This is a genomic window from candidate division WOR-3 bacterium (assembly GCA_016926475.1).
Classification (GTDB): domain Bacteria; phylum SDB-A; class SDB-A; order SDB-A; family SDB-A; genus JAFGIG01.
Genome location: JAFGON010000040.1, coordinates 1 through 57671 on the forward strand (window position 1 = coordinate 1; position 57671 = coordinate 57671).

52 protein-coding genes, 1 tRNA gene and 1 other RNA gene (1 of these 54 running past the window's edge) are annotated in these 57671 nt (G+C 42.1%); 39 read left to right on the top strand and 15 right to left on the bottom strand.

What is annotated here, in order from left to right:
• The first annotated feature begins 43 nt into the window (after window positions 1-43).
• The 4 genes from JXA84_03905 (at window position 44) to JXA84_03920 (ending at window position 3300) form a co-directional block, all read left to right on the top strand.
• Entirely contained in the window at window positions 44-919 is an 876-nt protein-coding gene (locus JXA84_03905) for an alpha/beta fold hydrolase (GenBank protein ID MBN1150351.1), read from the top strand.
• A gap of 321 nt (window positions 920-1240) precedes the next feature.
• The gene (locus tag JXA84_03910) at window positions 1241-1504 is read left to right on the top strand and encodes a hypothetical protein (protein MBN1150352.1); all 264 of its coding nucleotides are present in this window, start codon (window positions 1241-1243) and stop codon (window positions 1502-1504) included.
• 604 nt (window positions 1505-2108) lie between these two features.
• Window positions 2109-2507, top strand: a complete 399-nt coding sequence (locus tag JXA84_03915) for a rhodanese-like domain-containing protein (protein MBN1150353.1) — start codon at window positions 2109-2111, stop codon at window positions 2505-2507.
• A gap of 1 nt (window position 2508) precedes the next feature.
• Window positions 2509-3300 carry a sulfite exporter TauE/SafE family protein gene (locus JXA84_03920; protein MBN1150354.1) on the top strand — a complete coding sequence of 264 codons (792 nt, stop codon included), beginning with the start codon at window positions 2509-2511 and terminating at the stop codon, window positions 3298-3300.
• A gap of 275 nt (window positions 3301-3575) precedes the next feature.
• Here the strand turns inward: JXA84_03920 and JXA84_03925 are convergent, their stop codons facing one another.
• Window positions 3576-4409 carry a hypothetical protein gene (locus tag JXA84_03925; protein ID MBN1150355.1) on the bottom strand — a complete coding sequence of 278 codons (834 nt, stop codon included), beginning with the start codon at window positions 4407-4409 and terminating at the stop codon, window positions 3576-3578.
• A gap of 219 nt (window positions 4410-4628) precedes the next feature.
• On the opposite strand from JXA84_03925, the gene JXA84_03930 reads away from it, so the two are divergent.
• A complete protein-coding gene (locus tag JXA84_03930; protein ID MBN1150356.1) occupies window positions 4629-5603 on the top strand; it encodes a GGDEF domain-containing protein in 975 nt (324 codons plus the stop codon).
• A 25-nt stretch (window positions 5604-5628) separates the two neighbouring features.
• Here the strand turns inward: JXA84_03930 and JXA84_03935 are convergent, their stop codons facing one another.
• Both JXA84_03935 and JXA84_03940 read right to left on the bottom strand, forming a co-directional pair.
• A complete protein-coding gene (locus JXA84_03935) occupies window positions 5629-6504 on the bottom strand; it encodes a hypothetical protein (GenBank protein MBN1150357.1) in 876 nt (291 codons plus the stop codon).
• Window positions 6505-6561: 57 nt separating this feature from the next.
• Window positions 6562-7614, bottom strand: a complete 1053-nt coding sequence (locus JXA84_03940) for a class I fructose-bisphosphate aldolase (GenBank protein ID MBN1150358.1) — start codon at window positions 7612-7614, stop codon at window positions 6562-6564.
• An 81-nt stretch (window positions 7615-7695) separates the two neighbouring features.
• Between JXA84_03940 and JXA84_03945 the strand changes: the two genes are divergently transcribed.
• The gene (locus JXA84_03945; GenBank protein ID MBN1150359.1) at window positions 7696-8367 is read left to right on the top strand and encodes an SOS response-associated peptidase; all 672 of its coding nucleotides are present in this window, start codon (window positions 7696-7698) and stop codon (window positions 8365-8367) included.
• A gap of 114 nt (window positions 8368-8481) precedes the next feature.
• On the opposite strand, the gene JXA84_03950 is transcribed toward JXA84_03945, so the two are convergent.
• The 3 genes from JXA84_03950 to JXA84_03960 all read right to left on the bottom strand — a co-directional run bounded on the left by JXA84_03950 (window position 8482) and on the right by JXA84_03960 (window position 9681).
• Window positions 8482-8661 carry a hypothetical protein gene (locus JXA84_03950; protein MBN1150360.1) on the bottom strand — a complete coding sequence of 60 codons (180 nt, stop codon included), beginning with the start codon at window positions 8659-8661 and terminating at the stop codon, window positions 8482-8484.
• Between the two features lie 33 nt (window positions 8662-8694).
• Entirely contained in the window at window positions 8695-9261 is a 567-nt protein-coding gene (locus tag JXA84_03955; protein ID MBN1150361.1) for a biotin transporter BioY, read from the bottom strand.
• A 138-nt stretch (window positions 9262-9399) separates the two neighbouring features.
• Entirely contained in the window at window positions 9400-9681 is a 282-nt protein-coding gene (locus JXA84_03960; protein MBN1150362.1) for an RNA-binding protein, read from the bottom strand.
• 254 nt (window positions 9682-9935) lie between these two features.
• Between JXA84_03960 and JXA84_03965 the strand changes: the two genes are divergently transcribed.
• Window positions 9936-11717, top strand: a complete 1782-nt coding sequence (locus JXA84_03965; GenBank protein MBN1150363.1) for a chloride channel protein — start codon at window positions 9936-9938, stop codon at window positions 11715-11717.
• A 30-nt stretch (window positions 11718-11747) separates the two neighbouring features.
• On the opposite strand, the gene JXA84_03970 is transcribed toward JXA84_03965, so the two are convergent.
• Window positions 11748-13745 (bottom strand): hypothetical protein, encoded by a 1998-nt coding sequence (locus JXA84_03970; protein MBN1150364.1) that lies wholly within the window; start codon window positions 13743-13745, stop codon window positions 11748-11750.
• A 140-nt stretch (window positions 13746-13885) separates the two neighbouring features.
• Here JXA84_03970 and JXA84_03975 point away from each other — a divergent pair, with 140 nt between their 5' ends.
• From JXA84_03975 to JXA84_04065, 19 genes are all read left to right on the top strand, one after another.
• Window positions 13886-16096, top strand: a complete 2211-nt coding sequence (locus JXA84_03975; GenBank protein MBN1150365.1) for a DUF3160 domain-containing protein — start codon at window positions 13886-13888, stop codon at window positions 16094-16096.
• 31 nt (window positions 16097-16127) lie between these two features.
• The gene (locus JXA84_03980) at window positions 16128-17720 is read left to right on the top strand and encodes a bifunctional metallophosphatase/5'-nucleotidase (GenBank protein ID MBN1150366.1); all 1593 of its coding nucleotides are present in this window, start codon (window positions 16128-16130) and stop codon (window positions 17718-17720) included.
• Entirely contained in the window at window positions 17720-18406 is a 687-nt protein-coding gene (locus JXA84_03985; GenBank protein MBN1150367.1) for a gamma-glutamyl-gamma-aminobutyrate hydrolase family protein, read from the top strand. The genes JXA84_03980 and JXA84_03985 overlap by 1 nt, the downstream gene beginning before the upstream one ends.
• Before the next feature lie 8 nt (window positions 18407-18414).
• Entirely contained in the window at window positions 18415-18909 is a 495-nt protein-coding gene (locus tag JXA84_03990) for a flavodoxin family protein (GenBank protein MBN1150368.1), read from the top strand.
• A gap of 2 nt (window positions 18910-18911) precedes the next feature.
• A complete protein-coding gene (locus tag JXA84_03995) occupies window positions 18912-19826 on the top strand; it encodes a hypothetical protein (protein ID MBN1150369.1) in 915 nt (304 codons plus the stop codon).
• Window positions 19826-23020, top strand: a complete 3195-nt coding sequence (locus JXA84_04000; GenBank protein MBN1150370.1) for a UvrD-helicase domain-containing protein — start codon at window positions 19826-19828, stop codon at window positions 23018-23020. Before JXA84_03995 ends, JXA84_04000 begins: the two co-directional genes overlap by 1 nt.
• Window positions 23007-25886 carry a PD-(D/E)XK nuclease family protein gene (locus tag JXA84_04005; protein MBN1150371.1) on the top strand — a complete coding sequence of 960 codons (2880 nt, stop codon included), beginning with the start codon at window positions 23007-23009 and terminating at the stop codon, window positions 25884-25886. Before JXA84_04000 ends, JXA84_04005 begins: the two co-directional genes overlap by 14 nt.
• 36 nt (window positions 25887-25922) lie before the next feature.
• Window positions 25923-27335 (top strand): PqqD family peptide modification chaperone, encoded by a 1413-nt coding sequence (locus JXA84_04010; GenBank protein MBN1150372.1) that lies wholly within the window; start codon window positions 25923-25925, stop codon window positions 27333-27335.
• Complete coding sequence (locus JXA84_04015; GenBank protein MBN1150373.1) at window positions 27325-28383, top strand: radical SAM protein; 1059 nt, start codon at window positions 27325-27327, stop codon at window positions 28381-28383. The genes JXA84_04010 and JXA84_04015 overlap by 11 nt, the downstream gene beginning before the upstream one ends.
• Complete coding sequence (locus JXA84_04020; GenBank protein ID MBN1150374.1) at window positions 28380-29252, top strand: signal peptidase I; 873 nt, start codon at window positions 28380-28382, stop codon at window positions 29250-29252. Before JXA84_04015 ends, JXA84_04020 begins: the two co-directional genes overlap by 4 nt.
• Before the next feature lie 19 nt (window positions 29253-29271).
• Complete coding sequence (locus JXA84_04025) at window positions 29272-29568, top strand: hypothetical protein (GenBank protein ID MBN1150375.1); 297 nt, start codon at window positions 29272-29274, stop codon at window positions 29566-29568.
• A 104-nt stretch (window positions 29569-29672) separates the two neighbouring features.
• Window positions 29673-30407: a hypothetical protein gene (locus JXA84_04030; protein MBN1150376.1), complete on the top strand. Its 735-nt coding sequence runs from the start codon at window positions 29673-29675 to the stop codon at window positions 30405-30407.
• Window positions 30408-30597: 190 nt separating this feature from the next.
• Complete coding sequence (locus JXA84_04035; GenBank protein MBN1150377.1) at window positions 30598-30888, top strand: hypothetical protein; 291 nt, start codon at window positions 30598-30600, stop codon at window positions 30886-30888.
• A gap of 344 nt (window positions 30889-31232) precedes the next feature.
• A complete protein-coding gene (locus tag JXA84_04040) occupies window positions 31233-31703 on the top strand; it encodes a DUF402 domain-containing protein (GenBank protein ID MBN1150378.1) in 471 nt (156 codons plus the stop codon).
• Entirely contained in the window at window positions 31675-32358 is a 684-nt protein-coding gene (locus JXA84_04045) for an endonuclease V (GenBank protein MBN1150379.1), read from the top strand. Before JXA84_04040 ends, JXA84_04045 begins: the two co-directional genes overlap by 29 nt.
• Window positions 32348-35716, top strand: a complete 3369-nt coding sequence (locus tag JXA84_04050) for a tetratricopeptide repeat protein (protein ID MBN1150380.1) — start codon at window positions 32348-32350, stop codon at window positions 35714-35716. Before JXA84_04045 ends, JXA84_04050 begins: the two co-directional genes overlap by 11 nt.
• A 16-nt stretch (window positions 35717-35732) precedes the next feature.
• On the top strand, window positions 35733-37457 hold the full coding sequence (locus tag JXA84_04055) for a metallophosphoesterase (GenBank protein ID MBN1150381.1): 1725 nt from the start codon (window positions 35733-35735) through the stop codon (window positions 37455-37457).
• A 2-nt stretch (window positions 37458-37459) separates the two neighbouring features.
• Window positions 37460-39829: a TonB-dependent receptor gene (locus JXA84_04060; GenBank protein ID MBN1150382.1), complete on the top strand. Its 2370-nt coding sequence runs from the start codon at window positions 37460-37462 to the stop codon at window positions 39827-39829.
• Entirely contained in the window at window positions 39819-40538 is a 720-nt protein-coding gene (locus JXA84_04065; GenBank protein MBN1150383.1) for a DNA alkylation repair protein, read from the top strand. Before JXA84_04060 ends, JXA84_04065 begins: the two co-directional genes overlap by 11 nt.
• A gap of 23 nt (window positions 40539-40561) precedes the next feature.
• Here the strand turns inward: JXA84_04065 and JXA84_04070 are convergent, their stop codons facing one another.
• The 4 genes from JXA84_04070 to JXA84_04085 all read right to left on the bottom strand — a co-directional run bounded on the left by JXA84_04070 (window position 40562) and on the right by JXA84_04085 (window position 43863).
• Window positions 40562-41827 (bottom strand): T9SS type A sorting domain-containing protein, encoded by a 1266-nt coding sequence (locus JXA84_04070; protein MBN1150384.1) that lies wholly within the window; start codon window positions 41825-41827, stop codon window positions 40562-40564.
• Between the two features lie 78 nt (window positions 41828-41905).
• A complete protein-coding gene (locus JXA84_04075) occupies window positions 41906-42454 on the bottom strand; it encodes a hypothetical protein (GenBank protein MBN1150385.1) in 549 nt (182 codons plus the stop codon).
• A 57-nt stretch (window positions 42455-42511) separates the two neighbouring features.
• Window positions 42512-42943 carry a hypothetical protein gene (locus JXA84_04080; protein ID MBN1150386.1) on the bottom strand — a complete coding sequence of 144 codons (432 nt, stop codon included), beginning with the start codon at window positions 42941-42943 and terminating at the stop codon, window positions 42512-42514.
• Window positions 42922-43863, bottom strand: a complete 942-nt coding sequence (locus JXA84_04085) for an MATE family efflux transporter (protein MBN1150387.1) — start codon at window positions 43861-43863, stop codon at window positions 42922-42924. Before JXA84_04085 ends, JXA84_04080 begins: the two co-directional genes overlap by 22 nt.
• Window positions 43864-43950: 87 nt before the next feature.
• On the opposite strand from JXA84_04085, the gene JXA84_04090 reads away from it, so the two are divergent.
• From JXA84_04090 to JXA84_04100, 3 genes are read left to right on the top strand one after another with little or no spacing between them, the layout of a single operon-like run.
• Window positions 43951-44271 carry an MGMT family protein gene (locus tag JXA84_04090; protein ID MBN1150388.1) on the top strand — a complete coding sequence of 107 codons (321 nt, stop codon included), beginning with the start codon at window positions 43951-43953 and terminating at the stop codon, window positions 44269-44271.
• 15 nt (window positions 44272-44286) lie between these two features.
• Window positions 44287-45984 carry a sodium-dependent transporter gene (locus tag JXA84_04095; GenBank protein ID MBN1150389.1) on the top strand — a complete coding sequence of 566 codons (1698 nt, stop codon included), beginning with the start codon at window positions 44287-44289 and terminating at the stop codon, window positions 45982-45984.
• A 2-nt stretch (window positions 45985-45986) separates the two neighbouring features.
• Complete coding sequence (locus JXA84_04100; protein MBN1150390.1) at window positions 45987-47135, top strand: DNA recombination protein RmuC; 1149 nt, start codon at window positions 45987-45989, stop codon at window positions 47133-47135.
• A gap of 594 nt (window positions 47136-47729) precedes the next feature.
• On the opposite strand, the gene ssrA is transcribed toward JXA84_04100, so the two are convergent.
• Window positions 47730-48077, bottom strand: a transfer-messenger RNA (tmRNA) gene (gene ssrA, locus JXA84_04105).
• Window positions 48078-48176: 99 nt separating this feature from the next.
• On the opposite strand from ssrA, the gene JXA84_04110 reads away from it, so the two are divergent.
• The 4 genes from JXA84_04110 (at window position 48177) to JXA84_04125 (ending at window position 50884) form a co-directional block, all read left to right on the top strand.
• Window positions 48177-48266: transfer RNA gene (locus JXA84_04110), tRNA-Ser, on the top strand.
• A gap of 277 nt (window positions 48267-48543) precedes the next feature.
• Window positions 48544-48900: a hypothetical protein gene (locus JXA84_04115; protein ID MBN1150391.1), complete on the top strand. Its 357-nt coding sequence runs from the start codon at window positions 48544-48546 to the stop codon at window positions 48898-48900.
• 118 nt (window positions 48901-49018) lie between these two features.
• Window positions 49019-49957: a cation transporter gene (locus tag JXA84_04120; GenBank protein MBN1150392.1), complete on the top strand. Its 939-nt coding sequence runs from the start codon at window positions 49019-49021 to the stop codon at window positions 49955-49957.
• A gap of 18 nt (window positions 49958-49975) precedes the next feature.
• A complete protein-coding gene (locus JXA84_04125) occupies window positions 49976-50884 on the top strand; it encodes a hypothetical protein (GenBank protein ID MBN1150393.1) in 909 nt (302 codons plus the stop codon).
• Between the two features lie 5 nt (window positions 50885-50889).
• Here the strand turns inward: JXA84_04125 and JXA84_04130 are convergent, their stop codons facing one another.
• Entirely contained in the window at window positions 50890-51588 is a 699-nt protein-coding gene (locus JXA84_04130; GenBank protein MBN1150394.1) for a hypothetical protein, read from the bottom strand.
• Between the two features lie 84 nt (window positions 51589-51672).
• Between JXA84_04130 and JXA84_04135 the strand changes: the two genes are divergently transcribed.
• Genes JXA84_04135 through JXA84_04150 form a run of 4 tightly spaced genes read left to right on the top strand, consistent with a single transcriptional unit; the run spans window position 51673 to window position 54437 of the window.
• Complete coding sequence (locus tag JXA84_04135) at window positions 51673-52236, top strand: GNAT family N-acetyltransferase (GenBank protein MBN1150395.1); 564 nt, start codon at window positions 51673-51675, stop codon at window positions 52234-52236.
• An 18-nt stretch (window positions 52237-52254) separates the two neighbouring features.
• Window positions 52255-52971 (top strand): hypothetical protein, encoded by a 717-nt coding sequence (locus JXA84_04140; protein ID MBN1150396.1) that lies wholly within the window; start codon window positions 52255-52257, stop codon window positions 52969-52971.
• Window positions 52972-53001: 30 nt separating this feature from the next.
• The gene (locus tag JXA84_04145) at window positions 53002-53862 is read left to right on the top strand and encodes an alkaline phosphatase family protein (GenBank protein MBN1150397.1); all 861 of its coding nucleotides are present in this window, start codon (window positions 53002-53004) and stop codon (window positions 53860-53862) included.
• Window positions 53859-54437: a hypothetical protein gene (locus JXA84_04150; protein ID MBN1150398.1), complete on the top strand. Its 579-nt coding sequence runs from the start codon at window positions 53859-53861 to the stop codon at window positions 54435-54437. Before JXA84_04145 ends, JXA84_04150 begins: the two co-directional genes overlap by 4 nt.
• 53 nt (window positions 54438-54490) lie before the next feature.
• Here JXA84_04150 and JXA84_04155 read toward each other — a convergent pair whose 3' ends face one another.
• Window positions 54491-54763, bottom strand: a complete 273-nt coding sequence (locus JXA84_04155; GenBank protein MBN1150399.1) for a hypothetical protein — start codon at window positions 54761-54763, stop codon at window positions 54491-54493.
• 153 nt (window positions 54764-54916) lie between these two features.
• On the opposite strand from JXA84_04155, the gene ade reads away from it, so the two are divergent.
• A complete protein-coding gene (gene ade, locus JXA84_04160) occupies window positions 54917-56563 on the top strand; it encodes an adenine deaminase (protein ID MBN1150400.1) in 1647 nt (548 codons plus the stop codon).
• 224 nt (window positions 56564-56787) lie between these two features.
• On the top strand, window positions 56788-57564 hold the full coding sequence (locus JXA84_04165) for a DUF3147 family protein (GenBank protein MBN1150401.1): 777 nt from the start codon (window positions 56788-56790) through the stop codon (window positions 57562-57564).
• A 77-nt stretch (window positions 57565-57641) separates the two neighbouring features.
• Here the strand turns inward: JXA84_04165 and JXA84_04170 are convergent, their stop codons facing one another.
• Window positions 57642-57671: the final stretch of a DUF1648 domain-containing protein gene (locus tag JXA84_04170; protein ID MBN1150402.1), read on the bottom strand. It continues 471 nt past the right edge of the window; the window shows 30 of its 501 coding nt (coding positions 472-501); its start codon lies off the right edge, out of view; its stop codon occupies window positions 57642-57644.

Genomic DNA, 57671 nt, shown 5'->3' on the forward strand with positions numbered 1-57671 from the left:
AAACCTAAAATATCACCAACCAGTTGTTATATCTACTAGTTAGGTGCAAATAATAAAAACTAAAATGAATATTCAGTTAAAAATCAAAATGAAAAATAATATTTTAATGCAAATAGTAATTAACTATATCTTTTTAGTATTTATGACATCTTGTCATTATGATGGAAAACTATCATCCGAAATTATTAAATCAGAAAAATTCGTAGATATAGGTACCCACAAACTTCGAGTGGTTGTATCGGATATTCCAAGCAAATACACTATTGTTTTGGAATCTGGAGGGGGAAAATATTCAGAAGCCTATCATGAAATACAAGATACCTTGGTAAAATTAACAGGTATAAGGGTTATGAGCTACGATCGTTCTGGATTTGGCCAGAGCGAATTGGGACCAGATACTTTCAATGCAATCGATGAGGTAAATGCGCTGAAAAAATGTTTAGAAGTACTGGGATTTAAAAACAACTATATTCTTGTGGGGCATTCATATGGAGGAATTTTAGTACAACTTTTTACACTACAATACCCTGAACTGGTTAAGGGCATTGTTTTAATTGATCCAATGAATGTAAAATTTGTTGACAGATTTGGACTTGATAACCTTAATGCGGCCACACCTTATTTTGAAAATCCCAAAGAGAATTATGAAAAAGCTGGTAATAGAATGGTTGATAACTTTCCAATTTTATTAGATAGATTACGTGGATATGAACTTCCAACAAGTATACCTGTAATTCTCATAACATCAGGTAATGCTCCTTTTTCTTCAGATCTTTGGCGCAAATGTCATACAGAGATGGTGATGAATTCAGAAAATCACAAACTAATTATTGCTGAAGGAAACAATCATGATATATTAATGGAGAATCCAGAATTAGTGTTAAAAACAATAATAGAATTAACCAAGAATATTAAATAAAAATAAACATGAGTTTTATGCTAAGGTGGTCTCAAGCTTTTAACGCAACACCCGCAAATCCAACTTGGATTTAGGGCCAAAAGGTATTCAAAACATTTTTGCACAGAGTGGAATTATTACAAATTCTGATATTAAAGAATACTTAGATGTGTAAGCGCATGGTTTCATAGCATTACGCGGCGTAATACCCGGCGCTCCCGTTGGTAGCTCCGGGCTTCGCCGCACTTTCACCTCCGCTACCGCTGCGGTGAAAACGTCATACACCAGGGTAACGTCAGATGAAATAACGCGCATCCGGAGAATATTAAAACGAAAAGAATATTGAAGATTATTGTTTTTTCGATTTTATCGCTTCAATTATTGCTTCCTGTAATTTTGATGTTTACTCCTTTTACTGCCAATGTTAAGGGAGATGTGGAATTGACAGGAAAATATAAATTTCCGCATGGCACCGAAGCGCAAAAAGAATATACTCTTGAACAGAGTAATGATTTTGTAACAGTGATTCAAAAAACTCAAATTACTTATGAAGTTGTGGTGTTTGGAATGTTGGCTTTGTTATTTTTAAATGAGACTTTTTTTTAGTATTATTGATTAGCGCTATTATAAAGAGAGAGACATAGCCTCACTTTATCACGACCATTAGCACGAGTGACAAGAAATGAATTTAAGCCTGTCTTATTTAAGACTAACCCCAGAATGTGATACCGTGAAATCAAGCAATAGAACTGAAAAATTCAGGGATATGCTTTCGAGTAAAGCTCATGAGACAGCCAAGAAGTTTGAACAGGCATATTCAAAATCAATAGAAAAAACTAAAAACGCCTCAAGACCGATATCAGCATAAATGTTTTATTGTAGCTAAAAAGATTAAATGATAAAAGTATAACGAACACACAACATTTTGTATAAAACAGTTGGGGTTTAGTGGTTTGCGAGAGTTAGGTTCTCGCATCAGCTTTTTCCTCAGTGGACAAGAACACGGCTAGAAAACCCAACCCTTTCATATTGACGAATTTTATATGAAATAACTTGCCGACAAGAATTTTGTAACCGGCATCTTTCACGGTTAATGAGAAGGGAATAGAAAATGAAAATAAGAAAAATTTACTTCTGCTGGTGGAGAGGCGACTGACTAATTATTATAATCAACCTTTATTTTAGCACTACAAAAATTAGGAGAACAACAGTGAACAAGATTGACAAAATCATGAAATCGATGACATTTGATTTTTTTGGAAACGGAAAATATAAAATTGCCCCATCAATGCATCTTTCTTCAACGAATTCTGTTTTTCTGGATGTACGGTCCAAAGAAGAACTGGAAACAATTTCATTTAGCCTTGTACATCACATGCCTGTTCTACATATTCCGATTAATGAGATTCCTGACCGATTATCGGAAATACCCCGGGACAAAACTGTCGGTATTTTTTGCTCTTCCGGAGTTCGCTCCACAATGGCCTATTTTTATTTGAGAACGCTCGGCTTTGAAAATGTGCGAATAATTGAAGGCGGTTACGCCGAACTGGTGGATGATTTTAAACCCGGTAAATTGTTAAAGCATATCACACAGGGCAGACAGTAAAATGCCAAACATGATAATAATTGGTTTAGCAATATTTGCTATAGGTCTTGTAATGACCATGTCTGGAAGGGGCGGCGGAAATTTCTATGTGCCCCTCCTTGTTATTGCAGGTTTGGGAATGCACCAGGCAGCCGCTATGGGTCAGTTTATTCTAATGATTGCTGCGTTGACCGGAATGCTGGTTTTCAACAAAAAAAAGATGGTAGATTGGAAACTGGCTTTGGTTATTGATCCGCCTACTGATGTAATGGCGTTTGTTGGAGGGTACTTCTCCAGTTATTTGAGCGGTTCAACTCTGAAAATAATTCTGTCGGTATTTCTGGTTTTGGCCGGTATTTTAATGCTGATAAAAGTTAAAGAAAGACCTATAAAAAAAGAAAAAAAATTCGGATACTGGCACAGAAAATTTGGAGACGAAGAATATGTTGTCAATTTATGGTATACGATTCCCATTACCGCGCTTGCCGGTCTTGTCGCCGGATCGGTAGGGATATCATGCGGCACATTCAAGATTCCTCTGATGGTTTTACTTTGCGGTGTGCCAATGCATATAGCGGTCGGGACTTCTTCAGCAATGATTGCCGCTACGGCAATAATGGGTTTTCTGGGTCATACGATGCGAGGACACTTTGATCCTGAATTTGCCATTCCCCTGGCAATAGCGGCTGTATTGGCCGGTATATTTGGAGGAAAATTGGCCATAAAAACAAAAACGAAGTATTTAAAGTTGATATTTGCAGTGACAACTTTTGCTGCCGCAGTATTTATGATAATCAATACGCTTAAAACATAAAAGGTTTTTCCCAGTGTGAATACGTCCTGTATTCACACTGGACATTCTTTTGGCGGAGACACGCCACTTCATATAACTGCGCGTAGCCGGTTCGGGCAACTTCGCATAGCCGCAAACGCTATAATTCTCTGCAACTTAAAAAGTTATATGCCGCTTGACGCAGCATTTTTGATTATTTTCTTTTTAACTTATCTTGGAAATAAAATAGATTTCACATAGAGGATGAAAACAAAACCCCTGAAGGTAAGTTCGCATTTTTTTAGTAAAAAATTATTTTACGGAACTATCCTTATACCCCTTGACCTCGGGGAGTTGTCGAAGACTTCGATTACGTGAAATACTATCGCGAAAGATTTTCTCGGTGAAACTCCGTGTATGAAGTCGTGGACGGTGTTGACGTATTCTACTATGCCCCTATCCCTTTCCGAGAGGTCTGAGCCCTCAGGGTAAATGAGCTGGGCTACGGCTTTGACTTCGAAAGAGGGAATGTCGAGAAAGACTATTGATACAAGCGGATTTTTCATTATGTTGAGAAATGATCCTGTTTTGAAATCTTCACTCGTGTACAATTCGAGGCTGACCTGTTTTGTCCTGTCAAAAATTTCAGGGTTTTGGTAGAGTGAATCGAGGATTTCAAGTTTGCGAATAAATGAAGAATCGTAATTTGAAAGCAGAAGCGAGGTCACTTCTTTTATGAATTCCTCCTTTGGAAGAAAACCAAGCCCTTTGACGGCGTTGTTTATGCTGACGCGCGTATCTTCCCTTTTGGCGCCGTATGTCGCGACCATTCCGGAGTGAGGTCCAGACAGGGGGGGCATTTCGCCATTTTTCCACATTTCAAGAGCTTCTCTTCTTCTGGCGATGTTCCATGTCATAAAATCGTCCGGCAGGATTGCGATATCCAAGACAATCCACTCGTCGTCAACGAGCGCTTTTATTTTGCCTTCCGAAATGTTTTCAAGATCCACGTTGGTTTGTTTGTAAAAAGGGAGATTTGATTCATCACCTGTATGATCCGAGGGTTGATTTTCTGATGTCTGACTTGTCTGAAAACAGGAAACTGGTATGAAAAATGCGACGAAAAACAGCAATACAAAAAATCTTTTCACGATGACCTCCCTCGGTAGATTTGACCTAAGATTTTTTATTCTATCACAAAAAAAGACCGCTAAAAGCGGAAATTTCAGCTCTTCTTTTCAAGTTAATATTTCCATGTATGATTGCATTTTCTCTGACTGGTTTGAATTCAGTTTACGGTCGACAAAACTGATTTGACTTCGTTTGTTGTTTTTGTGTTAAAATCAAAGAAAATTCAAGGAGTCAATTTATTGGTTGATCCATCTTTTGAAGATTTTCTTTTTGAACTGTTTCTCATAGATTCCGACCTAAAACTTTTGAAATACGGAAAAAGCTTTTCCAAATTGCCCGGAAATCCTAAAAACCTCCGGGAAGGCGTTAAAATCACTGAATATCTCGTCATGGGGGAGGACAGAAAGATAATCGAAAAAGAGATGAGGAGAAAAATCTCTGAAAATTCCGAATTTGAGATGACGTTCGACATTGCCGCCGGAGAGCGCAGGAGAAGGGTTTTTGTGAAATTTTTGCCGGTTGAGTTCAAAGAAAACTCACGTGGCGCGATATGCTCTGTTTTCGATTTAGGGGCTGTTCAAGAATCGTTCTCTAATGGGGCAGAAGACACCAGAAAAGACTTGCAGAATGTCATCGAAAGAAGAGCATCAAATCTCTCAAAGACGAATAAGATGCTCATTGATGAACTCAAGAGGAAACAGGTTGTAGAAGAGGAGCTGAGATATTTTGCCTCAACCGATTCTTTGACTGGAATTTACAACCGTCGAGCCGGATTGCTCTTTCTCGATCACCGAATAAGGGAATCTATGGACAACAACACTCCTTTTCAAATTTGTTTTGTAGACGTAAACAACCTAAAAGAGATAAACGACAGTTATGGACACAACGAAGGCGACTACCTTCTGGTGAAATTGACTGAAATCCTGAACCAGTCCATAAGAGAGTCGGATGTAATTTTCAGGCTCGGAGGGGATGAATTCATCATTATATTCCATGCCCTCGCCCTTGAAAACACAAAAAATATCTGGAAAAGAGTCGATAAGAATCTCGGAAAATACAATGAGTCGTCACAAAAAAAATATGAAATTTCAGTGAGTTACGGTTTCGCGACTTTCGACCCTTCAAAACCTAAGACAATCGAAGAACTTATTTCCTTCGCCGATTTTGAAATGTACAGGGAAAAAGAAAAGTTTCATAAAAGGCAGGAGAGTTGATATAAAGGGGCGTAAACGCGCCCCTTTATTTTCTTTTGGCAGGAATTATGAAAGCGGACGAAAAATAGTCTCCTTCTGTAGTGTGAAGAGCAGAAAAGTTTATAGCGTCAAAGGCGAAGTTGATCCTGTCCGGTATTGTGTCGGGAAGAATGACGAGTCTTGAAAACTGTCCGAACACCGGGTCGGCAGGGATCAAAAATCTCGCGTGTGTGTCTTTCCACCCGAAATGGAAATAGCAGTCGGCGGTGTCTCCCGACACATAATACGTCATGGTGATCGAATCTCCTGCTCTGAAAGAAGGTATTTCTGAAAAACTGTCGTCAACAGACCAGACACTTCTGAGTTTGTTGTAGCCGAAATGATAGGTGGTGTCCGTGGTCTGAATCGAAACGCTGTCGACCGAAAGAAGAGATCCGGGCGATTTTACGAGAGCGGGGGATATTCCCCTGAGTCTCCATCCCCTGTAGGTTTCGTTGGACTGGCCTATTCTGACGAAAACTGCGTTTCTCGTGAAGTCGTCGGAGAAATTCTTTTGAATCGAATCGATTTCGAGGTTTTTGAGATAATAAATATAGAGAGTTCCGGAGAGGTTGAACGTTATTGTGACGTAAGCTGTGTCGCCGACAAGTTGGATGGAAAAATCTTTCGCCACTCCGGCTGACGGGGATCTAAACCAATGTATCAAGTTGATCGGGCTGAAAATTTTGCCTTTAGAACCCGTTGTGTCTTCTATTCCGTAGTATGAAGCGTCGGCTAAAAGAGTAGAGTATTCATCGTTTATGAGGTTTGTTATAGCCGTCCTGTCGAGAGTGGCGGGATCCTGCGGACCTGTCGAGCTTTCTTTTGTGCAAGATGAAACCAACAGCAAAACCAACAGAGTCAAACTGGGAATCTTTTTCATTTTCGCCTCCTTTTAAGCTTTTAGACTTCTTGACGCCGCGAGAAGTTTAAAAGTATTTCACGCGACCGAAATCTCTTCGCACAAATAGACGTCTTGAATCGCGTTGAGAAGGTCAATACCTTCTATAAGAGGTTTTTGAAAGGCTTTTCTGCCTGATATAAGCCCCATGCCTCCGGCCCTTTTGTTTATAACCGCTGTTTTGACAGCTTGAGAAAGGTCGTTGTCGCCTGAAGGTCCTCCGGAATTTATCAGCCCTATCCTTCCCATATAACAGTTGGCTACCTGGTACCTCGTCAGATCTATCGGGTGGATTTTGGCGAGGGTCTCGTATACTCTGGGGTCTGTTTTGCCGAATTTAAGGTCTTTGAAACCGCCGTTGTTCTCGGGTTGTTTCTGCTTTACGATGTCGGCTTCAATTGTCACAGCCAAATGGTTCGCCTGTCCGGTCAGATCCGCCGAGACGTGGTAGTCCTGGGTCTGGGTCTTGAAAGCCTCGTTACGCAAATACGCCCACAAGACAGTGACGAGTCCAAGCTCATGAGCCCTTTGGAACAATTCGGAAATTTCCAAAATTTGCCTTCGGGATTCCTGAGAACCAAAATAGATCGTAGCCCCGACGGCGACTGCTCCCATGTCAAATGCCTGCTCTACCGATCCGAAAAGAGTCTGGTCGTAGCTGTTCGGGTAAGTGAGCAGTTCGTTGTGGTTTAATTTCACAATGAACGGAATCTTGTGGGAGTATTTTCTGGCAACCGAACCGAGAGAGCCGAGGGTTGAAACGACCGCGTTGCACCCTCCTTCGATTGCGAGCCTGACGATGTTTTCCGGGTCGAAGTATGAAGGGTTGGGGGCAAAGGAAGAACCCGCTGAGTGCTCGACGCCCTGGTCCACAGGAAGAATGGAAAGGTAGCCGGTCTTGGTTAGCCTTCCAGTATTCATGATCTGCTGCAGGTTTCTCATCACCGCGGGGGACCTGTCGTTTTGTGAAAAAACTCTGTCTATGAAATCGCCTGACGGAAGGTGGAGGTTTTCTTTGAGAATGCCGGTGCATTTGTAATTCAGGAGGTTTTCTGCTTCGTTTCCGAGATGTTTGATGATCTTTTCTATCATTATGCCCCCTTTGAATTTATATAAGTGAAATTTTATCACTCTTTCTGGTAGAATTTCAATAAAGAGAAAAAGGAGAGAAAATTGTGCGGAAGGTTTGCCATAAAGAGTACGCTTGAAGAGCTAAAAAAGGATTTCAAAGCCAAAACTTCAAAAGACTTCAACTCGAATTCCGTCAAAATTCCATCTTTCAATATTTCACCGGGGAACAACATTGTCATTCTCCTTGAGCCTTCCGAAATCAAAGTTGTGAAGTGGGGGCTTGTTCCTTATTGGTCAAAAGAAGAAAATTCAATGTATGGTATGATAAACGCGAGGTCTGAATCTTTGTCGGAAAAAAAATCATTTTCAAGGCCTTTTAGGGAGAAAAGGTGTGCTGTTCTGGCTGACGGTTATTTTGAATGGAAAAATGATGGCAGAACTAAAACTCCCTATTATTTTAAACTGAAAACAGGAGAGACGATGGCGTTTGCCGGGATTTACGATGTTTGGTCCAAAAATCCTGACTTCAAACTGCTTTCCGCGGCTATTATAACCGTGGAGGCACAAGGAGACTTAAGGTCGATACACGAAAGAGCTCCCGCCATAATCAGAAGAGAGAATCTGGATATGTGGCTGGACAACTGTTTTTTTGACATAGAAAAACTGCAGGGCTTGCTGAAAAAAGCCGAGTTCAAAGACATCGAGTTTTACGAAGTCACAAAAAAAGTGAACTGGACGAAATACGATTTCCCGGATTGCGTCGAACCCTTGTAAAGATTACCTTTTATAAACGGGTATTTTTGCCCGAAATTTCAGAAAATTATTTTTTTGCCGCCCCCTTCAAGTATTACTGATTTTGCGATTTTCTTAAAGGGAGAGTTATACCCGTCAATCCTTTTTGTTGATATTTTCGAATTCGCCGTTTTCAGCTTTTTTTACCAATTTTTCGTATATGTTATGAGTTTTTTCGTCCTTTTCTCTTCTCTTTGAGGTATCGTAATTTTTAAGTTTATTTGATAGAAGAAAATACAGAAACAGCGCCCCCATGACTAAAAGTAGTATTGTCATTACACTCGTACAGCTTATAAAAGCAGGCAGAATTTACCTCCTCCCGACAATTCTCCAGGCCAGGGGCAGAATAAACGCCGAAAGAACCGTTTTGAGCAAGTCCGGCAAAATAAAAGGAGCCGCGCCGAGAGCGAAAACTTTATTATAACCCGTGAAGACGCCGAGCCACATCATGCCGAAAAAATAGACTATAAAATTACCGGACATCAACAGGAAAAAGAATTTGAAGATGTTTCTGTCGAATTTTTTTTCTGAAAAATAACCGACTGCGTAAGCGGCGAAGATAAAACCAAGCAAATAGCCGCCGGTCGGACCCATAATGTGAGCGAACCCCGACAAACCGCCGGCGAAAACAGGCAAACCCGTCAAACCTTCGAAGATATAAAGAGCGATACAGAACGCTCCTCTTTTGGATCCCAGAGCCGCACCGAGAAGAAGAACCGCCATGGTCTGAAACGTGAATGGAACAGGGCTGATTGGAGTCCGGACGTTTATCTGAGCGCTTACGGCAAGAATAAGCGTCCCGGTGATAAGCAGAGATATTTCAAAAAAAGCTTTTGGGTATTTGATTTTTTCCCCGATGACTCCCGCGAACGTCATTTTCTCCTCCAATTTTGCAAAATAAAAAAAAACAGAGAACTCAATCCATTGAATTTATTTTCAACGCAGGAGTTCTCTTTAGTCAAGTGTGTTTTGTCGAGAGCGCATTAAATGAACTCTCGCGTATTTGAAATTTTCTTAGTTTCTTCCGTAGCCTTTCCTGTAGTTGTTTCTCGGCTTGTCGTTTCTTTTTGGTCTGGCTTCGCTGACTTTTATGTTTCTGCTTTTAAATTCTTTGCCGTCAAGAGAATCTTTTGCTTTTGAAGCGGAATTGGAGTCTGACATCTCCACAAAACCGAAACCTTTACCTTCGATGATGTTGATTTCTTTAACTTCTCCAAATTCCTGAAAAAGTGATTGAAGCTCTTCTTTGGTGACCGAGTATGCCAAATTTCCGACATACAACCTTGAATCTTGCATCCAAACCTCCGAATTAGATAGACGAAAATGTCTAAATATGTTTTGAGGGAGTTAATATTAAATCATACCTAAAACAAATTTAAACTTGTTGACGTTGTCAGTTTCTATCACTTTTAGAAAGTTTTGTCCACTTGTTATTCTCTGAGTTTCATGGACAACCTGAATTTTCCCATGAGGAATAATTTGACCTAGTTGGTATCAGCTATTATCTTTTTTTTATGATGGAAACAAATTTTTAAAGACGGGAAAAATAGGTGAAAAAAGTATTCGTAGGCATTAAATTGTTCAACAGAAAATTGACGGGCAGAAAATGGGAGTCGAGAACGTCAAAATATGTCGGTATGAACATAATGGCTGCTTTTACAGGAATTCTCTGCGGAGTTACGGCTGTCTGCTTCCGGTTTTTGATTCAGTTTTTCCAGTTTATTTTTCTCGACAAAGGCGTAAATTCATTTAAGCTTTTCTACCCCTACCATATAATATTGATACCCGGTGTCGGAGCTCTTTTGTCAGGCCTGATAGTCTATATATTTGCCAAAGAAGCCAAAGGTCATGGAATACCTCAAGTCATGGAAGCTTTTGAAGTCCTTGGCGGCAGAATAAGGAAGAGAATAGTCGCCGTCAAAGCCATCTCTTCCGCCGTGGCAATAGGTTCCGGAGGTTCCGCGGGGAGAGAAGGCCCGATAGTCCAAATGGGGGCCGGGATAGGATCAGCTTTTAGTCAGCTTTTAAAGCTGAACGTCTACCAGACGAGAATACTTTTAGCCTGCGGAGTCTCAGGAGCCATATCGGCGACATTCGACACTCCGGTAGGCGGAGTTTTATTCGCGATAGAACTGATAATACGGGAATTCAAGACGGTTTCATTTGTTCCGATTGTCATAGCTTCCGTTTTCGCAGGTCTCACTTCAAAAATATTTCTCTCTTTAATAGGCCGGAAACCGGAGCTCATTTTCGCCCTGCCGCCTTACGATATTGTCAGCAGTTGGGAATTCGCGTTTTACATAATCCTCGGCGTCATCAGCGGGGGTGTTTCTTATCTTTACGTCAAATCTATTTATTTCTCGGAGGGTTTGTTTGAAAAGATGAAATTTTCCGAATGGGCAAAACCCGCCATTGGAGGCCTTTTAACTGGATTGACAGGCGTAATGCTGATAATGAGAACCGGGCATCCGCTTGTTTTCGGCAACGGTTACGACGCCATAGGCCTCTTGATGAGCGCTGAGCTTTCCTTTTCTGTCATCGCCCTGATGATATTTCTCAAGATTGCGGCGACTTCTTTTACAATTGGTTCTGGCGGATCCGGAGGCGTTTTTGCCCCTTCTCTTGTAATCGGAGCGATGACCGGCGGAGCTTTCGGAATGATTGTGAGCGGATTTTTCCCTTCTCTGACTGCCGGGTTTCAGGCATACGCGATCGTCGGCATGGCGGCAGTTTTCGCGGGTATGAGCAGGGCGACTCTTACAGCGATAATAATGGTTTTCGAGATGACCGGAAACTACAATATTATTATGCCTCTCATGCTTTCATGCGTGATAAGCGATATTCTGGCTGTCGTCACTCTGAAAGGGAGTATCTACACCATAAAGTTGAAAAGGAGAGGTATTAATATTGAACATGACATGGAAATAAACGTGCTGGACACGGTAAAAGCCGGAGAAATTATTGAAAGACAATCTGCTGTATTTTCCGAAAATGACACCATGGAATATGCCGTTTCTCTTGTGGCTAACACAAGCCAGAGAATTTTTCCTATCCTGAGGGAGAATGTCGTGAAAGGCGTGGTTTCAGAACATGAAATCTTGTCTTGTAAGGACAGACGCCAAAAGTATGTGAAAGATATAATGCGAAGCGACTTTGTCCAAGTGTTTTCGGATCAGACGCTCGAAGAGATTTTGACGAAGTACTCATCCGAGGACACCTCTGCTTATGTGGTAGTCGAAGAAGAGAAAAAGCTTTTCCTGGGGTTGATAACTCCCGAGGAGATCCTTCAAATTTACGGGGAGAAGAAACGGGCTCTTCTCAAGAAAATATGATCCGTCTTTAGGTCGGGATTTTGTGAAAAGTCATTTTGTTTTTGGTCTTTTGAAAGAAATAAACCACTGCCTTTTTTTGCGTGCCGGATGAATGGAAGTCCAGAGCGCGTCTGGAAGGTATTGAACAGTTTCGCAGTAGTTGCATTTGACGTTTCTCGGAGTTTGAGGGGTAATTTTCAGGGGAGCTCCGCATTTGATGCAGCTTATTGAAACCGGTTCAACCCTGCTTTCAATTTCAGAATCTTCGCTTTGCCTTTCCGCGCTAAAGAGCTGAGCGTCTCCAACTAAATTCTTTAATTCATCGGGGGCGGGGAAAGAAGAATTGTTTTCCCCGCAAGACCGGCATTGGATAAATGAATCTTTGCCAAAGGGGTAAAGGTCTACTTCGAGTTCAGCCCCGCATTTTGCGCATTTTGGGTTTGTCAAGATTTTTTCGACTGTCAAATCATGGTATGTGAGCCGTCTTGTGACTCCAAGGTCGGACACCATGACGGTATTCCAAAAATCCGTACCGAGGTCTACCTTAGAAAGACAAGATCTGCATTTAACCCAATTCAAGAGTCCGTTGACAAAAAGAGGCTGACTGCAGAAGGGGCATTTCATCTCGATTTTTAAACCCATGAATTCCGGTTTGAGTTCGTCGAATCTTGTCTTTGCTCTCTCTTTGACGCGGGGGTTGTCTGTTTTATTAAAAACCTCCCAAAGCAGGTGTCTTTTGGGTATGGAATCTACCGCAATAAGAGAGACCGAAGTCTTGAAGTAGTTTATCGCGATATCCGTCAGTGTCTTTTCGTTTTCTATTCTGTGTATCGCGGCTTTGCACACCGAAGGGTCATCGTCTTCTCTTAAAATTCCGAGCAGAAAATCTTCTCCCGGTTTTCTAAGGTGTTCAATTGAAGCGACCCTGCCCTGAAAATGCTTTGAATTTCTGGAAAGTTCTTTTAAGACGTCGTCGTCTTGGATAAGCGACGCGAGTATTCTCGCGGTTGAGAGAGAACTCTCGTCTGAAAGCAAATCGCGTATCTCGGGAATGCTGTCTCTTTGCAGCTTGTGTGCCGCGGTATGTTTTATGGTTTCATCCCGGGATTTCTTGATTATTCGAATCAAAGTCGATTGCCTGCGAGATTTATTCGCCAAAGCCATCAGAACAGGGCTGTTGTCTTCCCTTTGGGAGCGGCTCTCGAGAAAATCTTCGTCGGCGTCGAACTTCAGGATGGCTTTCGCCCTTATTTCGTCGCTTTTTGCGTCGACTGCTATTTTTTTCAGATGTCTCGCTATGTTTTTTCTGTTCAGCAGGTCAGAGGCGATTTTGTGGTTGTCTGTTTTCAAAGCTATATCGAGCAACAAATCTTCGTCTTCAATCCTTTCCACAGCCAGCCAATGAACGTCTGTCAGGTTTTCATCAAGGGCGATTTTGCGGAGTTTTTCCTGATCTTTGATCAGAGACACAGCGGTTTCTTTAGCTTTGAAAGCAGGGTCTTTCATGGCGATTTCGAAAAGCGTGTTTTCGTTTTTAATCCGGGCTATATGCTTTGTCCTGAAGTCGACAAAACTGTGTTTCCACCGCGGCCTGAATATGTCCGCAATTTTGAACCTGACCTTGAATTTGTCCCTCTGGGAGAAAAGGAAAAGGTAAACGGCGACCCAAAAACCCGTCCAGACCAAAAACGGCATCGGATCGGAATAGACTTTCAAGAAAAGGTCTTCCAGACCGCTGAAAATTGAACTTGGTCTGACGACCCTGTAATACCCGATTCCATTCATTCCCATCATGGCGAATCCCAGCGCCATCTGACCCACGGCGGCGCAGATCCCTGCGGCGAATTGGCCAACGCAGAAATAACCCACGGAAAATTGGGAAAGTGTCAGAAAACCCAAGCCGAACTGACCAATGAATACTATTCCTGTGCCGAACTGAGCAAGAGTTACCACGCCCGTCCCCGCAAAACCGATAGAGAAAAAACCTTTTGAAAGAAAGCCTATTGAAATCAAAGGCATTCCGAAAATTCTGATTTTTGAATTCCACATAAATTCTCCTGATTTGTAAATTGATTTTATACATGTTTGCCGCAAAAAAGAATTGAAATTACCGGACTGGAATAACTTTGGAATTCATAGGGTAATGATTTATAATTCAACCAATGACTCACGTCACAAAAGGAGGTTTTATGCCCAAGCAGGTCATAATATTCGCTTTGCTGGCTTTTTTCGGGTTTTCCTGCAGGGAAATAGGCACTCAACAAAACAACTTGCCGGACATCGTCAAACCCATCAACTCGCCAACCGAAAGAGTGTCAATGGAAAATGTCGAAATTACGACTGATTTTGGAAAGCAATTCTATGAGACCACACCTTACAGGTCCGAACCTGGAATGAAAACCGCTGGCCTGCCTTTTGACCAGAACGAAATAATAAACCTCGATGAAGTCCTGGCTTTCTCCGGCTTATCTTCTGTTCCCGCGGAACTGCTTCAAAACGGATTCATCATTTACACAGGTAAAAACCTTGGAGACAATCCTGTCGAAGCGTTTGAGATCGTAGAGAGCGCGGACCAGCCCGTTTATGTATCGTCGGGGATACCCCTTCATCTCATGCACATTTTTTTCGACAACTCGCTTAAATACTTGGAAGAAAAATTTATCTACGCGGATTTATTTGAAGTAATGGAGCATATATACAAAAAAAACATCGAAAGGGGAAATCAAACCGCCGCTTCATACGCCGGTGTTGCTCTCAAGCTTCTTGAACCGGATTACGAACTCGACATATCGGTTTCGGGTATGGTCGATCAGGAGCTGAAATTGATTGAAGAACACTCGGGTTTTGCGCAGAGTAACATTTTTGGGTACAAAGAAGATTTTTCCCAATACGTGCCAAGAGGACACTACCCCGCGAGCGATTCACTTAAAAGGTATTTCAAGGCGATGATGTGGCTTGGAAGGATGACTTTTCCACTTCATGGAAACCAAGGTCAGCAGGATATGTACCTCGTCTCAAACGAGGAAGCAATCTACCTCACTGCTACAGCTCTGCAGATAGTATCCGATCTTTGCTCCGACACGGCTCCTGACGGATCCAAGTACATAGACAAGTGGCGTAAAATATATACTCTGACAGCTTTCTTCGCCGGTTTTTCGGACGACATGTCTGTTCCAGAATACGCTGAAGCTTTTCGTGAAGCCACAGACCAGGAATTGACCGCCGGGGAGATATACACAGAGGAATTTCATGGAAAGATAGCACAAGTTTTGAAAAAATATTCTGATTCAAAAATATACAGCGGAACTGGGAGCCTTGTCTCAATGCCGGATTCCTCAGGAAATTTCGACCCTGAAGATTTGGATAAAGCTTTGACTATAACCCAGGGTTTCAGGCTTTTCGGCCAGAGATACACATTCGACAGTGAAGTTCTCGGCAAGATGGTCTTCCCGACCGTGGGATACAACAGACAGGGAAATCAGCGCTTCATGCCATCCGGACTCGACATCGGAGCAGTATTTGGAAGCAGGAAAGCTTACGAAATACTCTGTATTAGAGGCGACACGGCGTTTGCCGATTACGACAAATCACTTCAGTTCATGAAGGATAAAATCGGGAGTTTCGATCAGGATTTTTGGCATCAGACTCTTTACAACAACTGGCTTTTGTGCGCACGCCTTGTTTTAAAAGACAAGGGCGAGGGCTACGCGGATTTCCTGAGGACTGAAGCTTGGCAGAACCATTGCCTGTCAAATTTTCTCGCCTCATGGTCCGCCCTTAGGCACGACAACATTCTATACGTAAAACAGAGCTACACCATGGAAGCTGGGTGCGCTCCTAATGATGAACCATACATCCCTCCGCCTCCCTCCGCAGGTTTTGTAGAACCTGTTCCTGAAGTCTACGCTGAAATACTATCCGTTCTCAACATGCTCCAAAGCGCCCTGGAATCTTACGGCTATTTCGACGAAGAGCTGAGCTACAAGTTCGAAATGGCGAATTACATGATGGAGACGGTCAAGGAGATATCCGAAAAAGAGCTCTCCGGAGAGGCGATAACCGCAGAAGAAGCGGATTTTCTGAAAAGTTTTTCTTCCGGTCTTGGAAACGCGATTTCCTCCGGAGGAGAACTATCCGAAGGAACCCAGACGAGTCTGGTGGCTGATGTCCACACTGACCAGAACAGCTCGTCGGTTCTCGAAGTCGCTTCAGGAAATCTCGACCTGGCTGTCGTAGTGTACGCCAGACCGGATGGATACATTGAAGCCGCTATGGGGCCTGTCCTGAGCTACTGGGAGTTCACCTGGCCGATGAGCGACAGACTCACCGATGAGAAGTGGAGGAATTTGATTCGAGAAAATACAATCGCAAGACCGGAATGGGTCTATACCACCGATTGAAAATTGCTGATTCAATAGAAGGTTGAAGACGATGAAAAAAATAATTTTTCTGATGGCTTTATCCGCCTCGCTGCAGGCGGAAACTATTAGGGTTGCGATCGCCGCGACTTCGGATCTTCAGAGCGTTTTGGTGCCGTACGAGTTGAAAATCGGAGACTCTGTTTTCACGGTCGGAGGATTCAGCAGGATATCTTCCTTTAAAAATAACCTCGAAAGCGATACTGCCCTCGACGGGGTCTTTCTCGTATCTTCGGGGGATGACTTCATCAACCCCATTTATTCGGTTTTTTCCGGGCAACCTGAAGTCAGAGGCATGAACTTAGCCCGTTATGACGTCTATTGTCCGGGAAACCACGAATTCGACAACGGAACAAAGATGTTTTCAAACGCCATTTCAGAAGCCGAATTTGAAATAGTCTGTGCCAACATCACCTTTTCAGACAGCGCGCTAAACGAAATTGTCAAAGACTATTCCACGTTTGAAATCGAGGGAGTGAAAATTGGATTTTTCGGTTTGATGACCCCGGATTTTTTTAAATTGACTAATCCCGGAGATTCACAGGTTTTCATGACCGAAGATATTTTTAAAGTCGCCGAGAGGGCGGTTGTCGAATTGGAATCTCTGGGATGCGGCGCGGTCATAGGTGTGACGCACACCGGTTTCAGGATTGACAGTTTGCTGGCTGAAAATGTCGAGGGCATCGACCTTATTATCGGAGGACACGACCACACCCAGTATTATGAGTACGTCAACGGAGTCGCTCTCGTCCAGAACGGTGCTGGTTCGCAGACGATCGGAACCCTGTTTCTGACTTTCGAGGATGATTCTCTGAAGGTTATAGACTTTTGTTCGCGATACCTCGATTCGACAGTCGGTGAAGACGAGTTTGTCAGGGAAGAGATGGACGAATACTATGAAAAATACCAGGAAAGCCTTTCGGAGAAAATTGGCGTTTCTTTGACTTCTTTCGACACGAGAAAAGAAGTCGTGCGAGGAAAAGAGTCCAGTATCGGCGATCTGATATGCGACTCGTGGCTCTATTGGTTGGATGAAACCGATATCGCATTTATAAACGGCGGCTCTATAAGAGGAGACAGGGAGTTTCCGCCCGGAGACATAACCTACGGAACAATAGCTGAACTTCTGCCGTTCAGAAACGAAATAATTGAATTGAAAATGACTGGCAGCCAGATCAAGAGCGTTCTTGAGGTTTCAGCCTCGGGTCAGCTCGGGGCTCCCAACAACTGTCCGGATTCCATGAGAGCTTCATACGGAGGCTTTCTGCAGGTCGGTGGCATAAGATTTGTCATCGACACTTCCAAAGTTTCTTTCTGCGGCGTTTATTCGGGAAGAAACTTGATCGAAATCGTCGAACCCGGCGAGCGAATAAGCGAGGTGGAGGTTTTCGAAGACGGGAAATGGCTGGAACTCGAGTTGGACGGTCAATACACCGTCATAGTCAGCGACTGGATAGCCGGGGGTGGAGACGGGCATTATGTTTTTTTGGACTCCTCGTTGGAGAGGGAATCGACTTCTATATACGCTCCTGATCCGTTGTTGAACTTCATCCTGGAAAAAGGTGAAATCGAATTTTTTCCGGATGGAAGGATAAAAGTCAAGTAATGACGCATAAGGCTCTTGTCGTAGATTTAAGCTTTGATCAGGATTTTTACGATATGTTCAAAAAAGAACTCGAAGGTTTTGTGCAACCCGTATACGTCAACGGTTTTGAGATGAAATATCCTTCTTCAGATAAATTCTCGCTCATCGTCTTTTCCGGTTCCCAGCACTCTATCGAAAACGATTTCAAATGGCTCGATTACGCTATGGAATACTATCTTAAATGCTTTGAAAATTCCGTGCCGGTACTCGGTATCTGTTTCGGGCATCAACTCATCTCCAGAGCGCACGCCGGAAAAGACGCCGTAGGCAAGGTTAAAGTCCCTGAAATGGGATTTGTTGAAATTTCACAATCCAGAGATTGCAAAGTGTTCGAAGGTCTTGAAAATCCTTTTAGAGCCATAGGAGCTCATTATGACGAGGTAAAAACTCTGCCAAAAGGGTTTAGGATTATAGCCGAAAACCAAAACTGTCATGTTCAGGCCATGATAAACGAGTCCAAATGTGTACTGGGACTTCAGTTTCACCCCGAGATTGACGGAAAGACAGCAAAAAAATTGTTCGAGAAAGAAGTTGATAAAATGAGAACTTACGGCGTCGATCTCAATAAAATAATCGCCGATACGCCTGACGGCAGATTCGGAGCAGAAAGAATTTTCGAAAATTTCCTTCAATATTTTGTAATGTGAGGTCTATTATGAAATCAATAGTGGTATTCTACTCGCTCGAAGGAAACACCGAATTCCTCGCGGCGGAAATAGCTAAAAAAACAGGTTCCGATATCCTGAGATTGATACAGAAAAGGGATTACAACCCCAGGGGAGCCCAGAAATACATCCGGGGAGGGAAAGCTGTCATGATGAAGGAGAAGCCGGAGCTCGAACCTTATTCTTTTCGTCAGGAAGATTACGGTTTGTTGTTTTTGGGAACGCCGGTATGGGCGGGTTCTTTTGCTCCAGCTCTCAGAACATTTTTAAAACAAAACGTTTTCAACGATAAAATGTTCGCTCTTTTCTGCTGTCACGGCGGGGGAAAGAGAAAAGTTTTTGAAAACCTGGAGAAGATGCTCGAAGGCAACAAAGTTATCGGTAAAATTGATTTTTTGGAACCTTTGAAAAAAGACAGAGAATTATCAATTCAAAAAGCTGTTGATTGGGCGCAAGAAATGTCCTTGAAAGCGGGTGGGAATTGAAAATGTTTATTTTTCAAATTTTTGCCGTTTTGCCCATGGTTTTGTCAGGAGCCGATTTCTCCGGACGCTGGCAGACGACATACGGCGTCATGATCTTGGAACAGGAAGGGCAAAAGGTGACTGGCGGTTATTTCTTCAACGGATACTGCCCCATAGAAGGAGAGGTGAATTCCTGGGGCAGGCTCGTTTTCAGGTACAACGAGCCGACAACATCCGGCGAAGGCTGGTTTGAGCTCTCTTCGGACGGGGATTCTTTTACCGGAAAGTGGAGAGAAGATGGAAAATCTCTTTGGTATGATTGGAATGGCTGCAGAAACGGGCTGTCTCTCGACACTTCGAAGATCTGGCTCGTAGTCCTCGAGGCTGAATGGCAGGAAACTCTCGACGAAAACGACTATTCTTTCGGCGAGATGCTCGAGGCTTTTTTCTCCCGCCTTCCAGACATCGAAGTCAGGCAGAGGTATGTCCACGATAAAGACGACCTGAGAAATTTCTGCGCTGAAACAGCTGGTCTTGACGGAAGAGTCTGCCTTTTGTTCGCGACGCATGGCGAGAAAGACGGCCTCGTCCTCAGGGATGGAATAGCGGGAGCGGAGGATATAGTGAGAGTTTTGGAACCTTGCGGCAATTTAGTTCTCGTCCATTTCAGCTCTTGCAACATAATGTCGGGTGAAGCGCCGGACAGAATAATAAATTCCCGTGACGACTGGCCCGAAGGTTTTGTCGTATCGGGCTACCTCAACCCAGTGGATTGGGCAGGCAGCGCCGTTTTCGAATTTTTCTACCTGAATTTGATTTTTGAGCAGGGCCTGACGCCGAGGGAAGCCGCAAAGACCGCCGAGTATCTCTTCAGATTTTCCGGTGAAGAAACCATAGACGGAATCGACGGACTGGGTTTTGAGTGGAAAGAGCCCTGATGGGGCACAATATCAACCTGAAGATTTACGAAGCTTCCGCGGGTTCCGGAAAGACGACGAAATTAGCCTCTGAATACATCACGCAGTTGTTCAAATCATTCAAGCCTTTGTTCAGAGACAACAGCCCTGATAAGACCTACACCGACAAAAACCTCGAAGAGTTCAGAAAAACCCTGAGTTCAATATTGGCGGTGACTTTCACGAATTTGGCTTCCGAGCAGATGGGGGAGAGAATTCTCGACTATCTCTATAAATTCCGCGAAATTGAAAACTACAAAACCGATGTAGTAGAAAAGGTTTTTCGGGAAGTCTCGGATAAATCCGGGGTAAGACCTGAAGACATAAAAAAATGGTCCTCATTTTTTCTCGATTTCATAATTACCTGTTATTCGGATTTCAAAGCGACCACAATAGATTCTTTCTCCGCCACACTTGTTAAAGTCCTCTCGCCCGAGATAGATGGAATCACTCCAGATTTTAAAATCAGAGAGAGCTTTGGAGAAAACTTAAAAGAGTTGATTCGCCGTTTTCTTGAAGACAAAGTCCGGGAAGACTGGCCAGAAGTCGAATTATCCCTGATAAACCTTTCCGAGATAGAGAGCAAGAACAATTATAACTACGACAATTTGCTGACGGATAAAATCTACCAAATATTTGAAAAATTCAAAGACTTAAAAAAAATTGATGTCACAGAGTTGAACAAAGATTTGGATATGTTTTCAGAAGAAATCCAGAAAACTTCAGAACCACTTTTTGGATTCATTGAAAAGAACTCTGGCGGAATTAATAAGAAAAAAATCAGCGAAAATATTCTTGAAAAATTGGGAGAACTCGGAAAAGCTAAAAAAAGAGAATTAAAATCAAAAGTACCTTTTTTTGCAGAAAAGACCATTTGCCGTGACAATTCACAGGATTTATTAAACACCGGTTATAAAAATTTAGACTCTGAGTTTGAAGAATATTTAAAAGCTTTCAGATTTGCGGTTGGAAAGTTCGTCTTCTGCTTAAACAAACTCAAAATAGCCCATTTTGCCAATTTAACTGTAGAGTTTTCGGAGGTTTTTGACAGCAGAAAAAAAGACGTTGTGTATCTCTATGAAATATCGAATATTTTAAAAGAGAAACTGAACGTCGAATCGATGCCGTATTTATACTTAAAACTTTCCGAAAAATATTTGCGCTTTCTCATCGACGAATTTCAGGACACGAGTTCAAGACAACTGGATGTTCTCGTTCCCATAGCTTCAAACGCTATTCTATCCGAGAAGGACCAGAGCTCACTTTTCATAGTCGGAGACCAGAAGCAGGCCATATATTTCTGGCGCGGCGTCCAAATGGGGATGATGGACGAAGACAAAATTGTAAACGATTTTGAGCTAAAAGACGCCTTGGGCAAAAACAGGGGAAGTATAAAGAACAGCCTCGAATGCAATTTCCGCAGCGATAGAACGCTGGTCGAATTTTTCAACGATTTTTGGAAAAAGGAAAACATGGAAGGTTTGGACTCATACGCTTTGGAAAAAACTTTCGAAAAAAGCTTTGCGGATGTCAATCAAAAACCCGCGCGTCGAGACATGGTAAGCGGGTATGTAGAGATAAAAAAAATTGACGCACCAGACAAGGAGACGATATTCGAGGAAATTTTTATGACGGTGGAAAAGATAAAGGCGAAAGGATGGCGAGACGGAGACATAGCGATTCTTTTGAGAAACAAGAGCTATATAAAGGATTTGTTTGATTTTTTGACGAAAAAAGGGCTTGAATGCATAACAGACGAATCAACGTATCTTTTGAGTTCACCTCTCGTGGCGGAGATTATTTCCTTTATGAAATTTTTGGATTTTCCGCCGGACGACCTCAGTTTTATTGAATTTGCCCGTAGCAACCTGCTGAAAAAAGCCGCTGAATCTGTGAACCTTGATTACAAATATGAAGATTCCGTATATTTTAAAGCCGAGGGAAGTTTCTACACGATTTTCAGGGAGAAATATTTCCAGGTCTGGAAAATATTCGTCGAGCCCTTTTTCAATTCTGTGGGGTTCATGACAGCCTATGACGTTTATGAAGACATCATCTATAAGTTCAAGGTAGAGGAAAACTTTCCCGGAAGCTCTTTTTTTACAATTAAATTGGGGGAGATCCTACACGACCTTGAAGTGTCAAACAAAACTTCGATATCTTCTTTTTTGTCTTTTATCTATGAAAACGGAGATAGCGAAGCCGACTTTAAAATCGACATTCCGAAAGATGAGGACAAAATTAAAATATCGACTATACACAGTTCCAAAGGGCTGGAATTCGAAAATGTAATTCTGGATGTCTCTGAAAAGCTGGTCAAAAGATTTGATGCAATCTACTCAACTGGAGGGCATCTTATTAAAATTCCCAAGGAAGAAGCCAAAGTAGATGTTTGTATGTTCAAAACTTACATTGAAGAGACTCGAAAAGGCAATACAGGCGAATTGAATTTGCTGTATGTGGCTATGACGAGAGCCAAACACGGATTGTTCATGATCGGCGATAAAACAACAAAAAATGCCGAAAAAAAAATACCCGGAAAATTGATGAAATTTCAAGATATTGTATTTGCTAACAGATCAATCAAATTCGAAAATGACGTCTACTCATCCGGAGAGATGAGCTTCAAAATTGAAAAGGATGAGAACAAAGAAAGCGTGGAGCTGACAAACGTGCCAAAGAGAAAAAGTGTAAACGAAATCAAGGACGCCTACCTTGTCTATGAATCAGGCAAAGCTAAGAGCGCCAGCCAGAAAAGAGGAGATGCTATCCACAACGCGCTTTCTCTTCTGGGGGTGTACAAAGATAAAAACGATTTTAAAAACGCCCTTTCGGAGGCTCTCGATTTGAATCTCCTGTCTGAAGAGGAGAGAAGACTCTTAGAAGATTTTTTTCTCGAAGAGAGTGTTGTAAAGTATTACGTCGGAGATTTTCCGGCTTTGAACGAAGCAGAATTCATTTCGGGTAGCGGCGATATAATGAGGCCCGACAGGATAGCCAAGATGAGGGATTGTGTTTGGATAATAGACTACAAGACGGGAAAAGAGTACGAGTCAGAACACAGAAAACAGCTTGAGAAATACCGCGAAAACCTGAAAAAAGTTTACGCCGGATTAGAAATCAAGGCATGCCTTTTATACCTCGATAAAAAAGAAATGGTCTATGTCGAAAGTTGAAATTATCGATTTCGGAAAGAGTTTAATCGATCGAACGGCGGAAATCGCAATCGAAAACGATTTAAAAAATATTTTCATTTTGTATCCGTCAAAGAGGTTTGAAGTCTTTCTAAAAGAAGAGTTCAAAAAAAGGTTGAAAACCGTCCGTTTTCTGCCGAGGATGGACACGATAGACGAATTTGTGATGAGGCTCTACCAAATGAACCAGCCGGGCTTCAAAATCGCCTCTGAAATCGAAACTTCTTTTGTGCTATGGAAAACGCTCAAAGAAATTTCGCCGGATGGAATGTATTTGGGGAAAAAAGAGATTTCGAATTTCGTATCCTTTTATCCATGGGCTTTGAAACTGAAAAAATCTGTCGAGCAGATCCTCGTGGAGTCGGAAAATTTACCTGATCAAAACGCCGTCTATGAAAAATTCGTAGAGATGGGCGAATATTTCAGGGAATACAGGGATTTTATAGCGAATTTGCCCCTTGTTGTAAACGCTTACGTCCAAGCGCACAACGAAATGAAGCTGTTCACGAGGGGTGTAGCTTACAGGGGTTTAACCGGAGAGAAGTGTCTTGATGTCTTGAAAGCTTGGGATTTGAAAAGTTTCGTGTTTTCAGGCTTCAACGCCTTGAATTTCGCTGAAAAACTCCTTGTAGAAAACATTTTAAAAAATTTTGAGAATTCGATTTTTCTCGTCAGATATCAAAAACCGGATAAAACCGAGTCCCTATCTCCCTTCAGGACAATTTCCGAGACAGTCCGGAGTTTGAAGGGGGGGTTTAGAGCCGATGTCGGAAAGTCAGAGGTTTTCAGATATTCTGACATAGTGGATAAAACCGAGGTCTATTCTTCTTCTAACGTGGAGCACGAGATGATTCTCATGCATGACGTCCTTTTGGATTATCTCCAGACTAACAAGAGTTCACGTAGGATAGGCGTTTTGCTTCCGGAACCTTCTTCTCTTATACCTTTTGTCGAAAACGTATTGACCCGCGTCGACCCTGAAAACGCGGACATGAAATTCAACATAACACTCGATTATCCTTTCCAGAGGACTCCGCTATTCCAGCTCCTGGACTCAATTCTTTTAATATCACAAAGTGTCGAAAATGGATTTATACCGACATCTTTATACCTCGAGATGATAAGGCATCCTTATATAAAATTAGCCCAAAAATCAGAAAACACTGATTCTCAAAGGATACAGATACACAGGTTTGAGAGCCATGTGATAGACCTGAACGTCCTGGAACTCGAGCTTGGAGAAGACGGTGATTTTTTGAACATTAAAAATTTCAGCCAGAACTACGAGTATCTCAGGGGCATAAACCGCAGGTTTCTTCCGGGAAAAAACGAGAGTGTTTCCGATCTTTGCAGGCGTTTGTTGGATTGCCTACTCTTCATAAACCAGAGCCGCAATTCATACCTGTTCTTCAGAGATTTTTTGAATTCAGCCCAAATAATTCTCGACGAGGTCTTGGAATTCATTGAAAAACAACCCGATTTAGCGCATTTCAAAGATCCGCATAAAAACGCCGATTTCATTAGATATCAGCTCTTGAACATACCCGTTCAATTCACAGGCACTCCGCTTGAGGGCATCCAGGTAATGGGGGCTCTGGAGTTCAGGAACCTCGATTTCGACGCCGTCTTTATTGCTGACTGCGTCGAAGGAATCATGCCTGACTCTTCGAAATACGACCCGGTACTACCCGGAGATATCAAAGAGATTTTCAAGCTTAGGTCGTATGGTGAATGGGAGAGCATATACGCTTCGAATTTGTTTTCAATTCTGCTTTCCAGTAAAACGGTGAAAATTTTTTACCCTGAGAAAATGAGGGAGCAGAGAACAAAAAGGAGCAGGTTTATAGAGAAAATTTGTTTCAGCGACAAAAGGAGAGCGAAGCCAATCGTGAAAAAGATGAACTTTTCGATATCGAAAACCGAAAAGATTCTTGAGGTCGAAAAGACAAAAGAAATCAAAGAAAAAATACTCCAAAGAGGGTTTTCTCCAAGCGCGTTTGAAGACTATATATCCTGCCCGATAAAATTTTATTTCAAGAGAATCCTGAATCTTGAAGAGAGGCAGACGCTGGAAGAAGAACCCGACGCCGCTGGAATAGGGACGATTGTCCACGAATCCTTAAGGGAATTCTACCAAGAAAGAAAAAACGTCAAAACACCGGAAGACATAACCGAGATACTGAAAAAAAACTTTATGGAACAAAACATTGAAGTTGAAAGCGGGTTGGGAAAAATAAAATTCTGGGGAGTTGATAGAAACCTGAAAAAATTTTTAAGCTGGGACATGGAGAATCAGAACAGAGAAGAAATTGAAATTTTACAACTTGAAAAAGAGATAAAAGCGGATTTTGAATTTGAAGAGCAGACGGTTTCATTCAAGGGAAAAGTCGACCGAGTTGAAAAGGTAAAAGACGAATTGTTTATCTGCGACTACAAGACGAAAGAGAAAATTGTAAAATTGTTCCTCAAAAATTATTTGGAATTTGATGTCCCCCGACTAAAAGAGATCACAGACCCTTGTCAATACAGAAAACATTTCAGAAATTTGTCCAATATGTGTAAATGTCATCAGGTAATGATTTATATCGAGATGTGGTCAAAGAATGAAAGTGAGCAAAAGGGAGAGCTAAACGGCAAATACTATTTTCTGAAAGAAAAAGACAAGGATGTCCAGAAAATTGTCTTGGAGAAAAGTAAAATTGAGTATCGTGAAAAATATTTGGAGATATTCAAAAGCTTCATGGATGATTTGCTTTTTGGCGACAAGTTTATAACGGTTCCCCATAAAGATGTTTGCATGTATTGCCCGTTTGAAAATCTCTGTCAAGTCGAAATAAGTCAAAATTAGGTTTAAAAAAACAACCACAACTTGTAAAATGCTAAAATGTCTTCAGAATATTACGTTTCCAATAAGTCTATTTCGGTCAGGCTTTTAGGCGAAAGCGACGCCCAGCTTTTTCAGCCTGACACAGGCTCTAAAATATATCTCAATCAGACCGGGCTTTTCATTTGGAAGTTACTCGACGGCGGTAATTCAAGGGTTGAAATTGTCAACGCTGTTCAGAATGAATTTGACGCTCCCGACAGCAAGGAACTCGACTCCGATATAGGGCAATTTCTGAGCGGTCTCGAAGAAAAGGGGTATGCCCATTCACGGAATTTTCTTAGAAGAGAACCCAGAAGCACCTATTTCATTCATGAAAATGAAGCGCCCAGGTCAATTGACATATCTGTTACGAAAAATTGCAACCTGAACTGCAAGTATTGTTTTTATCGCGAAGAGATGAAAAATAGGGAAGACCTGCCCCTTTCGGAATGGGAGAAGTTTTTGGAGGAGCTTAAAAGCCTTGCGGTCGAAGAAGTCGTGCTGAGTGGTGGAGAGGTTTTTTGCAGAAAAGATCTCTGGGATTTCATCGATTTGATCGTGGAAAGCAACCTCAGGTATTCGTTTCTTTCAAACGGAACGTTGTTCGACGATTCTGTTCTCAGCGAGCTCGAGAAGGATGGGCGTAAAAAGAGGCTATCGAGCATACAAATCTCAATAGACGGTTCAAAGGCGGAAGTTCACGATATGTCGAGAGGGAAAGGAAGTTTTGAAAAGGCTGTAAGGGGTCTGAAAAACGCCATGGGTGCCGGATTAAACGTCACGGTGAGGTTGACGGTAAACAGACACAACCTCGGCGACCTCGAAGAAGCCGCGAAATTCCTGCTGGTCGATATCGGACTTCCATCTTTCAGCACCAACGACGCGATTCCTCTCGGGGCGGCGTGCTGGAACAAAGACACGATAACACTCGATCCTTTAATGCAGTTTGAGGCGATGAAAACCCTCGGAAAACTTCAAAAACAATATGACAACAGAATCACGGCGATGGCAGGGCCTTTGGCGAAATGGCATCTTTACCGAAAGATGGAGAGGATGAAAAGGCAAGGCGAAAAACCAGAGCCCTGGATGGGATATTTGACGGGATGCGGATGTCCTTTCAGCAAATTGGCAGTTCACCACGACGGTGTATTTATTCCATGCAATATGCTCTCGAAAATTGAACTTGGCCAGATGAACAAAGATTCTCTGAAAGATGTTTGGATCAACAGCCCTATTTTGAAGAGGATGAGGGAGAGGCGAAGAGTGCCTATGAAAGAAGTCCCGGGCTGTGAAAACTGCGAGTACAATTTGTATTGCAACGGCAGCTGTCCAGCTTTGGCCGGAGTGACTGCTGAAAATTTTATCCTTCCAAACCTCTTCGACTGTTACAAGAAATTCAAAGAAGATACAGGCCGGAATCTTGACGAATAAGTTTTACCCTCTTAAAACGATCTACATGTATCTGATGGGCAGCTGCAACCTAAAATGCAGACATTGCTGGATTGACCCGGATTTTGTGGATGTCCCGCAGAAATACTTGACTTGGACTGAAATTAAGAGGATCTACCAGGAAGCAAAAATAATAGGCCTGTCTTCAGTTAAATTGACCGGGGGGGAACCTTTCCTTCATCCTGAAATTCTCCAGATAATAACTGGAATAAAAGAACTCGGACTTGGTTTGACCATAGAGACAAACGGTACTTTGTTGGATGATGAGAGAGTGCATGCGCTGAAAAAACACGCGAATTTCGTCGCCATTTCCATAGACGGCGCTGAACCCAACAGTCATGAAGACCTTAGGGGTGTCGAAGGCTCTTTTGACGCAGTCTTAAAAGGCGCGGGACTGCTAAAAAAAGAAGGCTTGGGGTTTCAAGTCATATTTTCTCTCTACAGGAAAAATCTCCGGGATCTTTTTTTGATGCCCAGCTTTGTCGAAGGAATAGGAGGCGCAAGCCTCAAGGTAAATCCGATCAACGTCGTAGCGAGATCTGAAAAAATGGAAAGAGACGGAGAACTGTTTTCTGTAGAAGAAATTTTAGAAATAAAAAATGATTTTGACCGTATATCAAAAAAATCAAAACTGACGATAACATTCGATGTGCCTGCCGCTTTTCATAGTCTTGAGCACATTTCGAAACAGGGATTTGGAACGTGCGGAATCCTGACTATTTTGGGGATACTCAGCGACGGAACGGCGAGTATCTGCGGCATAGGATCGGTTAAAAAAGAACTCGATTTCGGAAATTGCCTCGACCGAGGAATTGAGAATATATGGCGTGAAAATGACACTCTGAATATGCTCAGAGAGAATATACCTCATAACCTGCAGGGTGTATGCATGAGGTGTGTCCACAAGCATTACTGCCTGGGCAAGTGCGTAGCGGAAACATACGCCAGAACGGGCAGTTTTTTGTCAGGTTATTATTTCTGCCAGATAGCTCAGGAAAAAGGACTTTTCCCCCCTACGCGACTTTTATGAAAGACAAGCCATCATCGGATATAGCGGTTTTTGTGCTATCGGGAGAAAGTATGAAACCGCTTATGAAGACCGGCGATGTTTTCATGGCTTCAAAAGTTTTTCCGGAGAAATTGAAATACGGCGACATAGTCGTCTTTGAAAAAAATGGAAAACTCGTATCTCACTCAATCATCAAAGTGAAAAGAGAAGGAACGGATATCAAAGTCTTGACAAAGGGTTTGAACAGAAACGAGGACGACGGATGGACAGATGGGGATGTTTTGAAATTCGAAGTCGAAGCCCTGAAAAAGGGGAAACATTTTTTGGGTTTAAACCGGACAAAAAAGACATTTTATTGTGCGTTGGCGCCGTTGAGGAAAAAAATCCGCAACTGTCTTTTTGAGTTTTCTGTTAAAATTTCGCCACTGTTTCGATTTATGATGAAAAAAGGGCTGATAAAGGTAAAAAAAATTATGTCTCAAGACGAAGAATTAGTGGTATTATGGGACAGAAGTGTTTTGAAAAGAAGGGGCGATAATAGAGAAATACACCCCTTTTTTAGAAAAGGCGCGGTGAAAGAAGAGGATTTAATGGAGTCTGCAGAAAAACAAGGCAAGACAGGTAACGTTTATATGAACCCTGATCTGGTTTTCAGAATTGAGGGAGACGAGGGTCTTGTATATAATGTGAAAACAGGTGATTTTAGAATAATAAACGAGACGGGTTGCGCGATTTTAAAACTCGCCAACGGAAACTTCGACAAGAAAGGAATAATAGACCTTATACTTGAAGAATACGAATCAAAGGACCAAGAAGAGATGATGGTAAAAGAGGTGGGTGAATTTATTGACGATTTATCAAAACGAGATATAATAAGATTGATTGATTGATTAATTAATTGGGGGAAATATGAAAAAGAAATACATAAAACCTTCTATTTTAGATTTTAAACCAAGGGTTGCCCAGGGAAATCTTTTTTCGGGAACCAACACCAGCAGCCCGGAAGGCGGCTGTACAGCTGGTTCAGCGGCTGATTATTGCAATTATGGACAAATGGCGACCGGTTTTTCTGATTGCGCCAACGGTTCTGGCGCTATGGACTGCACGCAGGGCGCTTTGGCGAGTGGAAATCTATGCGCCACGGGCACGAACGCGACAGGAGGCGGAGGAGGATTTTGCGCTTCAGGGTCAAGCCCTCTCGCTTGATGTGAAGGTTTAAAAAAGCTAATTGCTTGAATGAATTAAAGATCAAAATAGGTTCCATATCTCTGAAATTACGGTCAAAAGAGCGTATCGGCTTTTTTTCTGATTTGTTTGAATACTTTAAGACAAAAGATGAATGTCTATATGACACTGAGATCGTTTTTTGGGATTGTGAAGACATCCTCGACTGCATAAAGAAGAAAATTTTTTGGGTGAAAGACAACATAAAATCCGCCAGAAATACTATTCACATGATTTCTTCTTTCGGATTTAAGACAATTGTTGACGAAGACCAGGGCAAGATATTTATTTTTTCCCCCCAGGAATACAAAGCCAAGGCTTTGAGGGTTTCTGTGGGCTTTTTTTGCTGGAAAATGTTTCCCAAAGACAAATATCTTTTTTTTCATGCCGCGTCCTGTAAGTTCTCAGAAAACAGCTATCTCTTTCCGGCGAACAGCGGCAAAGGCAAGACCACTTTGAGTGAAAACGCAATAAAATGCGGCGAGGTATTCAACGACGAGTTTTCTCTCGTCGAGATTACCACAGACGGATATGTTCTTCATGGCACACCTTTCGGGCAGGTGACGAGCGGACCGATTTTGGGTCAACTAAAAAAAATATTCTTTCTCGAAAAAAGCGAAAAAAACGACTTCAAGAGGATTACGCCCGTCGAATCAATGAAAATTGCTTGGGAGGACAACCTATACAGAACAGGGATAACCAATTCCGAAGAGAGAAAATTGGTGTTCAACGAAATTTTGGATATTTTCGAAAATATTCCATGTTTTGAGATGAATGTGAGAAAAGATTTCAACGATTTTAAACTACTCGAGAATTTATAGATCCCTTTTCTAAATAAAATGTTAAAATGACAGAAAACATTGGAATATAGAGCTGTTTTGGTATTTTTGAATCTTTTCTAAAACTCCGATTTTATAAATAGATAATTAGAGATATTTGCAGTGAATTGTTAATAAAAATATTACTTGTTAATTTCCAAAAAAATCAATAAAATGTCAAAAAGGCTGTTTTATGGGGAAAAAGAAGTATATTAAACCTCAAATAAGGTGTTTTGAAGCAATCACGGCATATTCACAGCTTTTTTCGAATGAATCACCTGAAGGGGTTTGCACCATAGGCACCGTTGCAAACGCCTGTCAGGAAGGGGGAAGTGCGTCCGGAGGTCCAGGACAGTGCCTTTCCGGCTCGACTGCCAATTTTGACTGCCTCACTGGGAGTTATGCGCAGGGTTCGGTATGCTCCAACGGAGACCACGCGGCAAATCAAGGCGGACAATGTAAAGTGGGTATGAGTCCAAAATAAGCAGTGGACGAAGGGTTTCGGGAGTTTTGCTTCTGATGAAAAAAATCAAAAGCAGATGGCAAAATGAGTGGACAGCTAAAAGATCTGTTTTAAGATGGATTTCAAAACATAATTTTCCCATAATAGGCGATTGAGGTCGCGTGTTCAAAACCAGCAGGCAGAGAAAAAATATTTTTTAATGATGCATAAAGTTAGAAATAGGCAAATCGCGAAAAATTTCGGGAATTTTTTACTATCTTGGATTGTCGGTGTCCTAATAAAATCGTTATAAAGATTCATTTCTGGAGACAGTTCTTTTCAGGACACTGCTGATTTTGTATTTTTATCATAGGGGGGATTTTGTTTTGAAGAGTATTATCGAGAGGAAGATAAAATTGTCTGGTGAAACAGAAGATTTCCAGTGTGAAATCATAGAAATTTTTCCTGATAAAGCAATACTTAAATACACAATTGAAAAGGAAACCTCAGTGGCTGGTCTCGTGCTGAGCCCGGGTGATGTAACCCGAGCTTATTACAGCGAGAAAGAACCTTATGTACTATACAGGTGGTTTTCCAAAAAATCTGTTTTTATGGGGGACTATTTCAACATAGCAGATAGCGTGAAAATTTCAGGTGATTGTGTGAGGTGGAGAGATCTTGAGATAGACCTGCTGTTTCTCCAAAACGGGACGCACTTAGTTTTGGATGAGGACAAGTTGCCTGAAAATATTTCACTTGAACTCAAAAAGTATATAGACAACGCTGTGGATTTCATCGTAAGAAACTATGAATCAATCGTAGGGGAATTTGACGGAATTAGACTATTCAGACCTTAAAAGGATACAGGAAAGGCTTGTTTCACGGGTCAAGATCAAGCCTTTGAAAAGCGGAATTAGATATGTCGCAGGTCTTGACTGCGCCGTGACGAAAGACAAAATTGTCGGCGAAGCCGTTCTTATGAGTTATCCCGAACTTCAAATGGAGGAGGAAAAATTCAGCTTCAGAGAGCTCAGTTTTCCCTATGTCCCGGGTTTTCTCTCGTTCAGAGAAATGCCGGCTCTCATTTCTGCCTACCTCAAACTGTCGAGAAAACCAGATATGATTATTGTCGACGGGCAGGGAATTCTTCATCCCCGCGGTATGGGTCTGGCAAGCCATTTGGGTGTAATACTCAACAAACCTTCAATAGGCTGTGCGAAGAGTCTTTTGTGCGGGGAATATGAAGAACCTTCTTTTAGAAGAGGATCTAAAAGCCCGGTGTTTTTGAATGAAAAGATTATGGGTTATGCCCTGAGGACGAGAGACGGGGTCAAGCCCGTCATTGTATCTCCCGGACATCTCATTACTCCACTGCAGGCGCAAAAACTTGTCCTAGAAATGTCTTTTTTCAGGCTTCCGGAACCCGTCAGGCTGGCCGACAAGTATTCAAGGGAGAATAAAAAGTATTCTTCGCAGAATAGTAAGGTTTTGGTCGAAAATAATGATTTTTGAAAAAATTGACGGATTGATTGGAAAATTATCTGAGTCTGACGCACGGTCGAAGGAAAAGCAATTCCGCCTTGTAGCTGGAGACAGGAGAGACGTAGCTGTTTTATTCGCCGATATACACGGTTTCACATCAATTTCGGAAAAACTCGACCCGGAGAAAGTCAAAATTTTGGCTGATAAACTAATGCAGATTCTGTCTTTCTGCGTCAAAAATTACGGGGGCTTCGTCGATAAATACGAAGGTGACAGAATCATGGCGCTGTTCGGCGCAAAAAAAGCTAGCGACAAAGACGCGGAAAAAGCAGTCAGAGCAGCTATCGATATGATAGAAAAAATCACTCTTTTGGCAAAAATATTCAAGGAGGACGAGGAATTTAAAGAATTCGACCTTTCGATGAGAATAGGAATAAACTACGGACTTGTGACGACAGGAAGAATTGGAGAAAAAAGAGAAGGGGATTTCACCGTGTACGGCGACACGGTCAACATAGCTTCGAGGCTGGAGGAAAAGTCTCCGTTAAATTCGATTTTGGTTTCATCGTCGGTCAGGGAATCCCTAAAACAGATCTTTGAATTTGACCCGTTTGGAGATCTCGAACTCAAGGGGAAAATCCAGAAGGTAGAGGCTTGGATTGCCAAAAAATACAAAACGAAGAAAACATTGATGGCCGATGACGACAGTCTGTTTTTAGGAAGAGAAAACGAAATAACAGAGACAACCAGAATAATCAATTCGGCGCTCAACAGAGCAGTATCTACAAAGGACGCCAATTATTTGAGCCTCGGTTTCATAACCGGAGAGCCGGGGATAGGGAAAACGAGACTATTAGGGGAAATTTTAAAGTTGTTCCAGGGCAGGGCAGAGTTTTTTTGGGGGAGTTGTGATTCACTGAAGGTATCGAGATTCGGAGTGATAGAGGAAATGGTTAAAGAGCGGCTCGGCGTGGCGAGAGAAGATGAAAAGAATGCGATCGTCTCAAAAATATCCCAATGGGCGTTCTCAAACAAAGCGGGTGAGGATCTTAGAAACAATTTGATTGATTTGTACGCGTGCGCAGGCAATCCTTACAACTCGGAGGGAAGAGATGAAAGCAGGTTTGTTTTCGCAAGGCAGGTTTTTATCGAATTTTTCAAAACAATCGGGTCAAAAGCCTCGGAAAATTCGAAACCAGTAATAATAGCTATAGATGATTTTCAAGAAGCGGATGAAATTGAAGTATCCTTTCTCGAGTGTTTTCTGGAAGCTTTAAGACATAAAGATGAAAAATTGGTTTTCTCTACCTTCGTTATCCTTATTGCTTCGAGAAAAGACATCGAAACTGATTTTGGAGCTTCGGGGATTTTGCAAAACAGAATTCGACTATTGCCTCTTTCATCAGAAAACTCAATGAAATTACTCGATGGTGTACTGCGCGATGAAAACATTGAGGAGCGCCTGAAATCCTTCATCATCGAGAGAGCGCAGGGTAACCCTCTTTTTATTACAGAGCTGAGCAAAATAGCCAAAAAAAGAGGAGGAGAGAACCTGTCTGTTAGCGATATCCCTTCTTCCATGAAGTCTCTTATGCTTTCAAGGCTCGATTGTTTAGATGAAAATTTAAAAGAACCTCTGAAAATCCTCACGGTTTCAGGTGAAAAGATAGAAATAGACATATCTGAATACGTTCTTCGCAGATTTGAAATAGACCCGGAATTCTTGATTTCTCGACTCGAGAGTGAAAAGGTCATTTATGAGTATGAAAAAGAAATTTATCGATTCTCGAGTTTATTTTTCAGGGAAATTATCTACGAGACTTTTTTGGTCGAAAACAGAAGAATAGTCCACGCTGAATACGCAAAAGCTTTGGAAGACAAAAGAAAACATTCAATCGATAACTACATATCCGAAATCTGCGGGCACTATTTGGAGACGGATGACGATGAGAAAATAATCGAATACTTGGAAAAAAATGGAAAGCTGCTTAAAGAAAGGTTCGACAACAAAAGCGCCCTTGAGATTTTTTTAAAACTTGATAGCATGCTTTCGAAAAAGTATTTAGAAAACGCATCGTCTGCATTCGCTTACGCAGAATGCCTTTTGAATATGTCTGAAATTTTAAACATTGCCGGAGATTGGGAGTTATCGGAAAAGAAAACAATTCTCTCATTGAGTATAATTGGAGAAAAAAACCTGGAAAGTCTCAAGGGACGGGCCTTTTTATGCCTTGCGAGAGCATACCTGAATTTAAACAGGTTAAAAGACGCAGAACATGCAGTTGAGAGATCTTTGGCCTATTCTAAAAAATTAAAGAACACCAGCGTAATGATCTCTTCGATGATGCTGAAAGGAGAACTGTATATTTTGTTTTCGGATTATAAGTCCGCCGCGAAATGTTTCAAGAGCATTGAAAAGAAATCAAAGACCGCCGGCGACGAAAAAGGACTTATGATGTCTTTCTTCAATTTAGCGCATGTTTACATCAAAAAGAGCAAGTTTAAAAAATCGCTCGAGTACAATTTGATGGCTTTGAAAATTGCCGAAGACATTTCGGACAAATTGAGCATAGTGAGAATTCTCAACAACATAGGTATCGGTTACAGAAATATCGGGGAATTTGACAAAGCATTTAGAGCTTATCAAAAGAGCTTGAAACTCGCCGTGGAAATGGGCAGTAAAAAAAATATCGCTACAGCCTATGGAAATTTATCCATTCTCTACATGCAAAAAGGCGAGATGAACGAATACGTGAGATTTTTAAGAAAGCATTTTTTGTTGAATTTTGAATTGAATGATAAAATGGGGATGGCTTATTCGTTGGCAAATTTCGGAAATTACCACAATTATTCAGGCAACCTGCGGGAAGCTGAACTCAGTTACAAAAAAGGTCTTTCTATAGCTAAGATTTTCAAAAACAAAGTTCTCGCAATGAACCTCGCTTACAACCTATCTACTGTCTATATGGCTCAAAAAGACAACAGCAAAGCACTTAAATTCTCGGAGATTTCTTACAAAACAGCAGACGAAATAGGAAACTTCAACTGGAAATTTCTAACGAGAGCCATAGGGTTGAGGATAGAATTCAACGCGGCAAAAAGTCTGGTGGAAAAAAATACAGTTTTGAAAAAAACCGAAGAAATGCTCAAAGATTACAAAACAAAAGATACAAGGGCTGAAATATTATACCGAATCTGGGAATTCACTATGGAATATTCGGAGTTGGCGGCAAAGAGAAGACAAATAATAGAAACATACAGAAATGAAGCGATCAAGCTCTTCGCGGAATTGCTTAAGAAAGAAAAAAAGAGCGATTATTCAGATAAACTTGAAAACCTGACAAACGGCTTTATAACAAAAAGAGGGAGCAGATTCAGTATTCATTGAAAGGAAAAAATCGATTATGTTTAGATCAAGCGCGTTGATTTTTTTGACGTTGAACCTGCAGGGTTTGTTTTCTTCGGAGTTGAGGTTTGCTGTATTGGGAGACAGAACAGGCGGTCATGTGGAAGGAGTTTTCGAGAAGGCGCTTCTTAAAGCCGATATGCTCGACCCTGAAATCATGATCTGTGTGGGAGATATAATTGAAGGCTACAGCGAAGACGAAGGAGAAATAAGATCGGAGTGGGAAGAGATATTGCCTTACATAAGAGGGATTTCCTGCCCTTTTTATTTCACTCCGGGTAACCACGATATTTCAAATGAGATTCAAGCTGAAATTTACAGAGAATTGATAGGAGAACAGGATTATTCTTTCGACAGAAACGGCTATCATTTCGTCATCCTCGACAATTCGCGCATAGAATATCCGACCGATTTTACATCGAAACAGATGGAGTGGCTCGAGAAGGATCTCAAGAAAAGTAGGGATGCCGAGGCGATTTTTGTCTTCTACCATAAACCTTTTTGGTTTGAGTCGATTCTGAGAGGCGAAGTAGACCCTCTGCATGAACTTTTTGTAGAATACGGGGTTGACGCGGTCTTCACAGGTCATTACCACTTTTATTTCACCGCTGAAATTGACGGAATAAAATACACCGGTGTCGGAAGCTCCGGCGCCGAATCCCACCTCGGAATTTTAGGACCCAATTTTCATTTTCTTCTCGTAAGCGCTAAAGAAGATTCGATAAATATTTCCGTGATAGAACTTGAGGGAGTGCATTCCTGGGACGAGATAAAAATGGAGGACATTCAAACAGCCGATAGGGCTATGGAAAACGGCATCGAGATAATTCGACCGGCAAGGGTTGATGAAGATCTAAAAGTCTTTGAACAGATGGTAGGTGTTGTCGTAAGAAATTATTCAGAAGATGTCAAGATAGAAGATGTTCTGAAAATAGATTTACCCCATGGGTGGTCGTCTTCGGCGGATGAAATACCGATTTCTCTTATGCCGGGCGATTCAACCGTGTTTGAAGTTGCCTTAAATTCAACTGGGAGCCTATACCCTCTTCCTGTTTTTAGTTTAAATTATCCTGTACGAGACGGCGTGGTTTTTCAACTGCGCCGAACCTTGAGAATTCAAAGAAGCGCTGTTTCCTCCCCTGCTTTTCAGACGGCGAAAATAGACGGTGATATTGACGAGTCATTTTGGAAATGTCCCCAGCGGAATTTTTTTTCTTCGGGTGGTGTTGTTTCTGAAACTGATTACACAGAGTTTTATTTCGCCTACGACTCCGACAATTTGTATTTGGCCGCCAAATGCGTTTTTGAGGATTCGAGTGAAATAAAAGCGGAAGAAAAGGAAAGAGACGGACAAATATTTTCAGAAGATTGTGTCGGTTATTTTTTTGTTCTTAATCCCGGAGGGGGGGAAATATATCAAGTCTATTTCAATCCTCTCGGGACAATATACGACGCTGTCTTGAAAAGGGATTGGTCTGGTTCTTTCCAAGGGGACGAAGAGAGGGATTTCGAAATAGAAAGTTATGTCAAAATTACCGAGAACTGCTGGACTTTAGAGGCGAAATTGCCTCTTGAGCAATTTGAAAAAATATCCTTTTCTCCCGGAGACAGCATATTGCTGAATTTCAGGAGAAAACAACCGTCAAAGACTGCAAACGCGGATTGGTTGACGCCGATTGAGTTCGACCCGTCGACTTTTGGAGTCTTGTTTTTCGGGAGTTGAACATGCGTAAAAAAATAGCTATAATTATTCTGACGATGATCTCCTTTTCATCTTTTATCGTAGCCCATACGGTAACGGGTAAAGTAACTGACATGGACACACACCAGCCTGTGATTGGAGCGAATATAGCGGTTTTTGACCTCGACGGAAATCTGATTGCCGGTGTCCTGGCCGGTAACGACGGAGCATTTTCGATCGAGAATCTTCCCGCTGGCAGTTATAACCTGAGAGCTATGAGGTTGGGATACAAGACACAGGTAAAAAACAGGGTGACGGTTCGACCAAACATACCGACGTATGTTGATTTTGAACTTGAAGAAGAACTCCTGCAGATGGAGGGCATCACCGTCAGGCCAAAATATTTCGAAAAACCCGAAGACGCTGTCGTGTCGACAAGAAGCATGGATTTTGAAGAAATAATTTCACAGCCTGGCGGTGTATATGACGTACAAAGAGCAGTTCAAGCACTGCCTGCAGTGGTCTCGGGTTCGGACCAGAACAACGAAATCATTGTTCGAGGAGGAAACTACGGAGAAAACCTTTTTCTGATTGACAACATGGAGATGCTCAACCCCAACCATTTCGGGTGGCAGGGAACAGGCGGAGGGCCTGTGAGCGTAATCAATACTGATTTTATCAGGAGCATAGACTTCATGGCAGGCGCATTTCCAGCCAGATACGGCGACAAGGCGTCGAGTGTTTTGGACATCACTTTAAGGGAAGGCGTTCGGGACAGGATTCATTACAAATTCGATCTGAGCATGGCGGGAGCGGGAGGAACCTTGGAAGGACCTCTTGGAAAGGGAAGTTTTTTAATATCGGCCCACAGAAGTTTTTTGTCTCTCGTGGCGTCGAGTTTCGGACTGACTGCCGTCCCTCATTACTACAACATCCATTTCAAAGCTGTTTACGATCTTTCTCACACACGTAAATTCTCGTTGTTGGGAATTTACGGCAAAGACTGGATAACAATCGAGAGTTCAGAGGAAGAAGACGAAGAAATCTACGACGACATAAAAAAAATTGAAGCCAAATCCGATCAGTACACAGTGGGTGCGAGTATAAAATCCCTTTATTCAATGGGATACTACAACATTACACTTTCAAGGACATACAGCACCTGGAACCATGACATCATCGACACTCTGGACATGAGATACCTTTTCAACGATTCGGACGAGGGGGAGAATACAGCGAAAATTGACTTCAACATAAATTTCGCAAGACACACAAAACTGACAATGGGTCTTTTTGCCAAAAATGTATCGTTTCATTACGAGACTTGGGCGAGACCTGACACTCTTTTCATTTACGACTCCTCCGGAAACATAGTCGACACCACAGACTACATTACCGTTATAGACGTCGACGAAGAAGCCGATTCGTGGAAATACGGGGGTTACGCCCAATTAAGACACGACGCGGGAACTTTTCTGACACTAAACCTGGGGTTGAGATACGACAAATTCGACTACACTGGATTTGATTGCCTTTCACCAAGGGTGTCTCTATCGGTTCATTTGACTGGAAACACCGACCTCAATGCGGCTTACGGAGTGCATTTTCAATCTCCTCAGTGGTTTGAACTCGCTTTTGATCCCGAAAACCACTACTTAAAGAGCAAGTACACCGAACAGGTTATATTAGGTGTCGAGCATTTGTTCGCTGACGACATCAAGGCGACCCTTGAGGTTTACTACAAACGATACAGAGACGTCCCTATCGACAGGGCTTCGACCACTTCCGATCCCAACGACTGGGATGAGGTTTTTGTAAACGAGGGCGATGGCTTCGCCAAGGGCATCGAGTTTTTTCTGCAGAAAAAGGTGATGAAAAATTTCTGGGGAACGCTGAGTTATTCCTACTCTGTGGCTAAAGCTTTCGACCCGAGAAACGAGCAGAATGAATACAGTTGGGATTTCGACTACGGAAACGTTTTTACACTGATAGCAGGATACAGAAAAGAGTATTTTAAAGACGCATGGTATCAGTCCTTTTCAAAATCACTTGTTTATAAATTCATTTCGTTTCTGCCGTTTGTGCCTTCCGACGCGTCGGAATACACAATAAAATACAGATACCTCGGAGGCAAACCTTACACGCCTGTGACCTATCATCCGGAGTGGAGGAGGTGGGTCGCCGATCCGGACCAGGCTTACAATTCCGATAGAACAAAACCCTACCAGAGGTTCGACGTGATGTTCTCCAACAGATGGTATTTCAAATCCTGGAACATGGTGTATTATCTCGAAGTGGAGAACCTCTTCAACCACCCCAACGTATGGGAATACTACTATTGTGAAGACGGCGAGGTCGAAACCGTCTATCAGATGGGCAGAATGATAGTAGGAGGGGTGATATTTGAGTTCTGACAAAAGCTCCTACAAGAAGATTTCTCTCGATCTGAAAAAAGCGAAAAATCGTGAAAAAGCTTTTATCCTCCAGAAATTTTTCAAGACCGGCAGAGGCGAATACGGCGAAGGTGATGTCTTCTACGGGATTACAGTTCCGTACCTGAGAAAATTATCTGCAAGATTCGCAGGAGCGGATTTTTTCGTTCTCGAAAAATTGCTCGAATCTGAAATTCACGAGGAAAGAACGCTCGCTTTGTTCATACTCATCAGAAAATTCGAAAATGGGAACGAAAGCGACAGAAAAGCGGTATTCAAAATTTATTTCAAGAAGAAAAAACGCGTGAATAACTGGGACCTTGTTGATTTGTCGGCCCCGAAAATCGTCGGAGCGTATCTTGAGGACAAAGACAGATCTCTGCTTTACAAACTGGCGGCCTCGAAAAACCTCTGGGAGAGAAGAATCGCCGTTATATCCACCTACACTTTCATTAAAAAAGGTGATTTCAAAGACGCGTTGAACCTGTCGGAAATCCTACTTGACGAAAAACATGACCTCATCCACAAAGCGACAGGATGGATGCTCAGGGAAATAGGAAAGAAAGACGAAAGCGTTTTGTTGAAATTTCTGGAAAAGCACTGCGCGAAAATGCCCAGAACCATGCTCAGGTATTCGATCGAAAAGCTGGACACTAAAAGAAGAAAATATTATCTCGGAAAAAAACAATAAAAAGGGGGCTTGCGCCCCCTTTTTTATTCGACAAAGATAAGTTTTACCTGACCTGAATTTTCACCGGCTGTAACTTTCACGAAATAAACTCCCCGGGTCAATTCTTGTCCCTGGTTGTCATTTCCGTTCCAGTGAACTGTCATCAGTCTGTCAGCGTCGTTCAGACCGAAGTTGAACTCGCGGACTGTTCTACCGGATACGTCGAATATCTCGACCTCTGAGAGAATCCCAGCCGGCGAGGTGAAAGAGATGAGAACATTCTTTACGAAAGGATTTGGAGAGGCAGTCAAAGCGACCCATGAAGAATTGACAGGTGGCTGCTCCGCCACAGCGTTCAGACCGTCGAGGAAGAAAACCATTATGGAGTCGAGAATGTCCGCTCTCGTCGAGGCATCTGCTGCGTCAGTGAGCATTCCGAGCTCGAAACTGGTTCCAACCGTCCTGTAAGTCGCGGTTTGATTCGCAACTCCGCAGTTGTAGTTGTCGTTTCCGTCGCTGAAAATCACAAATCCGGTACCGGTCGCGTTGATTTGGTCAATGTAGCTGTTTTCACCGGCATAGGCGAAATTCATGGAGTTGGTGAATGTTCCGGACGCGCCGACGACTGGTCCAAGATTCCCGGAACCGTCTGCTACCGCCTGGATTCCGAAAACCGGACCAAAATTGTGGCCGCCTCCGTAACTGGGGTCGTAAAACCACATGTCACCGCCTTCCATGTAGGCGCATCCCCCGTTGTTGATAAAATCTATTATCGAGGTAGCTATGGCTCCCCCCGATGATATTACGGTATTGTTTGGATAGACGCCAAGGCAAACAAAAATGGATTTGAAAAAAGATAAATCCGAAGGCAGTTGAATTGAATGTATTCCGGAGTAACCGATTGCGCTGAGAATACTGTCAATTTTGATTCCGGATCCGGCAGATGGATCGAGATTTAAAACGAGGTAACTGTATTTTCCGACGGTAAGGTCGAACGAGAAGGTGTCGCAGAAACCCGCGTCTGTTACAACAAGGTTGAAAGCGGCTTCATACCCTTCCGGTGTTGAAACGTCCACAGAAAGGTTGAATGGATCAGAGACGTTCGTCTTTGTGCTGTCTATCGACAACGGGCCGAACACTGCGCTGTTGTCGTTTATTGTTATGTTGGGATCAGAAGAAGATAAAACGGAAGTGATGTTCGTGAAATTTGTCCCTCCGACGTTTTTGATGGTCGCCAGAAGGTTAGCTGTTTCACCGGGGTCCAACCTGCCGTTGCTGTTACCGGCAGCGTCGTCGACAGTTGTACTCAATAAAACAAGATAAGGGGTTGACCCTGAATAGGAAAGTGTTATTTCATCGGCGGAGACCTCCGCCAGTTCTGAACCCCCTCAACAGTCGTAGGTAGAGTCGAATAGAGCAATTTCAATTTTGTTTACTTGCAGGGGATCTACACCTGTCAGATTTGTAAGTTCGGTGCCGACGTTAAAAGAGTAATTGTGCCACTGGGAGTCGACGGCTTGTATCAAGTGCATCGTTGGTGAGTTCGCCCAAGGACAGTAGCTGGTCTTTGAACAGATCCTGGTCTGACCGAGGACGTTGCCGGATATATCGAGGTACTTCAGACTCAGTGCAGTTCCTGCCCAAGCTGTCGAAGTCGCGTAAGCGTAAAGTCTGACGCTTGCCGAAAATACAATGTCGGTTGTGGGAACTGTAACTGTCTGGTTTAAAAGGGCGTATCCGCCTCCATCGGTTTTGCGGACCATTACTTCGTAATCAGGGTCGGGGTCATAGTTAGTCGCCCGGTTTACACTCGCTCCGGATCCGTTGAGAATCTGTTTCCATCCCACGGAGAGATCTTGCTCAAAGTCGCCGTTGACTACGTATTGGGATGTTGAAAAACCGATCAGCAAAGACAGGATTACGGACAGCATAGGCATACCTCCTCGTTTGGTTGGATCTAATTCTAATAGTCCGGCAAAACGAAAGCAACGGCTTTAGACGTAAGAAGGAATTTTGTATTTAATCCATCCCCCTCTTTTGTAAAAAACAAAAAGAAACAGGGATTCAATCAGTAGTGAAAAGCCAATTCCTGACCATACCCCGACTACGTCGAGGAAAAGGTGTTTTGCGAGAAAGTAGGAAAGGGGGAGCTTGATAAGCCAATTTGCTATTATCGAGGTTATCAGAGGAGGAACATTGTATCCTGACCCTCTGTGGACAGCGTTGAAAGTCGCGGAAAGAGGATAGAAAAGGAGAGAAATTCCAATTATTTTCAGATACGAGGAGCCACTTTTTACTACCGAGGGATTGACGCTGAAAACTTTCGTCAATTCTTCCGAAAAGACAAAAATCAGCGAGCAGGTGATTATCTGAACCAGATACCCCATTCTCAACGACCGCAGAACTACCTCTCTGGCTTTATCAATATTTTTTTGCCGAGGAGCTGACCGATAAAAGTCTGAACAGCCATCATCAGACCGTCCATGTAAATGAAAGTTACTCCTATTATTCTGCTGCCAATTCCAAAAGCGGCTATAGATATGTCTCCGTAGAAGGACACTATTTTGTATATCAGCATACCGGTCACCGGCCTTGTAATCCCAAAGAAAAAAGCCGGAATTCCGGTTTTTAAAAAACTAATGGATAAATCCTTTTGAAAAGAGGGTTTAACGGCGCCGAATTTTTTTAGAAAAAAAAACGTGAACAGAGAAAAACCAATCAGAATCGAGACAGAAGAAGCTATCGCGGCTCCAGAAGTTTCCAATCTCGGGAAGAAAAACCAACCGAAAATAAAAAAAGGGTCGAGTAGGATGTTTATAAGCAGAGTCGTTATCGTCAGTTTCATCGGGGTTTTGGAATCTCCGGTTCCGAAAAATATATTATACATTATGTCCAGTATGAAGAGAAAAGCGAAACCAAGGAGCATTATTCGCATGTATGTTTTTGCCTGGGAGAGAACTTCACCTTTGGCTCCGAAAAAACTTAGAATTTGATCTGAAAACAAAATTGAGGGCACGATCAAAACCAGGGCAATCAGAATCGAGAAAAAAAGTGAAATTGAAATGCTTTTTTTCAGAAGCTCCGTGTCTTTTGAACCATAAGCTCTTGAGACGAAAGCTATGGCTCCAGAAGAAACAAGAGTCATGGAAGATATAAGAATAAACAAAAACGATCCGACCATGCTCACAGCGGCGACCGAGATATGACCAAGTTTTCCTATCCAGAACATATCTGTGACATCGAGCAGTGTGAATGCGAGTGATGATACCATCACAGGCCAGGAAAGATTCCAGATGTTGCCGTAGGTAATATTTTCCGGATCGAAATTTCTTGTATTTTCAACCATATTTTCAACTTTTCTTTTTAAGTTTTGCGATGATTTCCCAATAGAGTATAATGATATTAAAAATTTATAAAGCATTTAATGGATGATATGGAAGATTTTACCGGAGCTGTCATCGAGACTGTAAAATTAATCCCTCGCGGAAAAGTGATGACATACGGACAAATAGCATCTTTCGTCGGTTCACCGAGAAGTTCAAGGCAGGTTTCGAGGATACTGCATTCGTGCAGTGAAAAGTTCTCTTTGCCCTGGCACAGAATTGTCAATTCAAAGGGTGAAATTGCGTTCAAGAGAAACCAGGCTTATTCAGAGCAAAAAACTCTTCTCGAAGGTGAAGGGATCGTTTTCGACAAAGAGGGAAGGATAGACCTCGATAAATTTTTGTTTAAGCCTTTCAACGGAAATAGCTGAAAAGGAGGAAAGAAAATGGGCAGGGATAAAGGTCTTTGGGATTCAAGGACGGCTTTTGTTCTCGCTTCTATAGGTTCGGCTATAGGCCTGGGAAATATCTGGCGTTTTCCCTACATTTGCTACAAATACGGGGGAGGCTCTTTTTTGATAGCCTACATAATAGCACTTTTTGTTGCCGGGATTCCTCTTCTTCTTCTTGAATTTTCTTTAGGGCATAAAATGGCGGGTTCCGCCCCCTTCGCTTTTTCAAAATTGAAGTTCTCTTTTAAAGGCAGTTCTTCGGAAGAAGAAATCACCGAAAAAAAAGGCGATTTCCAGTGGGTCGGATGGATCGCGCTTTTCATAGGTTTTTTTATAACAACTTATTACGCCGTAATAATGGGGTGGTCTTTTGATTACCTTTACTATTCGGTAAAAATGTCGTGGTCACAAGTCGGCCCGGAAAAGTTTTTCTATGAAAATGTCCTGCATTTAACTGAAGGCGTTTTCGATTTCGGCAAACTTCAACTGCCTATCATTATTGGGCTCGTCATAAGCTGGATATGGATTGTCTTGTCGATTTGGAAAGGCGCTAAAACAGTAGGTAAAGTAGTATTTGTCACGGTGACTTTGCCATGGCTTCTGCTCCTGGTTTTCGTCTTTAGGGGTGTCTTTCTTCCCGGTGCCTCAGAGGGAATAAAATACTACCTTTTGCCGGATTTCACGATGCTTTTGAACGTAGAGCTCTGGCACGCGGCGTTTTCTCAAGTTTTCTTTTCTCTTTCGATAGGCTTCGGAATTATGGTGGCGTACGCGAGTTTTCTGCCGGAGAAATCCGATATAGCAAACAGTGCAGTCATAATAGCTCTGGCGGACGCCGCGACCGCTTTCGTCGGCGGATTCGCGGTTTTCTCAGCCCTGGGTTATTACGCCAAAATCCAGGGTGTTGACGTCTGTGATGTCATGCAGTCAGGACCCCATCTCGCTTTTGTTACTTATCCCGAAATAATTTCAAAACTGCCCTTCGCGCCTTTTTTTGGTTTTTTGTTTTTCCTGATGCTGCTCACATTGGCCATTGATTCGGCATTTTCACTTGTCGAAGGTATCGTAGCCGGTCTGATGGACAAATTCAACATAGGCAGAATGAAGACCAACCTCGGAGTCGCCGCCGCCACGTTTCTCGTCGGATTGATTTTCACTTTCGGAGCGGGTCTATATTGGCTCGATATAACAGATCACTTTATGAATAACTTTGGGCTTTTCACCGTGGCATTTTTGGAAGCTCTCGTTGTCGGTTACGCGGTATCTCCCGAAGAGATAAGAAAATACATAAACCAAAAATCCGAAATTCAAATAGGCAAGTGGTGGACCGTTTCCGTCAAGTACTTCATACCGATAATCGCCTTTGTGCTGTTGTTCTTTTCTATAAAATCAGTGTTGTTTTCAAACTATGGAGGGTATCCTGCTCTCGCTGTTTTCCTCGCAGGGTGGCTACCCCTTCTAATAGCGGCAGTTGGATCTTATATACTCTCAAGCAAAAAAATACCTTGGAGCGTGCTTTTGATCGGCGTGTTGACTGCTGTTTTAATTTGGACTTTAAAAAGATTCGACCTTCTGTCGGGGTTGAACAAGTTGATACCCGATATTATTCTCACTATAGTGATATTCATATTCACTTTCTTTGTCTTGATAGGAGGGGTTGTTTATTTTCTCATCATAGCAAAAAAGAGATAGTTTTGAACTGGGCGCCTTTTCTTTCTCTGGGGTTGAACGCCGCAATGATTATTCTGATAGGAGCGGCACTTTATTACTTTTCCAAAAAGATATTCGACAAGGAAAAGTCATTTTTCGGCGAAATGGTCAAAGACAACCAATCAACCGAAAAAAGACTGCTCGATGAACTCAGCCGCTCGCGTATTGAGAGTGACAACAAGCTTGAAAACATGAGAAATTCAATAAACGAATCGCTGAGAAACGTCCAGGAAGACAGCATGAAAAACCTCGAGAAAATCAGGGCGACCGTGGAGGATAAACTGCAGGGAACTCTCGAGAAAAAATTGACTGAATCGTTCGGAATCGTCAGCGAAAGGCTTGAGCAAGTTTACAAAGGACTCGGAGAAATGCAGAGCGTCGCCGCCGGAGTAGGTGACCTAAAGAAAGTGCTTTCAAACGTCAAGACAAGAGGAGTTCTGGGAGAATTTCAACTCGAGAGTATTTTGGAACAGGTCATGGCACCCGATCAGTATATCAAAAATTTCAAACCCAGGGACGGCAGGGGAGAGGTTGAATTCGCTATTTTGTTGCCCGGAAAAGATAAAGACGAAAAAGGAAAAATATTCCTGCCGGTAGATTCGAAATTTCCAGTTGAAAATTATCTTAAAATGGTTGAAGCGCAGGAAAACGCAAACAAAAATGAAATTGATAAGTATTCTAAAGCTCTAGAAAACGATATAAAAAATCAAGCGGCAAAGATAAACGAAAAATACATATACCCGCCTGTGACGACGGATTTCGCTCTTATGTTTTTACCCTCGGAGAGTCTTTTCGCAGAAGTTGTCAGAAGGCCTGGTCTCATAGAAAAGCTTCAAAACGATAGTCGTATTGTTGTCTCCGGACCGACGACTCTGTGGGCGATTTTGACAAGTCTTCAGATGGGTTTCAGGACACTTGCGATTCAGAAAAGGTCATCAGAGGTTTGGAAGATACTCGGAGCCGTCAAGACTGAATGGGCAAAATACGGTGAACAGCTCGCGAAAATTCACAAAAAATTGGACGAGGCATCCGGAGCAGTTTCCGAAGCGGAAAAGAATTTGAGAAAAGTAGAAAAAAACCTGAGAGATGTGGAGGTTTTGCCTGAAGAAGAAGCCAGAAAACTTCTTGAATAGGACAAATAAAAACTTAAATTTTGCAATGGCTTTTCGACGAGATTTTTGAATTATACTTTTGGGGATAAGTTTATAAATAAAAAATAAGACTATCGCCAATAATGCTATATCGTCAACTTGTCCGAAAATAGGTACAAAGTCAGGTATTATGTCAACCGGACTTAAAAAGTAAATCAAAGACAATCCGAGAAAACTTCTGATATACAAGGGCGTTTCAGCGTCTTGTAAAATGAAAATAAAAGAGAAGATATGAATTTTATATTTTATGGTTTTGCTTTTCCAGCCTGTCCAATTATTTGTGCGTTTTGATATATAATTTTCAGAGAGTTGGCGCATTTTTGTGTTCCCGGATTATATCCTTTTCAACCATTTCTGAAATTTTTCGAATTTTTAATTAAAACTTGAAATTTATTTTTCAGCAAAATGACAAACATTATTAAATAAAGCAATGTCAAAATTTATTTCTCAAAACAGGTTATCGCAATTTTTTTATTTTGTAAGCTTGCGGAATCCTTGATTCCACAAAATATCCAGTATTGAGTTTTTCATTGGTAGTATCAATTAAAACATAGTTTTTATCCCTGGGATTTTAACTGGTGGAGGCGGCGGGAATCGAACCCGCGTCCGAGAGAGTAGCCTTCAAGGCTTCTACATGCTTATCCCGAAATTTGTTCTCGTCCCAAAAAACTCCATCGGGAAAGATTTTTCCAGGACCAGCGCTGTTTGTTTCCTCCCTCCCCGCGCGCGAAGTTCAGGAGTAGCCCATCTGTGTGACCCCTGACATTCTTTGTGATAGGCGACAAAGAAGCAGAGGAGCCGCTTAGTTAAGCAGCCAAAGAATAACTGCTGTTGGCAGTTGATTTTTTGCCGTTTTTTGACGAGCTTCGGCGGCCCGGCATGCGACCCTGAGACATTCAGTCCCGTCGAGACCATTTCGCCCCCTTCTTAAGTAAAGATATCTATAAAAGATAAAAAGTCAAGCTCTTAAGCCTTCATTGAACTTGACACAATAAAGCGTTGTGTTAGAATGCTTTCGAAAATGGAGAGATGTCCGAGTGGTCGAAGGAGCACGATTGGAAATCGTGTAGGGGGTTAGTAGCTCCCTCGTGGGTTCGACTCCCACTCTCTCCGAAAGTATTATCTCAGAGAAAACATTCGAAGAATTTGTTCTGAAACCCAGTGGGCGGGAGCGGTTTTAAAAAGAAATTTCCCGCTCTTAATAATATTTTCCTTCCCTTACAATCACAAAGTTTTGTATTTTTTGTGAATCTTTTCACAAACTCAAAAAAAGAAATTGAAAATATCCTTGTTCACTGGGATAATCAAGCGAGATATTTTAAGATATGAAAAACAGATATAATTTACCAGTTTTTTTCACCACCCAAATTTTATGTCAAAAGGAGAAAATATGGATGAAACTAAAAAGGTATTGATAAGCGATACATTCGCAAACTTTTTCGGCATCCAATCCAAAGGTTTAAGGCAGATTAGAGGTAACGGTAAATTGGTCTTAGATCAAGAATTTTTGTATTTTAGAATGCTTTTACCAAAGAGAGTAATTCGAATACCGGTAAATGCGATTATCAAAGCCGAGGAATCTCTGTCTCATTTAAAAAAGACCAAAGCAGCCCCTCTGTTGAAAGTGACTTTTCAAAACGACGAGGGTAGTATTGATTCGGCAGCTTGGCTTGTAAGAGACCTCAGCAGTTGGAAAATAGAGATTCAATCGCTTATAGATAAAAAAGGATCCGATACAGAAAAATAAATTCTCTTCTGATATACATAGATGATTATCACATGTTTCATTGACACAAAAAACAGAATGGTCAGTCCCAATAATTCGGCAAATATCGAAAACCTCCAACATAAGAACCTTGCAATCAATGGAAACAGAAAATAAACAAGGAACACCGATTTCTGAGGAGTGCAGGGCAAAAAAGGCAAGCGCGGTGACTCTTTTCAGTTTTGTCGGCAACTTGGTTTTGACCTTTTTCAAGCTTTTTTCAGGAATAATCGGGCATTCAGGGGCTATGGTCGCTGACGCCGTTCATTCTCTTTCGGATTTCGCGACCGACCTGGTGATACTGATAAGTTTCAGAATTGTAAAAAAACCCCGTGACAAGACCCATGATTACGGACATGGGAAATTCGAGACCCTTGCGACGGCGATAATCGGCGTAACTCTTTTTTGGGTTGCAGCCGGCATCTTGATATCAGGGGGCAGAAACGCGTATATAATATTAATAAAGAATGAAACTGTACAAGGGCCGACAGCGTTAGCTCTTGTCGCTACAATAGTGTCAATCTTGGTCAAAGAAATTATATACAGGTATACCGTCTCGGTAGGCAGAGAAATCGAAAGCATGGCTGTTATCGCTAACGCTTGGCACCACAGATCCGATGTTTTCTCTTCTTTGGGCACTTTTTTAGGAATAGGAGGAGCCTATTTTCTGGGAGACAAGTGGGTGGTTCTCGATCCTCTTGCGGCAATAGGCGTTAGTATTTTTATGTTCAAGTTGTCGTTTGTAATAATCTACAAAAGCGTAAGAGAATTGATGGAAGAATCTCTCGGTGATGAAACTAAAAAGCAAATATTGGATTTGATAAAAAAAACGGAAGGGGTATTTGACCCTCACGACCTCAAGACGAGAAAGATAGGAGATAAAATCGCCATAGACGTGCACATCCGTGTTCCCAACGACATGACAATAGTTGAAGCGCATAAAATAAACGACAGTATTGAGTTCAAGATAAGGGAGAAATTCGGTGAAAACACTATTATTTACATACACACAGAACCGGAAGAGGAACAGATTACATAAAGGAGATGAAAAGAGATGATGCTCAGTCATATTAAAGCCCCGCCCCTGAATTCGACGCTTATGGGAGTAGTAAGCGCCGTTTCTGATTACTACAGAAACGGTCACAGCACCGCGGTCCTCTATGGTGGCTCCGGACACGCTTTTCTGATGAACATCCATGAAGATCTCTGCCCGAGCGGACCGTATTGCTGGAACCTAGAACCTTTCTACAAAAACCTTTTCAACCTTGGAATAGACATGGTGGATGAAGGTTTTTTTACGGTTGAAAGTCCATACGAGGAGAGACAGGAGATTGAGAGCCTTCTTAGAAATTCTCTCGACAGAGGTCGTCCGTGCAGCTTGTTGAATATGGAGCATCAGCTAATTCTGGGCTACGACGAAGTTGGGTTTGTTTTGTATCAGCCCTGGGGTTCTGATTTCGACTTTACACCTGATCGACTGACATTTTCCTCCTGGAATGAGTTCGGAGATTCTGTTCATGTCAATTTTTTCACTTTCAACAAAGCCAAACCCGCAAACGAAGAAAAGATTATTGTAGAGAGTTTAAGTTACGCCAAAGACCTCTACGACAATCCATCTTCTCATACGGATAAACCTTATGCTGTAGGGCTCTCTGCATACGAAAACTGGATTAAAGCGATAAGAAATAAAACCGCGGATGAGCACGGAAACTGGTGGAACGGAAAAGTCTGGAGCGAATGCAGGTCGTGGGCTTGTCGGTATTTAGAGGAAATCTCAAGTAAATATCCCAGAATATCTCAGATTGCGAGAGAACTTTCTGAGAATTACAAAAAAATCTCTATGGAACTGGAACTTGTCGGGGACAAAACGGGGAAACCTTCCGATAAATTAGCGGCTCTGCAGAGAGCTGAAGAAATTGAATTTTTGTCGGTTCAGAGGTTTCGCGAGATATTGGAGAGAATGTAGATTATTCAATTTCCATCCCATGTCTTGTTGGTTCCCGAAAATAATCTCTTGCCCGTCACCGCTTCAAATACCTGCAGGTAGTATCCACCTGCCTCATCACCAGCCATTACTATTTTATCGTCTATAAGCCTTATGAAGACTTCGTTCTTGTATTGGCTGTGCCCAACCGACAACTGTTCGACGTCGGCTCTCCATATCTCGTGACCGTATTCCGCGTCAAGGCAGGCGAGACCTGAACCTGTTGCTATTGGATGGAAGACTGCCACAAAGAGAAGCGACTTCTCCTCGTCGAAAATAACCTTAGCGTTTCTGCCGTAAAAAAAAGGCGGTTTCGGATTGCATGTCCAAAGAACTTCGTTTCCCGAAAAATCTTTCAAGATAATCATGGATCCGACGACAGTGTTCGGTTCTTCCATGACCGGTTCAACGTATATTTGACCAAATACCCGGCCATCTTCATGATAAACAATGAAAGAATCTCCCGTAAATATCCCGCCGTTGTCCCAGAGAGTCGTTTCGCTGTCCACTGTCCAAACAACATTAAGCGGCTCTTTACCAAGGTCCTCGACGAGAACCATATCTTCGAGATTCAGAGTCCAGTCTTTAAACATCACCGCTTTGTCCTTTTCAGAAGCAGTCGAATTCTGGGTTGAACAGGACACGAATAAAGCTATAAAAAGCGTTGTTTGAACGATTATTTTCATTGAGATCTCCTTTGAATTACAATCCTTTTATACCATTATACTCTTAAAGAAGATAAAATATTCAGGGCTGATTATGGAGGTTGTATGGAGGAGAAAAAAGCTATTTTTCCTGAACTTGTGACGAAACGACTTGTTCTGAGAGAGTTCATACAGAAAGACGCAAACGCCGTGTTCGAGATGTTTTCTCGAGACGCTGTAACCAAATACCACAACGTTGAAACCATGACCGACTTAGAGCAAGCCAGAAAATTCGTTTCTTCGAGGATAAATGTTTTCATCACCAAAGCAGGAGTGAGGTGGGCTCTGGCTTTGAAAGAAAATCCGACCAAGGCGATAGGCTCGGTCGGGTATTTTAACCTTAACAAGCCCAACGGATTTGCCGAGGTCGGATACGACCTCCATCAAGATTTCTGGCGTAGGGGGTATATGGAGGAGGCTCTCAGTAAGTCCATTTATTTCGGATTCAGCGAAGAATTCTTTTTTTATCTCAACAGAGTAGAAGCTATGACGTACCCTGAAAACGAAGCTTCGACAGGTCTGCTTCTCAAATTAGGATTCAAATACGAAGGAGTGCGAAGAGAATATGGTTTAATTAAGGGAAAATACACGGATTTAAAATGCTTTTCGCTTCTGAGGAGAGAATGGTAAAAGCTCCGGGAAATAAGCTTGCTGATAATTGTTTCAAGCCAGACATGTTTTATAGAAGCTGATGTGGATTATTCAGATAATATCATTGCGGAATCAGTTTCTATCGCTGAAAATATTTGGGTTAAATCATTCCTGGTCGACATCGAATACATGGATGATGAAGGCAGGAATCCGTATTTCATTCTTGAACCAGGTTATTACCTGAATCTTGAAGGCTTAGAAGAAGGTAAAGAAACCAGCCTGTACATCCTTGTCACGGATGATACGGAATTAGTCGATGATGCTATGACCAGAATTGTCGAGGAAAGAAAATACATCGACGGGAATTGCGTCAGGATTACAAAGAAATTCTGCGCCATTGACACCCGGACAAACAGCGTTTACATCTTCGGAGAACAGGTCGATGAATATCACGCAGGTGAAATCACAGGGCATGAAGGTTCATGGCGTTCCGGGGAAAACGGAGCAACTTTCGGTCTTTTGATGCCCGGTCTCGTCATTAAAGGATCGAGGTTCTTCACTGCTTACGCTCCGGGAAACGTAATGAACAGAGCGGAAATTATAAGCAACGATGTGATCATAGAATTGTTGAACGAGACATTGCATCATTGCGTCAAAACAGAAGAAACTTCAGCACTTTATCCAGTGACCAAAATGACGAAATATTACGCGGTGAATTTCGGCCTTTTTATGCTTGACGATTTGCTTATGACCGGTTACGGATATGTGAAATAGTTTTGCCTAAAAACAACAGAAAGATCTGATTTGAAGTATTCGATCGCGTCGGTAGCTCCTACAATCGCAAAATCCTTCGGGGTGGAATTACCCGAGAAATCAGAGGATAGACCGATAAATTCCGTTTTAGATTTAATTAAAAAAAATTCGCTGGAAAAGATACAGAAATGTTTGATGTACGCGCCGGACGCCGTAGGCCTTGTTCAGAAAAAAAAATTCCCGTCTTTTTTTAAAGAAATCGAAAGCAGAACAGACATCAAACAGAAACTGTCGTCAGTTTTACCCCCGAAAACACCGGTTTGCTTTGCGTCAATGTTAACTGGCTTGAAACCGGAAATTCACGGTATCAGGAAATACGAAAAACCAGTTCTGAGAATTGACACTATTTTCGACGTGCTGATAAGAAGCGGGATAAAACCGGCGATCGTCGCGGTTAAAAATTCGAGCGTAGACCTGATGTTCAGAGAACGGAAAATGGAGTATTATTCTGAGAGGTACGACACTGAGGCGGTTGAAAAAACCGTGGAACTCATAGCCGAGAGCGATAACGATTTTATTCTCTGCTACAACCAGGAATACGATGATGCTATACACGCCTGTGATCCATTCGGTCCGGAAGCCGAAAATGCCCTTAAAAACCAAAACCAAAATTTTATGACACTTTTGCGACAAGTAGATGAGAATTGGAAGGATTACGACAATTTGACAATGTATACTCCGGACCATGGATGCCATATTGATCCAGAGACCGGCAGGGGAAACCACGGCGACGATATTTCGGAAGACATGGAAGTAGTTCATTTTTATAGAATAAAAAGAGGAATTCGCCCTGATAAACGAAGGTTGAGTGACAAAAAATATCAGACAAAAAACAGAGAGGATTTAAAATGATAAATAGCATTGGCTGTGCTGTGATAATTTTCTTTTTAAGCTCCCTGTTCGGAGAAAATGATCGTGAATCGGTAAGGTTTACCGGAAAAGTTTTTAAGGGTGAGGAATTTATAGAGCCCATATCAGCGACACTCATTTTCAAGCTTTTGCCCAAGTCGGACGACGGATGGTTTTTATGGATTGGGGGAGAAGACAGTCTAAAAAATTACTGCAGTGCGGCGACGCCTCCATTCAGAGGGATAAACGCGACAATAATAGAGGGCTGGCATTTCAGAAACGCTGACAATTCAGGCTCAAACGACGGAAAAGTCAACGCTCCGCAGAATGAAAGAGGATTCAGATTCGTTCTGGATGATTCCTGTTACACCATAGCGGAAAAGTATGTGAAGATGGTCTGCTGGCCGCATGAATACACACAAGACGAAATCGATGCCGCGTCGTATGAATTCAACGGGTTGAAATTCGGCAGAGGAAGGTTAATTATCACGGACATGAAACTCGGCAACCTCTTTGTCGGGGAAAGGGCAATTCTGGAATACATCGAATTCGAGGTCGAACTGGAAAATTTCAGGTAACGCCATGCAAGATTTTTTTGTGAAAACTTGATTTTTTGAAGTCAGTGACGGAATTATTTTATCTGATAATCTTCAAGCTCAAGCGTCAGATCTAGGTCTCTCTGGTAAATTTTTACCTCTCCAACTCCAAGGGCGTACCAGTGATCCGTTCCACCGCCACGTGAGTTGGTTCCAAGAACATGCACACATTCGAAAGTTCCTGCAGGGACAGTGACTTCTTCGTTTAAATGGATTACTTCCCAATCAACTTCGTCGCCCAGCCCCTTGGTGGTCCATGTAAAATCCTGATCAATAGGATATTTGATTACAACTTCAGGGAGTTCCAACTCACCATGCTCAGAATCACCGTGAAAAAGAACTTCTCCATTTTCATTTACGATTTAGAACAATGAGTAAAGGGCTGGGTTTGGGACCTGAACCAACTCATTGATTATTTGTTTATGCTGTCGGATAATAAAATTATATCTTTAAGGAAAATAATGAGAACATATTCAGGAAACATAGCTTTTCCCTTAGAGCAAAAAATATGTTCCGGGACAATTTTTGTCGAAGATGGTTTGATACAGAAAATTGTCGGAGAAAACAAAAAATTCGAAAATTATATAATACCCGGTTTTGTCGATTCCCATATCCATATAGAAAGTTCTATGCTTTTGCCGTCTGAATTCGCTCGTGCCGCCGTGTCGCACGGCACGGTTGCCGCTGTATGCGATGCCCATGAAATAGCGAATGTAATGGGAACAGAAGGTTTGAAATTCATGATGGACGATGCAAAAAAGAGCCCGTTTAAATTTTTCTTTTCAGCTCCATCATGTGTTCCCGCGACTGATTTCGAGACCAGCGGCGCTTGTTTGAACGTTTCAAAGATAAGGGAGTTGTTTGAAAATTTTCCTGAAATCAAATTTCTCGGGGAGATGATGAACTATCCCGGAGTTATTGCGAGAGATCCGGAAGTGATGGGTAAAATCGAAATAGCAAAAAAATACGGAAAAAAAATAGACGGCCACGCGCCGGGGTTGATGGGTGAAGACCTGGTTAAATACGTCTCTGCGGGTATAACAACCGACCATGAGTGCTTTATGAAACAAGAAGCTCTTGAAAAAATTTCGCTTGGCATGAAAATATGGATAAGGGAAGGATCGGCGGCGAAAAATTTTGACGAGTTGATATCAATAGCAGAAGAAAACTTCATGAACTGCGGTTTTTGTTCTGACGACAAACACCCTGACGATCTCGTAAAGGGTCATATAAACAAATTGGCGAGAAGAGCACGAGGAAAGGGAATCGGCGCCATGAAAACGCTGAAAATGGCATGTGTCAATCCTGTTTTGCATTATGGATTGAATGTGGGACTTCTGAGAATTGGAGACAGCGCCGATTTTTTGGAAGTAGAAGATCTTGTAAATTTTAAAGTATTGAAGACAGTTATTGGCGGCGATGAAGTTTACGACGGACAAAATACTTATCAGAGAACCGAGACAGCAAATGTCATCAACAATTTCAGCACAAAAAAGAAAACAGTTATTGATTTCAAGTTAAAAACCGAAAACAGACCTTTACGCGCAATCCAAGCTTTGGATTGTCAGTTGATAACGAAATCCATTGAAGCGATTCCTTTTTCAGAAAATGGAGGATTGGTTTCAGACCCTTCAAATGACATATTAAAAATATCTGTCGTCAACAGGTACGAAAACGTAAAACCATCTGTCGCTTTCGTCAAAAATTTCGGGTTGAAAAAAGGAGCTGTTGCATCCTCTGTCGCCCATGATTCCCACAACATTGTCGTAGTGGGTGTCACCGACGAAGACATCTGCGGAGCAGTCAATCTAATTGTCGAAAATCAAGGAGGTCTGAGCGCATTTTGTAATGACGAAAAGATTTCAAAGATTCTTCCCCTTTCGATTGCGGGATTGATGAGTGCTGAAGATTTTATTACAGTAGCAAGGAAATATTCGGAGTTGGATCAGCTTGCAAAAAACTGGGGATCGAAACTGAAAGCTCCTTACATGACTCTTTCGTTTATGGCTCTTCTTGTCATACCGGAAATAAAACTTAGCGATAAGGGACTTTTCGACAGCGTCAAATTTGAATTTATAAATCAAACAGGCAAAACACGGAATAATTAGTATTATGGACAAATTCAAATTTCCCGTCGGTTATCAAAAATTCAACAGCAAGATCATCTTCATTTTCCACCTAAATGCGAAATCTGTTACTGGGATGATTTTTAAGGAAAAGGACCGCTCGCAGAAACATTGTCAGATGGGATATTTTAAACTGACCCCTGACCTTATGAAAAAGCGGATTGGTATAAAAAGCCTGATTTAGAATTGTGGAAATCTCTCAGATATTGAAAATCGCATTCTCTTTTTTCGTCGCGGGATTCTGGATTTCTTTCACTACAGCGCTTGCCGAAAGACTTGGAAGCAAGACAGGCGGATTAGTTTCAAATCTGCCTTCAAACATCCTTGTCAGTTTCGTATTCATAGCACTCGCGAAAAACACGAATTACGTCAGAAACGCTTCTGTTTCGGTTCCGGTGGGCATGACTATAGACACGCTGTTTTTGGTTGTTTTCACCCTTTTTCTTAGGTTTGGGCTTGCAACCGCGATAATTTCATCTCTTGTCTTATGGTTTTCAGCCGCTTATATTTCCTGCTCTATTTCTTTGCACAATTACGGGTTAAACTTAATCATCTATCTTGCCGTCACCGGAGTTTCTTTTTTAATTCTCGAAAAAGCCCTTAAGATCAGATCTAAACCTGGAGATCTAAAGAGGTATTCATGTTCTCAGATCTTTTTCAGAGCTTTTTTTGCCGGTTCGGTCGTGTCGACGGTTGTCGCGCTTTCGGAATTTCTCGGACCTCAATCTATCGGAATCATTGCGACATTTCCAGCGGTTCTTCTCTCGACAATGGTAATATTGACAGTTAGTAGAGGTAATGAATTCGCCCGGTCAACAGCCAAAATTCTGGTTTTGTCCTCAACAAACATAATAGTTTACATTTTTTCCGTTTATTTAACCTACCCGGTGATCGGAATCATCTTCGGCACGATTGTGTCGTTTGCCGTATCATTGTTTTACATTGCCGCGTTGAGACAGTTTGTGGAACACCTTACCCGGTGATCCTAAATGAAACCCGATAAACCTGCAGCATCAGATCCACATAAAAACTATAAAATCCCAAATAATGAAAACAGAATTCAGCCCCGGCATTTGTTTAAAACTTTCCG

What these genes read in the sequence shown, in the direction of transcription:
- JXA84_04005 (MBN1150371.1), top strand. Translation starts at nt 23,007, where the DNA reads ATGTCGAAAGTTGAAATTATCGATTTCGGAAAGAGTTTAATCGATCGA.
- JXA84_04035 (MBN1150377.1), top strand. Translation starts at nt 30,598, where the DNA reads ATGGGGAAAAAGAAGTATATTAAACCTCAAATAAGGTGTTTTGAAGCA.
- JXA84_03960 (MBN1150362.1), bottom strand. Translation starts at nt 9,681, where the DNA reads ATGCAAGATTCAAGGTTGTATGTCGGAAATTTGGCATACTCGGTCACC.
- JXA84_04060 (MBN1150382.1), top strand. Translation starts at nt 37,460, where the DNA reads ATGCGTAAAAAAATAGCTATAATTATTCTGACGATGATCTCCTTTTCA.
- JXA84_04000 (MBN1150370.1), top strand. Translation starts at nt 19,826, where the DNA reads ATGGGGCACAATATCAACCTGAAGATTTACGAAGCTTCCGCGGGTTCC.
- JXA84_03990 (MBN1150368.1), top strand. Translation starts at nt 18,415, where the DNA reads ATGAAATCAATAGTGGTATTCTACTCGCTCGAAGGAAACACCGAATTC.
- JXA84_04125 (MBN1150393.1), top strand. Translation starts at nt 49,976, where the DNA reads ATGCTCAGTCATATTAAAGCCCCGCCCCTGAATTCGACGCTTATGGGA.
- JXA84_04150 (MBN1150398.1), top strand. Translation starts at nt 53,859, where the DNA reads ATGATAAATAGCATTGGCTGTGCTGTGATAATTTTCTTTTTAAGCTCC.
- JXA84_04050 (MBN1150380.1), top strand. Translation starts at nt 32,348, where the DNA reads ATGATTTTTGAAAAAATTGACGGATTGATTGGAAAATTATCTGAGTCT.
- JXA84_03995 (MBN1150369.1), top strand. Translation starts at nt 18,912, where the DNA reads ATGTTTATTTTTCAAATTTTTGCCGTTTTGCCCATGGTTTTGTCAGGA.
- JXA84_03975 (MBN1150365.1), top strand. Translation starts at nt 13,886, where the DNA reads ATGCCCAAGCAGGTCATAATATTCGCTTTGCTGGCTTTTTTCGGGTTT.
- JXA84_04020 (MBN1150374.1), top strand. Translation starts at nt 28,380, where the DNA reads ATGAAAGACAAGCCATCATCGGATATAGCGGTTTTTGTGCTATCGGGA.
- JXA84_04085 (MBN1150387.1), bottom strand. Translation starts at nt 43,863, where the DNA reads ATGGTTGAAAATACAAGAAATTTCGATCCGGAAAATATTACCTACGGC.
- JXA84_03970 (MBN1150364.1), bottom strand. Translation starts at nt 13,745, where the DNA reads ATGTGGAATTCAAAAATCAGAATTTTCGGAATGCCTTTGATTTCAATA.
- JXA84_03950 (MBN1150360.1), bottom strand. Translation starts at nt 8,661, where the DNA reads ATGACAATACTACTTTTAGTCATGGGGGCGCTGTTTCTGTATTTTCTT.
- ade (MBN1150400.1), top strand. Translation starts at nt 54,917, where the DNA reads ATGAGAACATATTCAGGAAACATAGCTTTTCCCTTAGAGCAAAAAATA.
- JXA84_04130 (MBN1150394.1), bottom strand. Translation starts at nt 51,588, where the DNA reads ATGAAAATAATCGTTCAAACAACGCTTTTTATAGCTTTATTCGTGTCC.
- JXA84_03985 (MBN1150367.1), top strand. Translation starts at nt 17,720, where the DNA reads ATGACGCATAAGGCTCTTGTCGTAGATTTAAGCTTTGATCAGGATTTT.
- JXA84_04055 (MBN1150381.1), top strand. Translation starts at nt 35,733, where the DNA reads ATGTTTAGATCAAGCGCGTTGATTTTTTTGACGTTGAACCTGCAGGGT.
- JXA84_03940 (MBN1150358.1), bottom strand. Translation starts at nt 7,614, where the DNA reads ATGATAGAAAAGATCATCAAACATCTCGGAAACGAAGCAGAAAACCTC.
- JXA84_04115 (MBN1150391.1), top strand. Translation starts at nt 48,544, where the DNA reads ATGGATGAAACTAAAAAGGTATTGATAAGCGATACATTCGCAAACTTT.
- JXA84_03920 (MBN1150354.1), top strand. Translation starts at nt 2,509, where the DNA reads ATGCCAAACATGATAATAATTGGTTTAGCAATATTTGCTATAGGTCTT.
- JXA84_04095 (MBN1150389.1), top strand. Translation starts at nt 44,287, where the DNA reads ATGGGCAGGGATAAAGGTCTTTGGGATTCAAGGACGGCTTTTGTTCTC.
- JXA84_04090 (MBN1150388.1), top strand. Translation starts at nt 43,951, where the DNA reads ATGGAAGATTTTACCGGAGCTGTCATCGAGACTGTAAAATTAATCCCT.
- JXA84_04120 (MBN1150392.1), top strand. Translation starts at nt 49,019, where the DNA reads ATGGAAACAGAAAATAAACAAGGAACACCGATTTCTGAGGAGTGCAGG.
- JXA84_04075 (MBN1150385.1), bottom strand. Translation starts at nt 42,454, where the DNA reads ATGCCTATGCTGTCCGTAATCCTGTCTTTGCTGATCGGTTTTTCAACA.
- JXA84_03980 (MBN1150366.1), top strand. Translation starts at nt 16,128, where the DNA reads ATGAAAAAAATAATTTTTCTGATGGCTTTATCCGCCTCGCTGCAGGCG.
- JXA84_03955 (MBN1150361.1), bottom strand. Translation starts at nt 9,261, where the DNA reads ATGACGTTCGCGGGAGTCATCGGGGAAAAAATCAAATACCCAAAAGCT.
- JXA84_03935 (MBN1150357.1), bottom strand. Translation starts at nt 6,504, where the DNA reads ATGAAAAAGATTCCCAGTTTGACTCTGTTGGTTTTGCTGTTGGTTTCA.
- JXA84_04135 (MBN1150395.1), top strand. Translation starts at nt 51,673, where the DNA reads ATGGAGGAGAAAAAAGCTATTTTTCCTGAACTTGTGACGAAACGACTT.
- JXA84_04025 (MBN1150375.1), top strand. Translation starts at nt 29,272, where the DNA reads ATGAAAAAGAAATACATAAAACCTTCTATTTTAGATTTTAAACCAAGG.
- JXA84_04010 (MBN1150372.1), top strand. Translation starts at nt 25,923, where the DNA reads ATGTCTTCAGAATATTACGTTTCCAATAAGTCTATTTCGGTCAGGCTT.